At 40.5% G+C, this 57671-nt stretch carries 44 protein-coding genes and 2 pseudogenes (1 of these 46 running past the window's edge); 28 read left to right on the top strand and 18 right to left on the bottom strand.

Annotation, left to right across the window (positions count from 1 at the left end; all coding sequences use genetic code 11):
• The 3 genes from DW182_RS11970 to DW182_RS11960 all read left to right on the top strand — a co-directional run.
• Positions 1-190: the 3' end of a helix-hairpin-helix domain-containing protein gene (locus DW182_RS11970; protein ID WP_044534098.1), read on the top strand. Its footprint begins 1817 nt before the window's first position; the window shows 190 of its 2007 coding nt (coding positions 1818-2007); the start codon falls outside the window, past its left edge; its stop codon occupies positions 188-190.
• A gap of 92 nt (positions 191-282) precedes the next feature.
• The gene (locus tag DW182_RS11965; RefSeq protein ID WP_021967506.1) at positions 283-1056 is read left to right on the top strand and encodes a radical SAM protein; all 774 of its coding nucleotides are present in this window, start codon (positions 283-285) and stop codon (positions 1054-1056) included.
• 155 nt (positions 1057-1211) lie between these two features.
• A complete protein-coding gene (locus DW182_RS11960; protein ID WP_118295677.1) occupies positions 1212-1721 on the top strand; it encodes a flavin reductase family protein in 510 nt (169 codons plus the stop codon).
• A gap of 65 nt (positions 1722-1786) precedes the next feature.
• Here the strand turns inward: DW182_RS11960 and DW182_RS11955 are convergent, their stop codons facing one another.
• Complete coding sequence (locus tag DW182_RS11955; RefSeq protein WP_007661143.1) at positions 1787-3469, bottom strand: SulP family inorganic anion transporter; 1683 nt, start codon at positions 3467-3469, stop codon at positions 1787-1789.
• Positions 3470-3578: 109 nt separating this feature from the next.
• Between DW182_RS11955 and DW182_RS11950 the strand changes: the two genes are divergently transcribed.
• The 5 genes and pseudogenes from DW182_RS11950 to DW182_RS22780 form a co-directional block, all read left to right on the top strand.
• Positions 3579-7445, top strand: a complete 3867-nt coding sequence (locus DW182_RS11950; protein WP_118295741.1) for a response regulator — start codon at positions 3579-3581, stop codon at positions 7443-7445.
• 243 nt (positions 7446-7688) lie between these two features.
• The gene (locus tag DW182_RS11945; protein ID WP_199678584.1) at positions 7689-8252 is read left to right on the top strand and encodes an RNA polymerase sigma factor; all 564 of its coding nucleotides are present in this window, start codon (positions 7689-7691) and stop codon (positions 8250-8252) included.
• Positions 8249-8656, top strand: a complete 408-nt coding sequence (locus DW182_RS11940) for a hypothetical protein (protein ID WP_118295676.1) — start codon at positions 8249-8251, stop codon at positions 8654-8656. The genes DW182_RS11945 and DW182_RS11940 overlap by 4 nt, the downstream gene beginning before the upstream one ends.
• Positions 8657-8667: 11 nt before the next feature.
• The gene (locus DW182_RS11935; RefSeq protein ID WP_118295675.1) at positions 8668-9750 is read left to right on the top strand and encodes a hypothetical protein; all 1083 of its coding nucleotides are present in this window, start codon (positions 8668-8670) and stop codon (positions 9748-9750) included.
• A gap of 615 nt (positions 9751-10365) precedes the next feature.
• Positions 10366-10482 (top strand): annotated as a pseudogene (locus tag DW182_RS22780) (glycoside hydrolase family 2 TIM barrel-domain containing protein); the annotation flags it as partial.
• 165 nt (positions 10483-10647) lie between these two features.
• Here DW182_RS22780 and DW182_RS11925 read toward each other — a convergent pair.
• From DW182_RS11925 to DW182_RS11885, 9 genes are all read right to left on the bottom strand, one after another.
• Positions 10648-12921 carry an alpha-L-arabinofuranosidase C-terminal domain-containing protein gene (locus tag DW182_RS11925; RefSeq protein ID WP_118295673.1) on the bottom strand — a complete coding sequence of 758 codons (2274 nt, stop codon included), beginning with the start codon at positions 12919-12921 and terminating at the stop codon, positions 10648-10650.
• A 34-nt stretch (positions 12922-12955) separates the two neighbouring features.
• The gene (locus DW182_RS11920) at positions 12956-14389 is read right to left on the bottom strand and encodes a glycoside hydrolase family 43 protein (protein ID WP_233564149.1); all 1434 of its coding nucleotides are present in this window, start codon (positions 14387-14389) and stop codon (positions 12956-12958) included.
• Positions 14390-14439: 50 nt separating this feature from the next.
• Positions 14440-15348, bottom strand: a complete 909-nt coding sequence (locus tag DW182_RS11915) for an alpha/beta hydrolase-fold protein (protein ID WP_118295739.1) — start codon at positions 15346-15348, stop codon at positions 14440-14442.
• Positions 15349-15366: 18 nt separating this feature from the next.
• Positions 15367-16986 (bottom strand): RagB/SusD family nutrient uptake outer membrane protein, encoded by a 1620-nt coding sequence (locus tag DW182_RS11910; protein WP_233564148.1) that lies wholly within the window; start codon positions 16984-16986, stop codon positions 15367-15369.
• A 20-nt stretch (positions 16987-17006) separates the two neighbouring features.
• Positions 17007-20315, bottom strand: coding sequence for a TonB-dependent receptor (locus DW182_RS11905; RefSeq protein WP_233564147.1), 3309 nt, complete (start codon positions 20313-20315; stop codon positions 17007-17009).
• A 179-nt stretch (positions 20316-20494) separates the two neighbouring features.
• On the bottom strand, positions 20495-21472 hold the full coding sequence (locus DW182_RS11900) for a FecR family protein (protein ID WP_118295671.1): 978 nt from the start codon (positions 21470-21472) through the stop codon (positions 20495-20497).
• Between the two features lie 53 nt (positions 21473-21525).
• A complete protein-coding gene (locus tag DW182_RS11895) occupies positions 21526-22119 on the bottom strand; it encodes an RNA polymerase sigma factor (protein ID WP_118295670.1) in 594 nt (197 codons plus the stop codon).
• A gap of 171 nt (positions 22120-22290) precedes the next feature.
• Entirely contained in the window at positions 22291-24381 is a 2091-nt protein-coding gene (locus DW182_RS11890; protein WP_118295669.1) for a hypothetical protein, read from the bottom strand.
• 194 nt (positions 24382-24575) lie between these two features.
• Positions 24576-26495 carry an alpha/beta hydrolase-fold protein gene (locus DW182_RS11885; protein WP_233564146.1) on the bottom strand — a complete coding sequence of 640 codons (1920 nt, stop codon included), beginning with the start codon at positions 26493-26495 and terminating at the stop codon, positions 24576-24578.
• A gap of 63 nt (positions 26496-26558) precedes the next feature.
• On the opposite strand from DW182_RS11885, the gene DW182_RS22510 reads away from it, so the two are divergent.
• The 8 genes from DW182_RS22510 to DW182_RS11845 all read left to right on the top strand — a co-directional run bounded on the left by DW182_RS22510 (position 26559) and on the right by DW182_RS11845 (position 37635).
• Positions 26559-26945, top strand: coding sequence for a hypothetical protein (locus DW182_RS22510; RefSeq protein ID WP_233564145.1), 387 nt, complete (start codon positions 26559-26561; stop codon positions 26943-26945).
• Between the two features lie 228 nt (positions 26946-27173).
• Positions 27174-29618, top strand: coding sequence for a TIM-barrel domain-containing protein (locus tag DW182_RS11875; RefSeq protein WP_118295667.1), 2445 nt, complete (start codon positions 27174-27176; stop codon positions 29616-29618).
• A 37-nt stretch (positions 29619-29655) separates the two neighbouring features.
• On the top strand, positions 29656-31041 hold the full coding sequence (locus tag DW182_RS11870) for a glycoside hydrolase family 43 protein (protein WP_118295666.1): 1386 nt from the start codon (positions 29656-29658) through the stop codon (positions 31039-31041).
• Between the two features lie 54 nt (positions 31042-31095).
• Entirely contained in the window at positions 31096-32721 is a 1626-nt protein-coding gene (locus tag DW182_RS11865; protein WP_118295665.1) for a glycoside hydrolase 43 family protein, read from the top strand.
• A 54-nt stretch (positions 32722-32775) separates the two neighbouring features.
• Positions 32776-34137: a glycoside hydrolase family 43 protein gene (locus tag DW182_RS11860; RefSeq protein ID WP_118295664.1), complete on the top strand. Its 1362-nt coding sequence runs from the start codon at positions 32776-32778 to the stop codon at positions 34135-34137.
• A 15-nt stretch (positions 34138-34152) separates the two neighbouring features.
• The gene (locus DW182_RS11855) at positions 34153-34437 is read left to right on the top strand and encodes a hypothetical protein (protein WP_233564144.1); all 285 of its coding nucleotides are present in this window, start codon (positions 34153-34155) and stop codon (positions 34435-34437) included.
• A gap of 38 nt (positions 34438-34475) precedes the next feature.
• Complete coding sequence (locus DW182_RS11850; RefSeq protein WP_233564143.1) at positions 34476-36422, top strand: NPCBM/NEW2 domain-containing protein; 1947 nt, start codon at positions 34476-34478, stop codon at positions 36420-36422.
• Positions 36423-36549: 127 nt separating this feature from the next.
• The gene (locus DW182_RS11845) at positions 36550-37635 is read left to right on the top strand and encodes a glycoside hydrolase family 43 protein (RefSeq protein ID WP_118295663.1); all 1086 of its coding nucleotides are present in this window, start codon (positions 36550-36552) and stop codon (positions 37633-37635) included.
• 25 nt (positions 37636-37660) lie between these two features.
• On the opposite strand, the gene DW182_RS11840 is transcribed toward DW182_RS11845, so the two are convergent.
• Positions 37661-37954, bottom strand: a complete 294-nt coding sequence (locus DW182_RS11840; RefSeq protein ID WP_007661068.1) for a DUF4884 domain-containing protein — start codon at positions 37952-37954, stop codon at positions 37661-37663.
• A gap of 209 nt (positions 37955-38163) precedes the next feature.
• On the opposite strand from DW182_RS11840, the gene rbr reads away from it, so the two are divergent.
• Complete coding sequence (rbr, locus tag DW182_RS11835; protein ID WP_118295662.1) at positions 38164-38742, top strand: rubrerythrin; 579 nt, start codon at positions 38164-38166, stop codon at positions 38740-38742.
• 104 nt (positions 38743-38846) lie between these two features.
• Here the strand turns inward: rbr and nadB are convergent, their stop codons facing one another.
• Positions 38847-40418: an L-aspartate oxidase gene (nadB, locus tag DW182_RS11830; protein WP_118295661.1), complete on the bottom strand. Its 1572-nt coding sequence runs from the start codon at positions 40416-40418 to the stop codon at positions 38847-38849.
• Between the two features lie 77 nt (positions 40419-40495).
• A complete protein-coding gene (locus tag DW182_RS11825) occupies positions 40496-42415 on the bottom strand; it encodes a tetratricopeptide repeat protein (protein WP_118295660.1) in 1920 nt (639 codons plus the stop codon).
• Positions 42416-42617: 202 nt separating this feature from the next.
• Between DW182_RS11825 and DW182_RS11820 the strand changes: the two genes are divergently transcribed.
• The 3 genes from DW182_RS11820 to DW182_RS11810 all read left to right on the top strand — a co-directional run bounded on the left by DW182_RS11820 (position 42618) and on the right by DW182_RS11810 (position 44293).
• A complete protein-coding gene (locus tag DW182_RS11820) occupies positions 42618-42995 on the top strand; it encodes a hypothetical protein (protein ID WP_044533845.1) in 378 nt (125 codons plus the stop codon).
• A gap of 50 nt (positions 42996-43045) precedes the next feature.
• Positions 43046-43456, top strand: coding sequence for a PH domain-containing protein (locus tag DW182_RS11815; protein WP_118295659.1), 411 nt, complete (start codon positions 43046-43048; stop codon positions 43454-43456).
• 63 nt (positions 43457-43519) lie between these two features.
• Positions 43520-44293, top strand: a complete 774-nt coding sequence (locus DW182_RS11810; protein WP_082074187.1) for a LytTR family DNA-binding domain-containing protein — start codon at positions 43520-43522, stop codon at positions 44291-44293.
• A 304-nt stretch (positions 44294-44597) separates the two neighbouring features.
• On the opposite strand, the gene DW182_RS11805 is transcribed toward DW182_RS11810, so the two are convergent.
• Both DW182_RS11805 and DW182_RS11800 read right to left on the bottom strand, forming a co-directional pair.
• Entirely contained in the window at positions 44598-45809 is a 1212-nt protein-coding gene (locus DW182_RS11805) for a hypothetical protein (RefSeq protein ID WP_118295658.1), read from the bottom strand.
• The gene (locus DW182_RS11800; protein WP_118295657.1) at positions 45806-47122 is read right to left on the bottom strand and encodes a DUF4270 family protein; all 1317 of its coding nucleotides are present in this window, start codon (positions 47120-47122) and stop codon (positions 45806-45808) included. The genes DW182_RS11805 and DW182_RS11800 overlap by 4 nt, the downstream gene beginning before the upstream one ends.
• Positions 47123-47318: 196 nt before the next feature.
• Here DW182_RS11800 and DW182_RS11795 point away from each other — a divergent pair, with 196 nt between their 5' ends.
• Positions 47319-48374: a kelch repeat-containing protein gene (locus tag DW182_RS11795; protein WP_118295656.1), complete on the top strand. Its 1056-nt coding sequence runs from the start codon at positions 47319-47321 to the stop codon at positions 48372-48374.
• Positions 48375-48388: 14 nt separating this feature from the next.
• On the top strand, positions 48389-48721 hold the full coding sequence (locus DW182_RS11790; RefSeq protein WP_118295655.1) for a DUF4907 domain-containing protein: 333 nt from the start codon (positions 48389-48391) through the stop codon (positions 48719-48721).
• A gap of 1 nt (position 48722) precedes the next feature.
• On the opposite strand, the gene DW182_RS11785 is transcribed toward DW182_RS11790, so the two are convergent.
• Positions 48723-49637, bottom strand: a complete 915-nt coding sequence (locus DW182_RS11785) for a hypothetical protein (RefSeq protein ID WP_007661056.1) — start codon at positions 49635-49637, stop codon at positions 48723-48725.
• Between the two features lie 139 nt (positions 49638-49776).
• Here DW182_RS11785 and DW182_RS11780 point away from each other — a divergent pair.
• From DW182_RS11780 to DW182_RS22150, 5 genes and pseudogenes are all read left to right on the top strand, one after another.
• Positions 49777-50217, top strand: a pseudogene (locus DW182_RS11780) (ORF6N domain-containing protein); the annotation flags it as partial.
• A 33-nt stretch (positions 50218-50250) separates the two neighbouring features.
• Positions 50251-50430: a hypothetical protein gene (locus DW182_RS11775; protein WP_115503677.1), complete on the top strand. Its 180-nt coding sequence runs from the start codon at positions 50251-50253 to the stop codon at positions 50428-50430.
• Positions 50431-50439: 9 nt separating this feature from the next.
• On the top strand, positions 50440-51798 hold the full coding sequence (gene lpdA / locus DW182_RS11770; protein WP_007661053.1) for a dihydrolipoyl dehydrogenase: 1359 nt from the start codon (positions 50440-50442) through the stop codon (positions 51796-51798).
• A gap of 10 nt (positions 51799-51808) precedes the next feature.
• Positions 51809-53236 carry a D-alanyl-D-alanine carboxypeptidase/D-alanyl-D-alanine-endopeptidase gene (dacB, locus tag DW182_RS11765; RefSeq protein WP_118295653.1) on the top strand — a complete coding sequence of 476 codons (1428 nt, stop codon included), beginning with the start codon at positions 51809-51811 and terminating at the stop codon, positions 53234-53236.
• Between the two features lie 32 nt (positions 53237-53268).
• A complete protein-coding gene (locus DW182_RS22150; RefSeq protein WP_007661048.1) occupies positions 53269-53421 on the top strand; it encodes a hypothetical protein in 153 nt (50 codons plus the stop codon).
• A 67-nt stretch (positions 53422-53488) separates the two neighbouring features.
• Here the strand turns inward: DW182_RS22150 and DW182_RS11760 are convergent, their stop codons facing one another.
• Both DW182_RS11760 and DW182_RS11755 read right to left on the bottom strand, forming a co-directional pair.
• Positions 53489-54985 (bottom strand): acetyl-CoA hydrolase/transferase family protein, encoded by a 1497-nt coding sequence (locus tag DW182_RS11760; protein ID WP_007661046.1) that lies wholly within the window; start codon positions 54983-54985, stop codon positions 53489-53491.
• 93 nt (positions 54986-55078) lie between these two features.
• Positions 55079-55522, bottom strand: a complete 444-nt coding sequence (locus DW182_RS11755; RefSeq protein WP_044154784.1) for a hypothetical protein — start codon at positions 55520-55522, stop codon at positions 55079-55081.
• A 326-nt stretch (positions 55523-55848) separates the two neighbouring features.
• Between DW182_RS11755 and miaB the strand changes: the two genes are divergently transcribed.
• Entirely contained in the window at positions 55849-57216 is a 1368-nt protein-coding gene (miaB, locus tag DW182_RS11750; protein ID WP_117707261.1) for a tRNA (N6-isopentenyl adenosine(37)-C2)-methylthiotransferase MiaB, read from the top strand.
• Positions 57217-57671: the final 455 nt, after the last annotated feature.

Here is a 57671-nt window from a genome sequence, read left to right as displayed (position 1 = left end):
ACCTTCGTTTTATGGGCAAGGATTTCGTTTTTCTGCTTGTGTCCGGTATGATGTGAACAAAGTTTTTATGTTCCTTGTTAAATTCGGGCAGACTATCTACGAAGATCGTGAAAATATTGGTTCGGGTAACGACCTGATACAAGGAAACAAAAAAGCCGACTTACAAATGCAACTTCGTATAAAGATTTAGTTAACTTTGCCGTTATAAACGCTGAAAATACTGTATTTGTTTTTTATAGTAATTCAGTAATTTGAATCGTCAATTGTCAAATAGTAAATAAAATGACTGTAATTTATCCGTCTCCCATTTTCGGTCCTGTTCATTCCCGCCGTTTGGGAGTATCCTTAGGGATTAACTTGTTGCCGGAAGATGGTAAGGTGTGTTCATTCGACTGCATTTATTGTGAATGCGGTTTCAATGCAGACCATCGTCCCAAGAAAGCATTGCCTACCCGCGAAGAGGTTCGCGATGCTCTTGAAGCCAGATTGCAAGATATGCAACAGAACGGACCTCAACCGGATGTATTGACCTTTGCCGGAAATGGTGAGCCTACAGCTCATCCGCATTTTCCTGAAATCATAGAAGATACGTTGATGCTTCGTGATAAGTATTTCCCGAATGCCAAAGTCAGTGTATTGAGTAATTCCACCTTTATTCACCGCCCTGCAGTGTTTGATGCGCTGAATAAGATAGATAACAACATATTGAAACTTGATACGGTAGACGAGGATTATATTCATACTGTGGATCGTCCTACAGGGCATTATTCCATAGACGAAATCATAGAACATATGAAAGCTTTTCAAGGAAACTGCATTATTCAGACCATGTTCATGAAAGGCAGTTATCAAGGGAAAGACGTGGATAATACTTCGGATAAGTACGTTCTTCCGTGGCTGGAGGTTGTGAAAGAGATAAAACCCCGCCAGGTGATGATTTATACCATTGATCGTGAAACGCCTGACCATGATCTTTGTAAGGCTACTCATGAAGAACTGGACCGCATTGCTTCTTTAATTAAAGAAGAAGGTCTTCCGGTTAGTGTTTCTTATTAAGCGGTTTACAGGAGCTATATATCCAACGTATTGGGTCTATATATCCAATGTGTCCCATCTATATATCCAATACGTTGGGTATAGATATCCTGCAAATGTGAAATAATAGAGTGAAAAGAGTTTGAATTAAGATTATAGTAAAACAAATAAGTAGTATGAAACCTATTGCAATTAAAGACCTTTCAGAGAACTTCTTTGAAGTTATCGGTAAAGAATGGATGCTGGTGACGGCAGGTAATAAAGATCATTTCAATACGATGACTGCCAGTTGGGGTGGTATAGGCTTCCTATGGAACAAACCGGTGGTCTATGTCTTTATCCGTCCGGAACGTTACACGTTTGAGTTTATTGAGAAGAGTGAATACTTCACGCTTTCTTTCCTGGGAGAAGAGAATAGAGCTATCCATAAGATATGTGGAAGCAAGTCGGGTAGGGAAGTAGACAAGGTAAAAGAGACGGGACTGAAATCGGTTATTACTGAAAAAGGAAATATTCTTTTTGAACAAGGACGTCTCAGTCTGGAATGCCGTAAGCTCTATACGGATATAATGAAAGAAGAAAGTTTTATTGATCCAAGTGTTTGTAAGCAATGGTATGGTGGTGCCCATGGCGGTTTACATCATATTTATGTAGCAGAGATTACTGGAGCATGGATGAGAGAATAAATATCTTTAATAATATAAAGGAGGGAATGATTTTTTCATTCCCTCCTTTATATTATTACCTTGTTTTACTCATTCAATAATTCTTTCGATCTTTCCAATGCCACATTGATATTCGGGCAGATATTCTTTTCACCCAGAAGCTCATAGAAACCGGATTTTTCCAACGCTTTGTGCACTTTTTCATTCACACCGGAAAGTACGATTGTTGTCTTCTCCCGTTGCGCCATCTGGCAAAGATTGGTTAGATTGTGAATACCTGTTGAATCGATGAAAGGTACTTTCCTCATACGTATAATGCGCACTTTAGGACGGTCTCCCAGTCTGGACATGATTTCCTCAAATTTAGTGGCAATACCAAAGAAGTAAGGGCCGTTTATTTCATATACTTCCACACCCTTAGGGATGGACAAGTTTTCTTCTTCTTCTTTGCTGGCAGATTCTTCATTCAGATTTATCTCATCTTTAATAACAGAAATTTCAGTGGTTTCCATAACGCGATGCATGAAAAGTACACAAGCTATGACAAGACCCACTTCAATAGCGATGGTTAAGTCGAAAATTACTGTCAGGAAGAAGGTAATCAGCAATACAGTGACATCTGATTTCGGATTCTTCAGCAATGCCTTGAACGTACGCCATCCACTCATATTATAAGAGACTATTACGAGTACACCTGCCAGACATGCCATTGGAATATATTGTGCCAAAGGCATAAGGAACAGAAGGATAAGCAAAAGCACCATTGCATGTATCATACCTGCAACAGGGGTTTTACCACCATTGTTTATATTGGCCATTGTACGTGCAATAGCACCGGTGGCAGGAATACCACCAAATAAAGGTGTTATTAGATTGGCAGCTCCTTGTGCTATCAATTCTGTATTGGAATCATGCTTGTCACCGATAACACCATCCGCTACCGTGGCAGAAAGCAGTGATTCGATGGCTCCTAATACTGCAATGGTAATGGCTACAGGGAATAAGTCCTGAATAGCTTCCCAGTTCAGTGAAGGCATTACTGCGTCCGGCAGTTCCGCTTTGATGCTGAAACGGTCACCAATGGTATCTATACAGTTGATTCCGGCATAAGTCTTCATCAAATATACCGCTACTGTTACTACAATGATAGCAATCAGCGATCCCGGTATCTTCTTTGAGAATTTCGGGGTTATGGCAATAATTACAATACTTACAATGCTGACAATCGTATTCCACCAGTTAATGGTGTCGAAATGCTGGAAATAAATCATCCATTTCCCGACAAAATCTCCGGGAACCTTTTCACCACCGAAACTAAGTCCGAAAATATCAGCTATCTGGGTGGTGAAAATAGTGACAGCAATACCACTGGTAAATCCTACGATGATAGGATAAGGGATAAACTTAATTACGGCACCCAACTTGAATATCCCTAACAGAATAAGAATGATTCCCGCCATTAGCGTGGCAACAATCAATCCCGCTTCTCCGTATTGCTGGATAATGCCGTAAATAATAACGATAAAAGCTCCTGTAGGACCACCGATCTGTACTTTGCTACCTCCCAACATGGAGATAATAAATCCGGCAATGATTGCCGTGATAATACCTTTCTCGGGTGATACACCGGATGCAATACCAAATGCAATGGCAAGCGGGAGAGCAACGATACCTACTATGATACCGGCCATCAGGTCTGCCATGAATAATTCTTTCGAGTAGTTCTTCAAAGCCGTGAATAGCTTTGGTTTGAATTCGAACGCTTTCATAAATAATCTGTACTTTTTGTGAAACGAGGTGCAAAATTAGACAAAATAATGCATATATTGGTTGATTGCTTTCAAATATATTATATTTGCAACAGCTAACTGTAATATTATGAAATCACGACTGCTTATATTCTTTCTTTTCCTTTCTATTTTTAATATATATGCTTCGGATGTGAAGTTTTATAATATTAATACGATGTATGGAATTTCCATGCGGGAGATGGCTTCTGTCTGCAAAGATGAGAATGGTTTTATTTGGGCTTCTTCTAAAACGGGTATATTGAGAATTACGGAAAGTGATTATCGCATCTATCAGCTTCCTTATAAAACAGCCAATATCATAAATGTCAAGCTGGCCTATAATAACTCGTTTTTAATAGCATATACGAATAATGGGCAATTCTTTCATTATAATAAACTGCATGATCGGTTTGATTTATTTCTGGATCTTAGGGTTTCATTAAAAAATTCTTATTTAAGTGTAGGCAAAGTCGTTATTGATGATGAACAGGCTCTCTGGATTCCCACTTCCGGAGGATTGTGCAAATATAAAAATGGAATGTTTTCCAAAATAGGTGAAAAACAAATTATGACACAGAGTATAGCACCTTATGATCAGACACATTTGCTTGTAACGCATCAGGATAGTATTAGTTTGCTGAATATGAATACATTGGAACAAAAAAGTGTATATGAAATAAATAATACTTTTCAGATAAGCAGTCTTTTTTATGATAATAAAGGAGAGGTTTTATGGATAGGAACTTCTACTGACGGTCTTTTTTATCTGGATATGCAAAAAAAATCGTTATTACCATTTCTTGATTTTCCAAAGCAGCCTATCGGAGTGATAACGGAAAGTTCTGATTCAACATTATTGGTTGGGATTGACGGGCAGGGAGTATGGGAATTGGATAAGGATAAAAAAAAGGTTCTGAATATTCTGAAAGAAGATATTGATAACCCTTTCTCTCTTCGTGGGGATGGAGTTTATGATATTTATTGCGATGGTCAGCAGAGGGTGTGGGTCACTACCTATACTGGTGGACTTTCTTTCTTTGACTGGAAATCTCCCTTGATTAATCAAATTACCCATCAGGTTAATAATCCGAATTCTTTAGGAAATGATAATGTAAACAAGATACTGGAAGATAGTAAAGGAGATATCTGGTTTGCTACGAATAATGGGATAAGCAGGTGGAGAGTAGCCACGAATGAATGGGATACTTATTATCAGAATAAGCAGGAACAGGCACAGGTATTTCTGGCTTTATGTGAAGATGATGAAGGAAACATCTGGGCGGGTTCGTTCTCATCCGGATTTTATGTTTTAGATCGGAATACCGGAAAAGAATTGGTTCATTATCCGCGCAATACATCGGATTTGAAGTCTGATGGTAAATTCATAATGAATATATATAAGGATAGCGAAGGTGATATATGGATTGGAGGTATTCGAGATGTAATATGTTATTTAACGAAAGAAAAGCGTTTTCATACGTATGGTGCACAACCTATGCGTACGTTTATGGAGTTTTCTCCGGGAAAAATGTTGTTGGCATGTACTTATTCTGTGCTTTTGTTAGACAAAGAAACAGAAGAAATATCTTTTTTACCGGAATGCCTTGCACAAGATATTTTAGTAATAGGGGATGATATTTGGGTGGCTACTTCCGGGGACGGATTGTTGCACCATAATTACACGACTCGTGAAACTCATAAGATAACAGTGGAATCCGGCTTGCCATCTAACTATGTTAACAGTGTCATGTATGATAATGGGTATCTATGGTTAGGAACGGAAAATGGATTGTGTCGCTATAATCCTGCCGACAGTACGGTGCATACTTATTATTCCACTTTGGCTCTTTCCAGTGCTTCGTTCAATGTGAATGCCAGTTGCAAATTGCGCAATGGCGAATTGATCTGGGGCACCAATAATGGAGCGGTAATGTTTAACCCTGATAAATTATATCATACCCAGCTCAACGGGCAAATTTATTTCCAGAATATCAATATTTCCGGCAGTTCTATCAGAGAAAATCAGGATTTGTTGCGTGGGATTCCGGTAAATAAGCAAACAGATATTTCATTCAAATATGATCAGAATACTCTGACGCTTGAGGTATTGCCTATTGGTGTTTCTTTCAAAGAAATAAAATTTTCATGGAAAATGGAAGGGCTTGATGCGGAGTGGTCACATCCTTCCAGTCAGCAGATAATTACTTATACCAATATCCCCAACGGGAATTTCCGGCTTAGAGTAAGAATGTACAATAATTCACTTTCTCGGATAGTCGATGAACGTACATTGGATATACACGTTATTCCGCTTTACTGGCAGACGTGGTGGTTCCGTCTGGTGATATTCATTATTATAATGAGTATCACATTCTTTGTACTTAAATTCTATATAAACCGTTTAAAACAGCGTCATGCCGAAGATAAAATTCGTTTTTTTACAAATACCGCTCATGATCTTCGTACATCGATAACGTTGATAAATGCACCTATTCAGGAATTGAATAAAGAGAAGGAATTATCAGATAAAGGGCATTATTATTTGAATCTGGCTATGGAACAGTCTGAACGTTTATCTAATGTTGCAACCCAACTCCTGGATTTTCAGAAAGTGGATATGGGGAAAGGACAACTGTTTCTGGTGATGGTTGATATTGTAAACTTGGTGTATAGGCGGAAAACAATGTTCAAGTCTACAGCGGGAAAAAAGAATGTTATATTGGAATTTGTCTCTAACAGAGAATCTTATATGTCGGCTGTCGATGAATTGAAAATAGAGAAAGTCGTTGATAATTTGATATCTAATGCAATCAAATATTCTCATACGAATGGTAAAGTGGAGCTTACATTGAATTGTAATGAGTACTATTGGAGCTTAGCGGTAAGAGATTATGGATTGGGTATCTCTGATAATGCTCAGAAGAAGTTGTTCAAAGAGTTTTATAGAGGAGATAATAAGGTTAATTCACGTATGGTAGGTTCTGGAATAGGCCTGTTGTTGGTGAAGAATTACGTTTTGATGCATGAGGGAAAAGTCTCGCTTGAAAGTAAGGAGAATGAAGGTTCTTTATTCAAAATAAACATCCCTTATAAAGAAGTGGTTGAGGTTGCACCTGTTGAACATGAAGAACCGGAAAATATCACATCTGCCGATGGTTCGTCTGATCAGTCGGAATATAAACAGGAAGATGATAAATCCGGAAAGAAGAAATCTATATTAATCGTAGACGATAATAAGGATTTGCGGAACTTCCTGAAGTGCTCTTTTGAAAATCAATATTACATTTTAGAGGCTGGCAATGGTAATAAAGCATGGGAATTGCTTCAGAAGGAATTTCCTGAATTGATTATTTCGGATGTGATGATGCCTGATATGGATGGCTTTGAGTTATGTAAATTGGTCAAATCTACTTTTGAAACTTCGCATATTCCGGTAATTCTGTTGACTTCACTTTGTGATAAAAGTGACCAGTTGGAAGGTTTAGGTCTGGGGGCAGAGGACTATATCACAAAACCTTTTGATATATCACTTCTGGAGCAACGGATAAAGTCCCTTGTGCGAAACAGGGAAATTATCAGAGAGAAAGCTTTGAAGTTAATAAAGCCGAATAATGATGATCAACAGGCTATTCTGACGAATGAGCTTAATGACCACTTTGTGAAAAAAGCAGTGGAAGTGATTCATAATAATATGCAAAATTTGGATTTTGACAAAGAAAGCTTTGCTATGGAAATGCATGTGAGCGCTTCACTATTGTATAAAAAGATAAAAGCACTGACAGGTCAATCACCTATTGACTTTATTAAATCCATTCGTTTAAGCCGGGCTTTAGAATTACTCCAATCTCATAAATACACTATCACAGAAGTTAGCGAACTTTGTGGCTATTCCAGTATCAGTTACTTTAGTACGGTATTTAAAAAGTACTTTGGTAAGTCTCCTACAGAAATCTGATACTTTTCATTAAGGTGTTATCAACCGCCTTGAATATAGATTTTGCAAGGGCTGTGGGTGATATGACGACTGTTGAAATGGGAAAGATTGCCTATAAATATCCTGAAAAATCTGTTCTTACTTATTTGAAGAAGCATTTCGGGAATAAAGATTGATGTTTTCCATTATTAAGTATTATTTTAGCTCTTGTTTATTGACCGGAAGGTTTTCCTTACGTATCATATAATAAACGAAGATATTATTATGATGAACCAGAAAAAAATACAAGAGCTTATAAGTAGGAGCCAGCAGGGGGATGCAGTAGCATTCTCTCTGCTGGTTTCTATGTTTCAGCCACTTGTATTCCGGCTTGCTTTCCGATTGCTGTGCGACGAAGGTGAGGCTAAAGATATGGTACAGGAAACCTTTGTAAAGGTGTGGCTGGCGCTGGGTAAATATAATGGTGAGTGCCGTTTCTCTACCTGGCTTTATAAAATCACTTGCAATACCTGTTATGACCGTCTGCGCTCCCTGCACCATTCACCACTTGATAATGAGGTAGATTATTCCGTTTCTGTGAATATTTCGTCAGATGATAATGTAGAATTGGCGGTGGTAAATAAGCAACTGCGTGAACTAATTTTAAGATATACTGATGAACTATCTCCCCGACAAAGGTTGATTTTTATATTACGGGATATTGAGGAACTGGATGTACCGGAGGTACAAACTATCACCGGACTTTCTGCCGGAATTATTAAAGCCACTCTTTACCTGGCCCGGAAGAATATACGAAACAAAATGAATCAAATAGATGCTGACTTATGAAACAAGATGATAAACTTTACAATGAATGGCTTGATGAGGTGAGAAATGTACAACCTATATTGAGCAATCCGGATGAACTGACTACCGCCATTTTGCAGCAAGTGAGCAGGATCGTTCCCCGAAAGAAGAAAAGGAAAAACCTGCTGATTGGCGGTTGGGTATCCGGGATGGCCGCGGGACTTTTGTTGTGCTTGTTGGTGAGTGAGGCTCTTCTTAGCCCAGTTCCCGATGGTGTCAGAGTAGAAGAGGAGTATCGTTTCCAAGAAAACAGTGCTTATTCCTTACCGGAAGGCTGGGAGAAGATGAGGCTTTCTGAAAAGAGCAATTACCTGTCTGGACAGTATGTGCAGTATAAGAAGCTCAGACAAAAGAGAATAATGGAACTTACAAAGAAAACTTATTAAATTATATCATTATGAGAACGTATAAATGGATGGCAGTCATTGTTTTGCTGCTCAGTATGACTTCCTGCGGTACCTATTACCGGATGGTTTCTCAGGTAAATAGTGATGGTAGTATGCACAGAGAGGTGTATGCTTATGGCGACTCTGCTTTCCTTGCGGGAGACAGGACTCACAATCCGTTTCTGTTCCGGATAGATTCGGGGTGGGAAGTGAGCAATCTGGACTCTGTTGTTAAATTCAACTGCTGGGGAGATGAAGATAAACTGAATGTGAAAGTCTGCCGGACTTATCCAACGGTAGGTTTCGATAACTTCAGTACTTTGGATGGAAAGGAATACAGTCTTCCTCTGGTAGTTCCGGTTGAAAAACTCAGGAAGAGCTTCCGCTGGTTCTATACGTATTATCAGTATACGGCTACTTATGGTGAATTACCCGATAAAGGTCCGGTACCTCTCAAAAATTATATGAGTAAAGAAGAGCGGCGGATATGGTTTCGGGGAGATCAGGAGGCTTTGATCGGATTAAATGGCATTGAACAGAATAATAGGTTGGATGACGTTGAAGCTAAATTTTGGAAATGGTATAACCGTAGTCAGTATGAATTGAGTTGTGAAGTAATTCTTCATTTCATTACAATAAAAGGAGATACGACCTTTGTACATCAGTTGGCAGACCTGAAGGAACCGGTTTATGGGAAGTACTTTTCCGGAAAAGATACTGGTGATAACGGTTCGCCCGAAGAGGTATGCAATTATTTGGATGAATTGAGTCAAACGAAATACTTCTCAAGCTTATATGTGGACAATAAAAAGCCAATAGATGATCTGTTTGAGGAAAAAGGGCGGATTGCAGAATTGTTTGGTTATGCTGTGCAGTTTGAGTTATCCATGCCAGGCAGGGTGGTTTCTACCAATGCAGCCATGCAAAAAGATGAGTCACTCATTTGGAAAGTAGATGCTTTTCGTCTATTGGACAGTGATTATATGCTTGTTGCTAAATCCCGTGTAGTTAATTATTGGGCTTTTGGCATTGCATTGTTACTGATATTACTTATTGGTGGATACTGTTGGAGACTATATAGAAAGCTTTCATAACTCTGTAGGATTCATATATATCATATTACGTTATGGAAGGGATAAAATCAACCCATCAAGAGCATCATTACAGTTCCCATTAAAGGAAACGAGCGTTCCCATTAGGGGAAACTGTAGTTCCCTGCACTCGGAAACTTGTGTTTCCTATCAAGGCATTGGAATTTCAGTAGATGCTACTGAGAGCCTAATCAAGACTGAAGTTATACAATATCAACCAGACCCGATTTACCGATAAAGAAAGAACTATTTGGACATAAATTCGGGAAAAACACACATTATAGGACTAAGTATTATAAATCAGAAAGTTATATCGCAAAATAGGTAAAAACAGAGTGAAAAACAGTGCTGACAAAACGTTTGTCAGCACTTACAAACACCTTGTCAGTACTGCCATCAAACTGCGGCTAACAAGGGGGTTGAACGTTATCGGTGCTGGAGTGCTGACAACTTATCGAAAAACTTTATTGAAACTGTTTGTTTGGAATCGGACTTTTGAGATTAGGTAGTTTTTAGCTAAAAAAAGTCGGATTTATCTATTTTCAATAATAAAATGTCTGAAATTAAAAGTCATGGAGGGTAGAACGCTCTTATATTTGTGAGGACTATGCCAAGAGTAATGCTACTAAACCGCTTATACAGTGCGAATATGCCCATGCTATGGGTAATTCTATGGGTGGATTTAAAGAATATTGGGACCTGATTCGTAAATATCTGAAATTCCAAGGAGCATTTGGGGCTTTTTGTTCAATCAAAGGATAAGGTGGATAATTCTTTTGCCGACTTTGATTGGTTTGAATATATCACATATTAAATTTAGCTTCAAAATAAGGTAAGAAGTCTTATTGCAAAAGTGATTATTTTCATTTGTCACGAAAATAATCACTTTTTATCTGAATATTAATATTTCTTTAGTGTGATAACTGTATAGGAATATTTGGGGAATGTATATTGGGTATTTTTACTTTTTATACGGACTGTTTCAATTTTTGGTGCAACCGTTTCTTTGGCTTCTACTGTATTGTAATCAGTTAATTCGCATCCACCGATAGTCCATATTTTTGCTCTGGACTGGAATTTATATCCGTCTATATTAATTGTTGCCTTTTGGGGCTGGTTTGTTATATTGACTACATAGATTGATAATTCCGATTTATCATCATTGGTTTTAGCCGTTACATCTAATTTCTTATCTTGGCTACTTGTAGCGTCCAGGACGTTAAATAACCAATTGTTGCTCATCATTTCGTCTTCATAGGCAGATGGTTGAAACCAAATCTCATTACTTGTATAATGTACCCGTCCCTGATCCCACATATAGTGCTGTCGGTGTGGCTGTAAAGTGTTTGCTGTACCTAACCACGTAAAACAATCTGCATAGCGTTGTAGAGTGTTCCAATTATGTGCATGAGCCAGTCCACGGTCCCAATCACAACGGCTACCATTTTCTTCCATTGGATATAAAGTGAGTTTGTGGCCTAAATCTTCCAACAATGCACGTTGCAGCGTTATTCCCATCTCATTTTCAAAACCTTTCGTATTGTCTGCAAAGTTAACTGCTCCGCTATAGTGGGGATCCCATCCTAAATTGTTTGCTTTTCCTTTTGAAATAAACCATGCAAACATTTCTTTAGCGAGTTCATATTGAGAACCACCACGGACGTAGCTCTCTAAGCGTGAACCTATATTGAGAGAAGTAATGATGTTCATTTCAGGATCTACTTCCCATGCTGCTTCGGCAAATTTTTTCATACCTTCTACATAGCCTCTTGAGATGGATTGTTCGTTGTGCACTTGAATGTGCTTCAACTTGTAAGGAGTCGGATGTCCATGTGCTGCACGCAGAGCACCCCATTTTGTACTTGTGTCTCCATTCACATATTCCACGAAATCACGAATATCTTCGTATGTCTCGTTGATGTTCATTCCGATCATTACTTGGGCGTCTAATGCTTCTGCAACTTGGAGCATTTCAGTAATGCCGAATGTATGTGTGGCATATGGATTGAAACCGTTGCGGAAACAAATGCGACGCTCATCAATCGGGCCAATCATTTTTTTCCATCGATAGAGGTATGTGTCAACGCCTACATCCACCATTGATCCATTGTAGCGTATAACCGATATGCCTTGTTTTTTAAGTGCATCGATCATCATTTTACGAACAGGAAGACCTTTTACTCGTCCCCACTCTCCTGGTTGCAGAAAAACAAAACCCAGTTCGACTTCTCCTTTATTTTTTAGTGAAATACCAAAACTTCCTTTGGGATCTGTGTTTGATGGGGTCAATTCAAATGTAACTTTTTCATAGGAACCGTCATTCTTTAAAGTATAAGGTTTTTCAGCCAGTATATTTCCTTTTGAGTCGCGCAACGATAGATAAACTACATCGGCACCATTGGATTTAAGACGCAAAATACCGTCATAGGGTTTATTTGCTTCCAGATGTATACCTTGTTTGTTCAGCCCTGAATTATAAATACCGATTTCTCCATTGCCATCTGCAAAAGTGATGACTTGATTCTGCCTGCCCATGTAAGCATCTCCTCTTTTTAAAGTAAATTTTCCCTTGGCAGTATTTTTTTGGATTTTATTCCAATAGCGACTGATTTGTTCATCACCGTTAATACGGTCTAAAAGTATCTGTTGGTATTGGGCTGGAATACTATCAAAGATAACGAAACGTCCGTAAAAGTTCAAATCTCCAATCTTCATTGGTTTTACTGGCTTGGGGGGAGTTGCCTGTTGCTCCAATCTTCTTTTACTGTTGGGATTTATTGCTTGATAGTAGCTATCAATTAATTCTCGTGAATTAAAATCATATTTGTCAGACAAGTTATTCCAGGTGGTCCGATTATAGGCATTTGCGGTAGAAAGAAAATGGGGTGTTCTTGTTTCATCCAAAACTACATATACTTGTACATATTGATTAGTAGGAAGATTTAAAAAATCAACATCTACATTCTCTTCGAAAGCTTCTCCGTGAATTAGTTGACTAAATACTCCACCATTAGTCTGATTGTTCAAGTCTTCAATGTTTGCTCCGTTAAAGGTTGCCTTGGCTGTGCCAATCTGCTTGTTGGCATTTACGTTGATTTGGATTGTTTCTTTCACTTGTGCTGATAGTGAAAGGCATATCATCATGCTGAATACTGAAATTAATGCATTCTTCATAATTACATTTTGTTTATAAATACTTTCTAATTAATCATTGTTTTAAAAATTGCCAATTATCCATATATATATTGCCTTTGCCCTTATATACTATGTATAGGTCATTTACACCTTGATTGGGATGAGTACGTGTTTTTATATTTTTCCATGTATTTCCATTGGAAACGGATGATACCGGTAATTTCCCAATTAATAATCCATTTATACCTTCAAGATGTAATTCGATAGTCCCTTCAGATAATAGCATACATTTTATAGAAGCATAAAACTGAGAAGCCCCCTTCTGGAAGTCAACTCCTCGTATTTTTATATACCCTTCATTACTGAAACATACAACGCGGTTTTGTGAATTATCCTCTTTATTCAATGTTTTTATGCCTATGCCTTTAGCCATTGTTTCTGCCTCGTTCGATTGGAATGGGTTAACGTACTTTAATTGAGGAAGTCCATCTTTTGTTATTTTTACCAGTTGTATGCTTCCATCTTCGTTGTGTATGAGTCGATCCAAGCAGATACTTCGCATATATTCACGTGCACGTTTGTCACTTTGTCCTTTTTCATAAGCTACTTGTCTGTTATGGTAAGCTATATACCAGTTTTTTTTAAACTGAAAAATTGAATGGTGGTTATTATAACCATCATTTGAGGGCGGGTTAGGTAAAATAATGCCAGGTTCTTTGAATATCCCTACTGGAGATTCTCCAACTACATATTCGATACTGGCAGGTTTACCGAAATAATGGCCGGCGTATGAATAGTAATATTTATCTTTAAATTTATGCATAAAGGATGCCTCAAAGAAACCGGGAGTATTGGGATGTATAGCAGCTCCATCAACTTCTACCATGTTGCTTTTCAACTTGATAATGCGCGAGTTGTTTGGATGTGCTCCTCCGAAATACATATAAGGTTGACCATCATCTTCAATCCATACGCAAGGATCGAAACACCATATTCCCCAGTTCTCACTTCCTTGTAATGCACCACGAACATTACGTTCATTTTTTATCAGATTACCATGGGAGTCTTTTGCAAGAACTCCCGGTGTGCTGAAATCAACTATTGGTCCATCATTTGGATCATAATAGGGACCTATTGGTGATTCACTGGTTGCGACTCCTATTCCTTGGTCACCATTGCCATAATACAAGAAAAACTTGCCTTCATGAAAAACAACGCAAGGAGCCCAAGTAAATCGGGGAGCCCATTTGGCATTTTCAATACTGAATACTTCACCATGATCTGTCCAATTTTTGAGGTCATCAGTAGAAATGCATGTAATATCTCTCATGAAATATCCATATCCTTTATCAGGATGATAAGTATCATGAGAACAGAATAGATATAAACGACCATTGTATTCAATGCCCGATGGGTCTGCTGCATATTGTTGCCAGAATAGTGGATAATCGGCTTTTAGACTAACAATAAAGAAGAAGCTAATAAAATAAATCAAAGCTCTTTTCATAAAATACATGTATTATATTGTTAAGAATTAAATAACTATTTGATTATCATCTATCTCTGTCGAATACGTTCCATAAATAAGAATACATGGGGAAGAACGATAGGGACCATTTCGCTATGTCCCTCATTTACTTCCATATACTCCACAGGAAAATCACGTTCTGCCATTAATTGATGTATTAAACGGCTACTTCTACCGGCGGCTTTACTCCCTTCTGAAATAAATACAGGTATATTTCGGATATCATCCCAAGGATAGCCATGTTCAAGTACAAAGGGACCTGACATAGGTGCCAGTCCTTTCCAGTAACCGGCGTATTTGGCCCCTAAATACCAAGTTCCACCTGCGCCCATGGAATGGCCGATTAAGAACAAGGCATCCCGGTTTACCGGGTATTCTGCCAAGACTAACTCCAAAACATTGATGACATCTTTTTCACTCAATATTTGAGCTTCTTTAGAATGAATTTTATTTCTTCCATCAGCAATAATCTTGGCAGTTTCCTTTTGTTCACCAAATACGGCAGGGAGCAGTAAGTTATTACCGTAAGCTGCGTGGCAACCTAAAGGAGAAACTAGTAGATATCCATACTTATCTGCTAATTTGACTAATTGTTTGTCATTTGCATCTAAATAGGAACTTTCATCATTCCATCCTCCATGGAGAAACATAACTAACGGAAGCTTTTTTTTACCATCCCAATTTTGAGGAACACATACTCTGTAAGGCATCATTTCATTAGCTTCTTTAAAAAAATAGCTGCGATGTTGATCTCCCTTTTGTCTCCAACTTTTAGCAGTCGAATCAACCAATGATTTGGCCATTTCTTGGGATGCTTTTATTTGAGCTTCTGCATCTAACATAGTACCAAATGCTATTTTGGGAATGGGATTGTATTGAGCAAAACTATGATTAAATAATCCGATAGTTATAAGAATTGATAAAATTAGCTTTTTCATGACTTTATTTGCTTCCAATTAGTTCATTTTATTTCCTTGTAAATTTTTATTGTTATTCAATTCTTGTTGGGGAAAAGGATAATACATTGCTTTTTCTGACCATCCTAAATTTTTTATAGATTGTAGCCATTTTTCATCGGCCATTCCCCATCGGAGTAAATCGAAATAGCGCAAATATTCTCCACAAAATTCTACATATCTTTCATGAACAATTAGATTTTTAATATTATTCATTGGAATTCCATTTATTACTATTCCAGAAGCTAAAAATGTTTCAACGTCAGGTATTGTTCCTGGTGAATGTTGATACCATAGATGAGGTTGTTCTGAAGGAACTATATTATTAGCACGAGACCGAATCATTTGTATCCAATATTTAGGTCCATTAGGATCATTTATTGGCAACTTATCCTTTCCCGCTTCATGTAAACATTCAGCATACATTAATAGTACATCTGCATATCGCATTAATCTTTCATTATTTTCGTTTGCAATGTTTCCCATTTGATAGTCTGGGCAATATTTACGTGTTCCATAAAGAGGTATATTTATAGGGAGCATTTTATACATATAATCCCAATCAGCAATATGTCCATTAAGCTCTGTATAGTGTGCTCCTTCAGGGCACCATAAGGTCATAAACTTTCTAGGATCACCTGCCTCAAACTCATTAAAGGTTCGTTGGTTAGGAGCTAAATTCCACCATGCATTACCTGTGCCGCTAGGCAATCCAATCATTTGCCACCTTAACGAATAAGATTGTTCAAAAAAGTCAGCACCCAATGAATATTGAATTTCAAAAAGTGATTCAGGATTATTTTCATATTCACCTCCCATAGAATTTGCCCGGAAATTGTCTACTAAAGAATATTCATTACTATCAATGATTTCTTTTAAAATTCTTTCTGCTTTAACGAATTCTGCAATATTTCCTTTTTCCAATATGGGACGATATAAATAAGCTCTAGCCAAGTAGGCTTGTGCAGCACCCTTTGTTGCTCTACCTATATGATCTGCATTTTGATACATTATGCTTCTTAAAGGTAAAAGTTCTGAAGCTTTTAAAAAGTCATTAGTAATGAGTTGATAGATCTCACCTGGTTGAGAATTGCCTTTATAATAATCTTTTGCATCATTTACCGGATGATCATATAGTGGAATTGTTTCGCCAAACAACATACATAGATGCATATAGTGAAGTCCTCTCAAAAAATAAGCTTCACCTAGCATTCTGTTTTTTATGTCTTCCTGTAGTTCTCCTGCAAAATTATTTAGTTTTTCTATTGCCAAATTAGCTGCATATACACCTGAGAAATGATCTTTCCAAGCATTTAGAATAGTTCCATCGTATGCAGGAGTGTTATATGTATCTTGATAAACTCCCGTATTTAGAGGGGTAACGTCATAATCGTCGCCTGGAGCTAAAAGATTATTAAATGCGCCTACTGCATACCCACCTTGACATACACCAAATAATGACTGATAAGCAGGGATTATGGCAGATTCTAATTGTTCCTGATTCAAATAATATGTATCTATTGAAATTTCTTCAGGATTATTTAAGTCCATATTGGGCACACAAGCTATTAAATTAGTAATAGCTATAATTAATAATAAATTATATTCAATTTTATTCATGTCAAATAAGTGATTAATTATTAAAATATAAGTTCAAGTCCCAAATAATATTCTCTAATATTAGGAAAAGTAGATCCCCATGTCGAAGATGCATCAATACCTCGTGTAAGATTGTTTCCTGTATTTTGATCTCCCACTTCTGGATCAAAGCCAGAATATCTTGTAAATGTCAAGAGGTTCTTTCCACCTACGAAGAACTTTAGTTTTTCAATATTCAGCTTTTTTACAAGATTAGTTGGCAAAGTATAAGATAATGTTAATGATTTCAAACGAAGATATGAACCATCTTCTACATATCTATCTGACTTTCTTGTATTCTGATTAGGATCCCCTAATATAGCTCTTGGCATATTGGTATTCGTATTTTGAGGATATATAGTGGTAATACCAGAAACTGGATTCACAAACGATAATTCTTCTGCACGGTAACGATTCTTAGTGCTTGCAAAACAATTAGTATAACCAAACATACCTTCGCCATAATATCTAGTATTATTATAAATATCATTTCCATAAGAACCTTGCCAAATCATGGAAAAATCTAATGTACCTGCATTTGTTTGGTAACTTAAATTAGTATTCAATCCAAAACTAAATTTGGGAATAGGATTACCAATAAAATTTTGGTCATCAGCATTCAATTTTTTGTCATTATTTAAATCTTTAAATCGAACATCTCCCAATTCTGCTAATGGAGCAAACTCTTTATCAACATCTAATTGTGCTTGTGAGGTATAAAGTCCATCAGTAACATATCCCCAAAACATTCCTATAGGTTTGCCAACAACAGTTTTTGAGATCTCATTAGATGCAAATATTTCGTTGTTTGTTCCAAGTTCCAGCACTTTATTTTTTACTGTAGACAAATTTGCAGAAATTGAGTAATCTAATTTTTTATAGCTATTTCTGTAAGTTAAAGCAATTTCTATTCCTTTATTTTCAATACTACCTGCGTTTAACACTGGAAAATTATTCATATATCCTGCTGCAAATGATATAGGAACTTGCACGAGCATATCTTTCGTTTTTTTATAGTAATAATCAAAAGTAAATATAAAGTGATTATCGAACATTGTTAAATCTATTCCTAGATCTGTGGAATATTGACTTTCCCATTTTACATTGGGGTTGGAAGGTGTTACGGGTAGTCCTCCTGTTACCCTTTTATTATTTAAATAATAACATATTTTATCAAATGATACACTACTTTGATATTGATATGCATTGATATTGGAATTACCAAGTACTCCCCAACTTCCTCTAATTTTTAAATCAGTGATAAAGTTCAAATTCTTCATAAATCTTTCTTGGCTAATTCTCCATGCAGCAGAAAATGATGGGAAATTACCATAACGATTTTTTTTACTAAAATTAGAAGAACCATCTCTACGGAAATTAGCTGTTAACATATATTTACTATCAAAACTATAGTTTATTCGACCTAATATAGAATACATTGCTGATTCAAATTCGGAAGAACCTACTACTCTTGATTCATTATCGCGTGTGCCCCCTAAGGATAAGACAGATTCACTAGCCATTGCTCTGGCACCTGCATTTACACCAAGTCTTTTGGTCTGCTCTGAAGTTATACCTGCTAAAACACTAATATTATGTTTACCAAAACTGCGTTCAAATGATAATGTGTTTTCATATAATACTCTATTGGATTTCAAACTTGAAATATCATATTGGTCTGGAGAGTGTGTTAAATAGACAATTACATAATCTCCATCGTAATTTTGTGTCATTGTATTGTAATAATCAACTCCTAAATTGAGTTTATAATTTAGTCCAGGAAGAATTTCATAAATAGCCCACGCATTTCCATTTATCAAAGTTGTTTCCGTTTTATTCCAGTTAAGATGGGCTTCAGCTAAAGGATTACTACAAGTAGTTCCATTTCCCGCTCCCATAAATCCTGTCGGGTGATTAGGATCATAGAAAGGCATAGTAGGAGACCATTGTAATGAAACTAAAACATTTTTATTACTCCAATCTCGATTGGTCCTTTTGATCATAAATGTTTCTCCAAATTTGAATTTTCCTATGACAAAGTCTGAGATAAACTGTAAACCAAAGTTTTGATTATCCTCTTTAATAAATGTAGGTTGATCTGAAGAGTAGTTTCCGTTAATTCTAAAATGAGCATTTTTAGATCCACCATTTAGAGATAAATTATGCTTTTGATAAAAACCAGTACGTTTGAGGGCATTGAGCATATTATAACCTTTTCCAATAGATACAGGATCTGACAGACTTTTCATGTAATCTGTTCTACTTGGGTCTGCATTATACATTTCTTCATTGACAAGTTCAGCCAATTCTTTTCCATTTAGCAAGTCAATGCTGTGCTGTAACTCCTTAATACCTGCATAACCATTATATTCTACTTTTACTTTTCCGGCAATGCCTCTTTTAGTATTAATTAATATAACTCCATTAGCTCCTCTGGCACCATAAATAGCGCAAGAAGCAGCATCCTTTAATACTTGTATACTCTCAATGTTATTTTCATCGGGAATAGCACCGCTAATCATACCATCAATGACATATAATGGATCTGTATCATTAATACTGCCTACACCTCGGATACGGATTCTTCCATTGGTAATTTGTACTCCAGAAACAGAACTTTGAAGTCCGGTTTGAAGTCCATTAGGTAACTTTCCAATGTCATCAGTTGATAGAGTTGCAATAGATGAAGATAAATCCATTTTTTTTTGAGTACCATAACCAATTACTACCACTTCATCTAATGCCTGCATATCTTCTTGTAATACAACAGAAAAACTGTTTTTCCCTTTGAGTGGTAATTCTTGTTCAATATAACCTATATAAGAAACAACTAATGTGCCTTCAACTGGAGTTTCAAGGCTAAAATTACCATCAATATCTGTAATGACACCGATACTTGTACCTTTTATCATTACATTTGCACCGACAATGGGGTCTCCTAAGGCATCTTTTATAGTACCTGTAATTGGAGCTTTTTTAGGATTACGTTGTTCTTTTCTATCAAAAATAACAATGGATTTAGTGGAAACAATACTGTAGTTTAAATTACGTTTTTCTAATACTTTATCTAAGATTTCTGTTATTGATACTTGATGCTTTTTTATCGTGATATCTTCACGATTATCAATCACTTCATTCCGATACGAAAAGCGATAACTTGTTTGCTGTTCTATTACTTTGAAAACTTTTTTTAGTGTGGCATTTTTTAAATCCACAGTAACTAATTGTTCTTGAGCATAAATACCTTCACAATAAAAGATAAAGAACAGTGTAAGCATAACAATTTGCTTCATTTTAACATGCTTGTTCATACTACTATGATTTTAGATTATTACTATTTCACAACCGATGTTTAGGTTGCTTGCTAATAAAGACAAAAGATTTTCAGGAAGGTACCGAAATCTTTTTATGTTATGCAACATGTTTGTATAGGTAACAAAGCCACTTTTTATAAAGAGTGGCTTTGTCTGAGAAATTCAAATGAGGATGATTAGCGTTCTTTATACAGTAGAATCTCTTTTCCCTTAATACTTGTTTTAAAATGGTATGATTTCTCTAAAACTTCCAAAGCCTCATTAATGTCTGAAATTGATAGGGTTCCAGTAAATATATCCTCCAAACAATTTTCGCAATCTATCTTGATTTGGCAATTATAATTATTCTCTAGGGCTTTTAGTACTATTTTCAGTTTTTCATTGCGGAAAATTAAGTCACCTTTTCTCCATGGAGCTACTTTACTATTCTCAGAGTTATTTGTTATAGTAATATTTCCAGTAGCATAGTTCAAAGTCGCTTTTTGATTAGGAGCTAATAGTACGTTTTTTCCGGTCATTATTGATACTAATCGTACAGAACCTTCTTCCAATGTTAATTCTGCCATTGTATCATTATTTCTCGCAGATAAATTAAAAGTAGTACCTAGTACATTTACTTGTAATCCCTTTGCGTGTATTATAAACGGGTGCTTCCTATCTTTGCTTATTTTGAAAAAACCTTCTCCATCAAATCTTATTTTTCGTTCTTGTTTATTATATAACTTGGGCGTATATACGATTTGAGATTCATAGTTCAAAGCCACTTCTGTCCCATCAGGCAATACGATGTTCGCTCGTTCGCCTTTTCCTGTTGCTACTATCATTTCGCTAGACAACATTTGGTTATTTTCCTTATATAAATAGAAAGTACTTATAATGAAAATTGGTAGTAGAATAACAGCAGCAATTTGTACTACTTTTAACATAACTAAGCGTACTGGCCTCCTACTGTTTATTCTACTGTTAATGTTGTTTTTCATATGAGTTATTTGCAAAGTATCTATATTATCTGTTTGCAAATCTGCATTCTCCCAATCATTGTAGATAACTGTTTCCAATTCATTGTTTGACATTTTATTAACTTTCTCCTTCAGCTTTTGTAGCTCATCGGGAGTTAAAGTATCTAATCTATATTTCTGAGTTAACTTATCCATTTTTCAATTTATTTTTTTTAGTAATGACAAAAAGTAATTTATAACGTACCTGATTAGAGTAGTTTGTTAACAGAAAATAACAGCCAAAACAATACAGATATGTTTTTCAACTCTTCTCGTAATTTTTTTAGTCCCAAAGATAGTTGATTTTTAACAGTTTGTTCACTAAGTTCTAGCTCCAATGCAATTTCTCTATTAGTCAAGTGTTTTAACTTGGACATTTCAATAACTTGCTGTTGTGTATCGGATAGATTATGCAGTGCGGTCTTCAGTTGTTTTACAAATTCGTTATACTCTAATGGGCATCCTTGGCTCTCAGCCGGGATGTTATCTTGATATTTCACATAATCTTCATACATCAGTGAATTGATATGTGTCCGGTAAGCATTGATCAAATGATGTTTAGACATAATGAATAATAAAGAACGCAGTGTTTCTTCTTGCCGGATATTTTTGCGATTGATCCATAGACGTACAAAAACATCCTGCACAATTTCCTCTGCATCTTCTTTTGACTTTGTATATTGAAAACAATATGTATAGAGTTGTTTTACATACATATTATAAATAGTATCAAAAGCCTTCATAGAACCTTTTTTCAGTTTATGAATAAGTTTGTTTTCTGTCGAATCGTCAGTATTATTCATGAGTAGATTATTTTTATTGTATAATAGAAAGTCTCCTAACAATTTGAGGATGTGTATATATGAAGAAAAATTCAAAAGTTAGACAGAAACCTTTGGGACTAACTTCATATATAGACACATCCTCTTTATTTGTTCTAGAGTATGTAAAGAAGCGTTTATCTAACAGAAGCTCTATTTGTTCTCTGTCGTTTTAAACACAACCTTATATGTTTTAACCACCCCTTTATAATCGAATTTCACAATAGCAGTTCCGGAAACCGATGTTGCTTGGATAATCTCTACTTTCACACTCTTGTCAGTTGCTGATGCCGACACAGTAGGTATTCCGGTACTTCCGGCGGGAAGTTTGTAGACAGCCTCATAGATGTCATAGCCGGTGATGCCATTGCTTTCGGTAGAGCGTACAGGAGTTTCCGGTACTTCGATTGCTTTCCCATTAACCTCTATATTTACTTTGGGGACAATAGGGCGAGTGATCTTCTTCTTGTTTGAACTGAATCCCAATCCGGCTAAATCAAAGAGATCACCGGTCTCCTGGCTTTCAGCAACGAGGTAAATTGCATGTTTCTTGTCCAAATGGTCAACAAACTTCGATACATCAATTGTAAACTGTGTTGTTTCCTGTGCCGAATTGGCGGGAACAACTATCTCACCTATCTTCGTTCCTTTCCAGGTTTCGTTATCCCACGGACCGTCTAACCAAACGTTCACTTTAAACGTCTTTGATGTTTTCGGTGCAAGGAAGAGGTTGAAGGCGGTTTTGTTTCCCTTTTTGGTTCCTTCGAAAGCTTTCAAACCCAATTTGTCTTTATTCAATCCGCCGAAACCGAAGTACTTATATCCTATTATATGGCCGTTCTTCACGTTTGTGATAGGAGCGTGGTTATCCCAGATGTCCCATGAATCCTGCTGGATACGTCCGTCGGAGAGATAACATGCGTATCCTGCGGAATAATACTGATAAGGATCAAGACCAAATATATGGAAGCCTTCCGAAGTTACTTCCGCTCCTTTGTATTCATTCGCCTGGCTGTCTTTGGCTGTCCAGATTTTATCTTTTGCATACGGATCGTAAGCTCTGATGGATACTTTGCCGCCTTCCGATACCGGCTTCTTATCCCATTCCACATGGATTGGAGCTACCATCGACTGGCGGGCGTTTCCGAATCCACGGGGCGGGCGGTGATAGAATACATACCATTGTCCGTTGATGAGTTCTATACTTCCATGCGTATTGTGCCCTGCATTAGTTGTTTGCAGACGTGAACCATCCTGGTTTAGCACCGGTGCACGCGAATCGACCAGAACGCCGCCGCTCTTCCACGGACCCAGCGGAGAGTCACCATAAGCGTAGCGCAAAGTGGAGTTGGAACTGCCCAATCCATAATCGGGACCTGAATGTCCGCTATAGATGGTCACATATTTATTTCCAATCTTACGTATGGATGAGGCTTCAAAGAAGTTGAATGCTTCAAGGTCTTCTCCGGGAAAGATGTGCGGATATGAAATATTCTTCGGACCACGGTTGTTACCTCTGCGGACGCCTGCCGGCATGAAATAGGGGATAACCTCTGTTCCGGGGCGTACAGAGTATAGGGTGTTCTGATCCAGTTGGGCGGCTAATGAGCGTTGAAATCCCCAATATCCATAGGCTCTGAATCCGATTTCATAATCCGGGTCGTTCGGGTCTGTGATGTATTCGATATATATAGACGGGTCGAATCCAAGAATACTTCCGGGCAGGGTTTTCGTGCCGTCGGCGGTCAGGTTGATGGGTGTAAAAGGTCCGTCGGGACGACTTCCTTTAGCCACCATCGCTTCCCTGTCTCTGCCGCGGCTGTGCGGGAACAGATAATATTCTTTTGTGCCGTCCTTTCTTTTCACTTCAACAAGGTCGGGGGCGTACATCACATCCCATTGTCCTCCTACCTGATAGGTGAAGATGGGGCCTTCGTCACGCCAACTTGATAAATCTTCCACGGGTGCCGACCACATCCTGATGTCCGGCCCGCAATAACTGCCGAAGCGGACATCGTGCGAACCGATGATGTAAGCGCGGAACTTTCCCGGATTGTCAGGGTCTTCAAAAACACGGGGTTCTCCGTCCGGTAAATGTTCCCATAATGGTAGATACGGATTACCGGCTCCGTGATAAACAAACTTGGAAGTTTTCGGTTGATTATTATTACCGGCTATTGCTTTTGTTATTGCAAACATAGGGACAATAGCAAACAATAATAAAACGACTTGAATTCTTTTCATAACCAATCTAATCTTTTTTATACGTAAATATTTATGTTATTATTTGTTCAATAAGGCACCATGCGACAAAAGTAGGCCATTGAAGAATGAGTGGCTTTTGATATTAGATATTTGAATTTCAAAATCAGATAAATTTGTGATAATCCTTATAAGTATTGAATAAGAAGATAGATTGTTTTCTCATGTGCCTTTTGTTATTTATTGAATAATAACTGTGCAAAATTATACAGATTGTTTCTCCATACCGGCCAGGTGTGTCCACCCGGATATTCGGAATACGTATACTTCAGTTTTAGTGTATCAAACTCTTTAAGCATATTCTGGCAGTTCTGGTAGGCTATATCTTCTTTGCCTCCCATGGCGATCCAGAGTAATCTGAGTTGAGAGTCTATTGCCGCTTTATTCTTGTTGATAAACTCGTATTGGCCATCTGCGATTTTCTGGTAAAAAGGTAGCCATCCGGAACTGAATACACCGAGATGAGCGAACAAATCTGTATGGTATAGGCCGGCATAAAGTGTTTGTATGCCTCCCATAGAGAGGCCTGCAAGTGCCCGACTGTCTGCTTCTTTTCTGACACGGTAGTTATCTTCTACAAATGGAATGACAGCCTGCATCAGCTCGGCTTCGAATGCTTTCAAGGCACCGGCATTGAACCCGGCAGAAGGCATATTGCCGTCTAACATTACTATCAACATCGGTTTAGCCTTTCCCTCAGCGATCAAGTTGTCCATTATCAGGTCGGTTTTGCCTTGCGTAGCCCAACCGCGTTCATCTTCTCCGCCACCATGCAACAGGTATAAAACAGGATATTTTTCAGCCGTGTGGGTGTCATATCCGGCTGGTGTATATACAAAGAAGCGTCTCCACGAACGGCTTACTTCCGAGTAGTAGCGTTTCATGCGGATATCACCGTGCGGCACATCCTTCAGTGCATAATATTCTCCACCTTTGAAAGGAACTTCAATGCCGCTTGCCATGCGTCCCATGCCATAGAAAGTCTCGCTTCCGGGATCAGCTACCGCCACTCCGTCAATCAGTAGTGAATAGTAATGAAAACCTTCACCCAAAGAATCGGTTACTGTTTCCCAGATACCCCCTTTCTGTCTGACCATATCGTATTTCCGTCCCAGGTCTATCTGTACTTTTTGTGCATCCGGGGCTTTTATGCGAAAAATAGCGCGGTGGTCTGCCGTCAGTTGCGGATATTTGGAATTCCGTACGTTGGATTCTGCACGTGCTCCGTGAAGGCCGTATTTATCGAAGCTTGATGTCTCTACAGGCTTGAATAGCAATTGAGAGAATAGGTAGAGGTCGTTTTTCCATACATTGAAGTCGTGGCCTCCGGGCTCCACATAGAAGATGTGGGGAATCCGATGCTGTTGCAGGTAGAGGTGAGTGCGCTCGCTGAAGGACATTAGGTTGTCATTGTCCCCGCAGGATATCCACAGTAGTTTCAGTTGCTGTTTGGCAGCTTCCGGATTAGGGACAAGTACTTCGGGTGCTTTGGTGTTAGGAGCGGATGAGAATCCTCCTACCCAGGCGAATTTATCCAGATTTCCCAGACCAAAATTTAGGGATTGCCCGCCACCCATTGACAGTCCCGCGATGGCTCTGCTCTCCCGGTTCTTGATTACAGGATATGTCTTTTCAATAAAGGGAATCAGATCGTTCAGCAAATCTTTTTCAAAAATGGCGAAACCTTCTACTTTATCTGGAGCCATGATATTGCCGGTAGCGCGGTCATCTTTTATAGCTCTTCCGTTGGGGAGTACTACGATCATCGGCGTTAGTTTGCCTTCGGCATACAGGTTATCGAGAATGACTTGCGGTTTGCCGTTATTGAACCACTCTAGTTCGTCACCCCCAATGCCATGCAGCAGATAAAGTACAGGGTATTTTTTGCTCTTATTGAAGCCGGGAGTGGTATAAACCAATGCTTTCCGTTTCGTGCCGACGGTTTTGGAGTTATAAGTCACTGTTTCTATTTTCCCTTGGGCTATTCCTGCCTTTTCTACGTCGAAACCAGCCTGGGAGTGGGGGATGGTACTTTGTGCCTGTACCCCGAAGCAGTATGCCAATGCGCATACTAAGATAATTGCAATGTTTTTCATGGTTTTGAATTTTATGTCGCAAACATACAGCATTCTGCTTTCTCAGCCCAATAATGATGTTACATGTTTCTTTCCTGGTGTTACATCTTTCGGAAAATATGGCTATCCGCTGCTTTCCCATTTGTATCCCTTCATTGTGCTTTCACCGTACCTGGGCTGTACTTGCTCCGTACCAAACCCGTAGTTTCTCCGCCTGGAGGTACCTCTGACCGAAGAATGTACGGAGCAAGTACGGTTCGGATACGGCTCAAGTACGATAGAGCTACGGTAAATCTACGAAAGAAGTTTTATCTGAAATCTGAAATCAAATCTCTGAAAGTGACAGGTTTGCAATCGCTCTGTTTGGGTGTGTGCCCGTATGATGAGGAAAATTTAGAGAAGGACAGGCATGCCTATGAACTCCCCGGACGCGACTATGTGAATATTGGTTTGAATATATTCATGGCGTAGGAGGAGCTAACTCTTGGGGAACAAGAACGCTGGATGAATACACGATTGATGGCAATCAGGCTTATTATTATGGCTACTTGATGGAATGTTCTGATAGATAGCCATCAATTTATCTAATATTGAAAGTCAAATATCTAATATTGAAAAAGGTGTAAAAGATATGCAGCTATTTTTGTATCGTACAAAGTTATGGAATGCGAGTTCTAATCATTAAATGTAATAAATGCCATGAAATCAATTAAAAGTGTATTAATATTAATGGTGCTGTGTTGTTGTATTCCGCTTGCTGGGCAGGATTATCAGCAAATTCCTGAGGGAATTAAAGTGACCATTAATTCTGTAGATGTAGAATTGCAATTCTATACTCCGTCAATTGTAAGAATACTAAAATCTCCCAATGGGTGGAAGTATACGAAGGAGAGTCTTTCTGTAGTAGAAATTCCTCAGAAAGTGAAGACTTCCGTTACTCAGGAAGGCAATATTATAAGCTTGAAAAGTAGTGAAATGGGGGTTGCTCTTAATTTGGAATCCGGCATTGTGTCTTTCTTTAATGCTAAAGGAGAGCCGTTGCTCAGTGAGAAAGGAAAACCGGAATTCACTGATTTTAATGATGCAGGCACAAAAACGTTCGCTGTTAAGCAGACGTTTCTTTTGGACAAAGATGAACCTCTTTATGGATTGGGTATTCTTCAGAATGGGAAAATGTCGCAACGCAATCAGACCAAGCATCTTGTGCAGGGCAATGTGGAAGATGTGGTTCCATTCGTACAGTCAGTAAAGGGATACGGCCTTTTCTGGGATAATTATTCGCCAACCAATTTTGCTGATAAAGCGGAAGAGACGTCTTTCCAGTCCGAAGTGGGAGATTGCATCGACTATTACTTTATGTATGGTGGAAATGCCGACGGCGTAGTTGCGCAGATGCGTGCATTGACCGGACAGGTTCCCATGTTCCCCCTTTGGACTTACGGCTATTTCCAAAGCAAGGAACGGTATAAGAGCCAGGAAGAAACGGTGGGAGTGGTACGGAAATACCGTGAACTGGGTGTTCCTCTCGACGGAATCATTCAGGATTGGCAATACTGGGGACACAACTATTTGTGGAATGCGATGGACTTTAAGAACCCTTCGTTCAGCGATCCTAAAAAGATGATCGATGATGTGCATGGAATGAATGCGCATATACTGATTTCTATCTGGTCTTCGTTTGGACCGATGACTAAGCCTTACAGGGAACTGGACAAGAATGGTATGCTGTTTAACTTTTCCACATGGCCCCAATCGGGGCTTGAAACTTGGCCGCCCGATATGGAATATCCTTCCGGAGTACGTGTATACGATGCCTATAACCCGAAAGCCCGTGATATTTATTGGAAATACCTGAATGAAGGTATCTTCAAATTAGGCATGGACGGCTGGTGGATGGATTCTACGGAACCCGACCACTTCGATTGGAAGCCGGAGGACTTTGATACGAAGACTTATCTGGGTTCGTTCCGCAAGGTGCGCAATGCTTATCCGCTGTTGACAGTGGGTGGAGTGTATGATAACCAGCGTGCCGTAACTTCCGATAAACGCGTCTTTATTCTTACACGTTCCGTTTTTGCCGGACAGCAACGTTACGGAGCCAATGTATGGTCGGGAGATATCGGCTCTTCTTGGGAGTCACTGCGCAATCAGATTCCGGCAGGCTTGAATTTTACTCTGACCGGAAATCCTAATTTCAACTCGGATATTGGTGGCTTCTTTGCCGGAAACTATAATAGGGGCTGGAATGACGGAAGTGCACCCAAGAATCCGATGTATCAGGAACTGTATGTGCGTTGGTTGCAATTCGGTACGTTTACACCGATGATGCGTTCACATGGAGCTGATACACCGAGGGAGATTTATCAATTCGGGAAAAAAGGTGAACCAATATATGATGCTATTGAAAAAATGATTCATCTGCGCTATGCATTGTTGCCCTATATCTATTCCACTTCATGGGAAGTGACCGAACGGCAGTCGAGCTTTATGCGTGCGTTGGTGATGGACTTTGCTGCTGACAAGAAAGTATGGGATATAAAAGACCAATACATGTTCGGCAAATCCATTCTGGTAGCGCCGGTAGTTAATGCGCAATACACTCAGGAGAAGCTGGTAAAACTAAAAGAAAATGATGGCTGGGATAAGAATAATGTTCAGAAATTTGAGAATAAAGCTCCGGTAGACTTTATGCAGGCTAAGTCCGCAAAGGTATATTTGCCGGAAGGTGCTATCTGGTATGATTTCTGGACGAATGAAAAGTATGACGGCGGACAGGAAATAGAAAAGGAAACGACTATTGATGTCATTCCTTTGTATATCAAAGCGGGTAGTATCATTCCAATGGGACCTAAAGTGCAGTATGCAACAGAGAAACCATGGGATAATCTTGAATTGAGAGTATATGCCGGTGCCGATGGTTCTTTTGTTCTATATGAGGATGAATTTGATAATTATAATTATGAGTTGGGAGCATATACTGAAATCCCTATGATATGGAACAATGCTTCCCGCCAGTTGACCATTGGAGCACGGAAGGGGACATACGAAGGAATGTTGAAAAACAGAAAGTTTACTGTTGTACTTCAAGATGGAAGCCGGAAAGCTGTTGACTACAATGGGAAAAGAGTGAGTGTGAAATTTTAGTGCTATTTGGAAATATAGATTTTAAATACCAGAAACAATGAAGAAACTTATTTTGCCCGGGCTGACGGCAGTTATGTTGTGTATGGCTTCTCCTCAGGAGAGCCTGAATGCCCAGACTCCGATTATACAGACCAAATTTACTGCCGACCCTGCGCCAATGGTGCACAAGGGTACAGTATACCTTTATACTACCCATGATGAAGACTATGCTCCCGAAGGGATGGCAGGCTTCCGCATGAAAGAATGGTTGCTTTACACCAGCACCGATATGGTGAACTGGACAGATCATGGAACCATAGCCAACTTATATAACTTTAAATGGGCTGACCCTGCCGTATCAGGTTGGGGAGGATTTGAGAATGGTGCCTGGGCTCCTCAGTGCATCGAGCGTAATGGGAAGTTCTATTTGTATTGTCCCGTGCAGGGACGAGGCATCGGTGTGCTGGTTGCTGATAATCCCTTTGGCCCTTTTACCGACCCCCTTGGAAAACCCTTGATCGGTGCCGAGTATGACAGTATTGACCCGAGTGTATTGATAGACGATGATGGACAGGCATATCTATATTGGGGAAATCCTAATCTTTGGTATGTGAAACTGAATGAAGATATGATATCCTGTGCGGGGGAAATCACGAAAGATAAATTAATCCGGAAGATAGAAAATCAGAAAGACCCTTATCATTTTCAGGAGGGTCCTTGGGCATACAAGAAGAACGAGCACTATTATATGGCTTATGCAAGTACATGCTGTCCGGAAGGTATCGGTTATGCAATGGGTCCCAGCCCGGTAGGCCCCTGGGAATTCAAGGGGTATATAATGAAACCTAACAGAAAGTCTTCCGGAAACCATCCGGGCATCATTGATTATAAAGGTAAATCTTATGTGTTCGGATTTAATTATAGATTGAATTTCATGATAACCGACAAACATCATGAACGCCGGTCTATATGTGTGGCTGAACTAGAATATAATCCTGACGGTACAATCAAAGAACTGCCCTGGTGGGATGACGGTGTCGGGGTTGAATCTGTTGGTACACTGAATCCTTATAAGCGGACTGAGGCGGAAACAATGGCCTGGAGCCAGGGACTCAAAACCGCCAAGGACGATGAAAGCGGGATGTATGTTACTTCCATTCATAACAGGGATTTCCTTCAAGTGAAAGCGGTTGACTTCGGCAAAGGGGCAAAGACATTTGAAGTCCGTGCAGCCACAATAACCAAAGGAAAGATTGAAATCCGTTTGGATGGTCTTGATGGTACATTGCTGGGCGTATGTAATATAAATAATACCGGTGGCTGGAATACGTGGAAAACCTTTACTGCTGATGTAGAGAAGACGGGTGGAGTTCATGATCTGTACCTTGTTTTTAGAGGAGGTGATGGAGAAATGTTTAACATGGACTATTGGAGATTCAAGTAAGATGACCGGGAAATTGTGTCAGAAATAAATAGTAAATAAATATATATTTGTATCATGAAAAAGATTATGTTGGCATGGCTGACTGTTGCTTCATTACTGATGGGGTGTTCCGGTTCGGAAATGTCGGTGAAGGGAACGTATCGGAATCCCGTAATTTATGCTGATGTACCGGATATGTCTGTGACGCGTGCAGGAGAGTACTATTATATGATAAGTACCACCATGCACTTGATGCCCGGTGGACCTGTTATGAGATCAAAAGATCTGGTGAATTGGGAAACTGTGAGTTATGTCTTCGATAAGTTGACTGATAACTCAAAGTATGATTTAATCGGTGGAACAGTTTATGGACGCGGGCAATGGGCATCTTCCATACGCTATCATAATGGGAAATTCTATGTCTTGTTCTCACCTAACGATGTACCCTATCGGTCGTATATATTCACGGCGGACAATCCCGCCGGAAAGTGGGAACTATTGTCGAGAACGCAGCATTTCCATGATGCCTCTTTGTTTTTTGATGATGACGGACGGGTATATGTATTCTATGGAACCGGTGAGTTGAAAGAGTTGAAGAGTGACTTATCGGATGTGAAGTCCGATGGAGTCAGTATGAAGATATTCGAGCGGGATGCTGACGAACAGGGACTATTGGAAGGAAGCCAGGTTGTGAAACATAATGGGAAGTATTATTTGCTGATGATTTCTATGGACTGGAGTGTCCCTGGCCGAGTGCGCAGGGAAGTATGTTACCGTGCTGACAAGATAACAGGACCTTATGAGAAAAAAGTTATCCTGGAACATGATTTTGACGGTTACGGAGGAGTAGGCCAAGGTTGTATTATTGACTCGGAAGAAGGAGACTGGTATGGGGTTATTTTTCAAGACCGTGGAGGAATAGGCCGGGTGCCTACTCTGATGCCCTGCCGCTGGGTAGACGGATGGCCGATGCTGGGAGATGAAAACGGTCATGTACCCTTGACGATGGAAAAAGAGATATATCCGACTGAAAACACCAAAGGAATACTTGGAAGTGATGATTTCAGCGATGAGAAGCTTTCACTCTACTGGCAATGGAATCATAATCCGGTAGATGATAAGTGGTCGCTCACAGAGCGGCCGGGATATTTACGTTTAGAGACCAGTCGGGTGGTTGATAATCTGTATCTTGCTCCGAATACAATTACACAGCGTATGGAAGGACCGAAATGTAAGGCTACTGTCTCGCTTGATATTTCGAATATGAAGGATGGTGATGTGGCAGGTTTCAGTGCATTCAATGGACATTCCGGACTTTTGTCTGTGGTGAAGGAGGGAGATGCGAAACGACTTGTGATGTCTACCAATGTAGTCAACTTTGATAATACTCCTAATAAAGCCATTGCAAGTGTGGATGTAGAGGAACAGGAACAGGTAGAACTTAATCAGGATATCATTTATTTGCGTATAGAGGGTGATTTTACTCCGAAGCGGGATATTGCTACTTTCTATTATAGCTTGGATAATAAGGAATGGAAGAAGATTGGAACGGATTTCAAAATGCGTTTTGATTATACAAAACTGTTTATGGGAAGTAAGTTTGCCATCTTTAACTATGCAACGAAGTCGTTGGGAGGTTATGTCGACGTTGACTGCTTTGACTACGAGAGGGCCGATGATAGGGTGACTATTAATAAATAATATCTTGATATTCATGAAATATTAATTATAGAATAATCAAACTAAAAAAGCAATATGAATAAAATGAAATCTTTATTCCTTTCATCGTTATTGGTGGTGATGGGTACTTCGGGATTGGCACAAAATCCAATCATTCAGACAAATTATACGGCTGATCCGGCTCCAATGGTATATAATGATAAAGTATATCTTTATACTACCCATGATGAGGATAATTCTACCTGGTTTACGATGAACGACTGGCGATTGTATACGACCAATGATATGGTGAACTGGACGGATCATGGCGCTGTGTTATCATATACTGATTTTAAATGGGCAAAAGGGGATGCATGGGCTCCACAATGTATTGAGAGAGATGGTAAATTTTATATGTACGTACCCATGATTTCGAATATAAACAATAGAGGTGCAATTGGTGTGGCGGTAGCTGATAGTCCTTACGGTCCCTTCTATGATCCGCTTGGAAAGCCATTGGTTCAGAGTGAATGGGGAGACATTGATCCGACTGTTTTTATTGATGATGACGGACAGGCTTATTTGTATTGGGGAAATCCGAATCTGTATTATGTGAAGTTGAATGAGGATATGATTTCTTATAGTGGGGATATTGTGCGTGTACCTTTGGTAGCAGAATCGTTTGGTAAACGCGAAGGCGATGCCCAGAGAGCCACTCTGTATGAAGAAGGCCCCTGGCTTTATAAGCGGGATAAGAAGTATTATTTATTCTGGCCGGGAGGTCCGCTACCCGAGCATATCGGATACTCAACCAGCGATACTCCTACAGGTCCATGGAAATACGGAGGAGTAGTGATGCCTGCCGGTGGTGGAGTGTTTACCATCCACCCGGGAGTTATTGATTTCAAGGGCAAAACTTACTTTTTCTATCATAACGGACAGTTGCCTGGAGGAGGTGGTTTCAATCGTTCGGTATGTGTTGAAGAACTTAAATTCAACAAAGACGGATCTATTCCTCAACTGAAGATGACAGAAGGTATTACAAAAGGGATTGCGACACTGAATCCGTATGTAAAAACGGAAGCGGAGACTATTGCTTTTTCCGAGGGATTCAAGTCTTTCAAAAATGATCAGGTGGGTGTTTTTGTTACGGCAATGAAGAATGGCAGTTATACTTGTGTCCGCGGTGTGGATTTCAAGGCAACCGGTGCAACAAAGTTTAGTGCCAGAGTAGGAACTACACATAATGATCCCGTAAATCTGGAAATCCGTCTGGATGGTGTTGGTGGGCAACTGATAGGGACAATGAAGGTACCGCGTACAGGAGGAAGTGATCGTTGGGACTTACGGACTATTGATATTACAAAAGTGACCGGAGTACATGATTTGTATTTTGTAGTAAAGGGGCGGCCTGCTACCAATCTTATGTATTTTGATTATTGGATGTTCTCTAAATAGCTTGTACTAAATACTATGAGGAATAAAAGAAAGTATATCAGAACAACAGGAATCATCCTGTTGTTCTGTGCTGTTTTGTTGAATATGGCATGTACTTCAAAGCAAAAAGAAAAAGTAGTTATTGAACTGAAACAGGGATTACTTTCGCTGATACCATTAAATCAGAATGCTGTCCGGATGCAATTTTCCCAACCGGGTTCAGCGTCTTTATTTATACAGAAAAACTTCCTGTTCCTGAATCTGAAGTTACAGAGGATAAGCAATATCTATGAGGGAAAATCAATCGTGATATCACTGTAATGCTTTCTTGAAACAATGATTTGGAAATATCTTAAAATATGAAGAATAATATGAAACTGTTATTGACCCTTGTAGGGTTTGTAATAGCCTCCATAACTACAGGATGTGGTCAATCCCATACTGTGTGGCTTGATGATTTGGATCTGACAGCTATGACTCAAGGTAATGGAGTAGCTATGAAAAATAAATCGGTTGACGGTAAAACCCTGACAATCGGAGGACAAACGTTTGAACGCGGAGTGGGCACCCATTCAGTCAGTGAGATAGCAATTCAGTTGGATGGCAAAGCCGTATCATTTACGGCTCAGGTAGGGCTGGATGATGAGATCATCGAACATAAGACATCTGCCGAATTTGTTGTAATAGGAGATGGAGCCAGACTTTGGTCCAGTGGAATTGTAAAGGCGGGAGATGCGCCTAAATTATGTTCGGTTTCACTGGATGGAGTCAAAAGGCTTGAACTGATTGTTGCTGATGGTGGTGACGGGCCTTATTATGACCATGCTGACTGGGCGGATGCAAAGATAATATCAAAAGGAAAGAAGAGTTTTCCTACACTTAAATTCATTGCTACGGAACCTTATATACTGACTCCACCTGCTCTCGCGACGCCGAGAATTAATGGGGCTTCTGTGTTTGGAGTGCGTCCCGGTTCACCATTCCAATATCAGGTAGCGGCTACAGGCGATCGTCCGATGACATTTGCAGTAGAAGGATTGCCGGCAGGGTTGGAGATCCACCCGGAAACGGGGCTAATTACGGGTAAGCTAACCAAAGCCGGTACATTTGAAGTGGTTTTACAGGCAAAAAATGTGAAAGGGACGGCAGAAAGAAAGCTTCGTATTGAGTGTGGTGACAGGATTGCTCTTACCCCACCGATGGGATGGAACAGTTGGAACTGCTTCGGACACGAAGTCTCGGCTGAAAAAGTGAAGCAAGCAGCAAGAGCTATGATTGAAAGTGGTTTAGTGAATTATGGCTGGACTTATATCAACATAGATGATTCATGGCAACATCACAGAGATCCCAACGACCAGACCAGAGGTGGACGGTTGCGTGACGATCAAGGTAATATCATACCTAATGCTCAATTTCCTGATATGAAAGGGTTAACGGACTATATACATTCACTTGGACTGAAAGTGGGTATTTATTCTTCACCTGGTCCGTGGACTTGTGGAGGTTGCGTAGGCAGTTATGGTTATGAAAAGCAAGATGCTGATATGTATGGTAAATGGGGATTTGATTATTTGAAATATGATTGGTGCAGTTACGGGGGAGTTCTTGACCGTGATTTAGATAAGGATCCTTACAGTGTGTCTTCCTTGGCATTTCAAGGGGGTGGGGATTCAATTGCCGGTAGAAAGCCATTTAAGATTATGGGTGATTATTTACGTAAACAGCCCAGGGACATTGTTTATAACTTGTGCCAGTATGGTATGGGAGATGTTTGGAAATGGGGAGATGCCGTCGGAGGCCAGTGCTGGCGTACGACTAACGATATCACGGATACTTGGGAAAGTGTAAAAGGTATTGCTCTTTCTCAAGACCGTGCAGCTGCATGGGCGAAACCTGGTAACTGGAATGATCCGGACATGCTGGTTCTTGGTATTGTAGGTTGGGGAAATCCTCACCAAACCAAGCTTAAACCTGACGAACAGTATCTCCATTTCAGTCTTTGGAGTTTATTCTCTGCACCACTTCTGATAGGTTGCGATTTGGAGAAAATGGATGATTTCACCCTAAGTCTGCTGACTAACAATGAGGTGATAGCTGTTAATCAGGATCCTTTGGGTAAACAAGCCATATGTGCGTATTCAATAGGAGAATTACGTATTTATGTGAAAGAACTTGAGGATGGCGGTAAGGCGGTTGGTTTCTGTAATTTCGACCGAGAAAAGGCTAATATCTCTTTCCGTGATTTTGAAAAACTGAACATTACTGGTAAACAAACTGTGCTGACCTTTGGAGACAAAAGGATATAAAAATCTTGGATACAGGACGGAAACCATTGCCTCTCAATGTTCCGGCTCATGGGGTACTTCTTTATAAATTTACACCGGTTCAGTGAGAATATAAAAAATAGAATTACTTACTTAATTGTTTTTGATCATGAGAAACACTCTTTTTATTGTTAGTTTGTATCTGATCTTATCTGCCTGTGGTGAGAAAAGAAATGAAGTGAAGTTTATTTCGGAAGGTAATCCGATAGTGACGGATAAGTTTACCGCTGATCCGGCACCTATGGTGCATAATGGTAGACTGTATCTCTATGTGGGTCACGATGAGGCTGAAGAAGGACAGGACTTTAACATAACCGAATGGCTGTGTTATTCAACAAAAGATATGAAAACATGGACCGATCATGGCTGTGTGCTGAAACCTACGGATTTCTCGTGGGGAGTTGGAGAAGCATGGGCTTCCCAGGTTGTAGAGAAAGATGGGAAATTCTATTATTATACAACGGTGCAGGCTGATGCGCCATATAATAGTAAAGTAGTAGGCGTTGCCGTGTCAGATAGTCCGACGGGACCTTTCATTGATGCTCGGGGTACACCGCTTATTACAGATGATATGACTCCTAACGGTCCTCGTGGATGGTGGAACGATATCGATCCGACTGTTTTTGTGGATGATGACGGCACACCATGGATGAGCTGGGGTAATGGTACCTGCTTCTTAGTGAAACTTAAACCCAATATGACAGAACTGGACGGAAACATAGAGATTCTTAAAATGCCGAAATTTGTGGAAGGTCCATGGATTCATAAACGTGGAAATCTTTACTATCTGACGTATGCATCGATGGGTAAGGGGCGTGAAACCATTAGCTATGCCACGTCACCAAGCATGGATGGTCCATGGACTTATCGTGGAGTCTTGACAGGAATGGCAGAAAATAGCTTTACCATACACCCGGGAATCATTGAATTCAAGGGACAAAACTATCTGTTCTACCATAATGCAATACTTACCATAGATGGTAAATCCGGTGCCACAGGGCGTCGAAGCGTGTGCATTGACTACCTGTATTATCTACCCGACGGACGTATGGCGTATGTTGAGCAGACCAAAGAAGGCATTACTGTGAAGCCGAAGACTGCTGCCGAAGTAGCTGAGATTGTAAATCCATACACTGATGAAGAAGAGGTTGTGGTAGAAATAGTGCAGAATGATACAGAATCTCGAAAAAACTGAAGGTGCTGACTTACACAGATGACTATTAAGGTTTTAGTTCGTTATTGCTTGAATAGATCGTATCTCTATAGATTGTAACCCTGCGCTCCTGAGTCGAATCGTTCTTGATGGAGGTAACATCCCCACGTGTCGTAAAATAGACATAGTTGCCTCTGTCATAAAAGCGATATACTTTGCACCCATCGTGCTCAAAGAGATAACTGACCTGATAGGTCGTATTATTCTCCGATTCACCTACCTTTAGCGGAATAGAAGTGTAACAAGCTGTAATTCCCATCATTATGAATGAGAGAATTAATAATTTAGTTATTGTCTTCATAGACGGAAGTATTTATGTTTACCAAATACAAAGATAAAGTTTTTCCCGAATTATATTTCCGGAAATAGATTTTATCTATGCTTTCATAGATAAATATAATGAATAAAAAGTGTGTAAATATCAAACAAAAAACTTATTTTTGTGTTGTTAATAAGAATGACTAACGACAATTGATACGTAATTTACTAACTAAATAAGAAAAAAAGATTATGGCTAAAAGTGTTAAGGGAACTCAGACAGAAAAGAATCTGTTGACCTCATTTGCAGGAGAATCACAGGCAAGAATGCGTTACACTTATTTTGCAAGTGTAGCTAAGAAGGAAGGTTACGAACAAATTGCTGCTATTTTTACTGAAACGGCTGACCAGGAAAAGGAACACGCTAAGCGTATGTTCAAGTATCTGGAAGGTGGTATGGTAGAAATTACTGCAAGCTATCCTGCCGGTGTTATCAGCACTACATTGGATAACCTGAAAGAAGCTGCTGCTGGTGAACATGAAGAATGGTCTCTGGATTATCCTCACTTTGCTGACATAGCAGAAAAAGAAGGTTTCTATGAAATTGCTGCTATGTACCGAAACATTTCAATTGCTGAAAAAGGTCATGAAGAAAGGTACTTGGCTTTTGTAAATAATATCGAGAATGCTACAGTATTCGCTAAGGAAGGTGAAGTAGTATGGCAATGCCGTAACTGTGGTTTCATCTTCACAGGTAAAGAAGCTCCAGAAGTTTGTCCGGCTTGCTTGCATCCGCAGGCTTACTTCGAAGTGAAGAAAGAAAACTATTAATAAATTCTTATTTCTATGATAAAGAACGCCCGGGTGTTTCGCTTGAAGAAACATCCGGGCGTTTTGCATTACAAGCGTATGCCCTCATAGGGGAGGTCCTTATACTATTTCTTTGCGTGTGGATAATCAATCGTATAATGTAATCCGCGACTTTCCTTGCGTTCTATTGCCTGACGGGTAATCAGGTAACCGACATTGACCATATTACGCAGCTCGCAAATAGCTTTGGATGCCTTGCTGCGCTTGAAAAGATCTTCCGTCTCTTCATATATCATATCCAAACGTACCCAAGCACGTTTCAGGCGTAGGTCACTACGTACAATACCTACATACGCACCCATAATCTGGTTGACTTCTTTCATGCTTTGAGTAATAAGCACCATTTCTTCGTTAGTCACAGTACCTTCTGCATTCCATTCAGGTATTTCATGATTGAATTCATAACGGTCGAGCATGCTTAGTGCATGTTTGGCAGCAGCATCGGCATAGACAACTGCTTCAATCAAAGAGTTGGAAGCTAAGCGGTTGCCTCCATGTAGACCAGTACAGGAACATTCTCCTACAGCGTACAGGCGGTTGATAGAAGACTCTCCGTTCAGGTTAACTTTGATACCACCACACAGATAATGTGCGGCAGGAGCCACAGGTATATAGTCCTTTGTGATATCAATACCTAAACTGAGGCACTTTTCGTAGATGTTCGGGAAATGCTTCCTGGTCTCTTCCGGATCTTTATGGGTAACATCCAGGTAAACATGATCATCACCACGTTGTTTCATTTCACTGTCGATGGCACGTGCTACAATGTCACGAGGAGCAAGAGAAAGACGTGGGTCATATTTCTGCATGAATTCTTCGCCTCCCATGTTGCGCAATACGGCACCATACCCGCGCATTGCCTCTGTTATCAGGAAACAGGGGCGGTCTCCCGGATGATAAAGGGCAGTTGGATGGAATTGAATAAATTCCATATCCTGTACGAAGCCCTTGGCGCGGTATACCATAGCAATTCCGTCTCCGGTAGCAACCAATGGGTTAGTAGTATTCCGGTAAACGGCACCTACGCCACCTGTAGCCATGAGTGTTACTTTAGAAAGGAAAGTATCAACCTCGCCTGTATCTTCATTCAGCACATAGGCTCCGTAGCACTTGATACCCGGGGTATGGCGGGTTACAATAATCCCCATGTGATGCTGTGTGATGATTTCTACGGCAAAATGGCGGTTGAATATCTCAATGTTAGGATGCGTCTTTACAGCTCTGATGAGGCTTTCCTGTATTTCGGCGCCTGTATTGTCTTTATGATGCAGGATACGGAATTCAGAGTGTCCGCCTTCTTTATGTAAGTCGAAGTCTCCTTTGTCATTCTTGTCAAATTCTACTCCCCACTCTATCAGTTCCTTGATTTGTCCGGGTGCTTCACGTACCACTTTTTCTACGGCGGCACGATCACTGATCCAGTCACCTGCAATCATGGTGTCCTCAATGTGCTTATCGAAATTATCTACCAGTGTATTGGTTACTGAGGCGATTCCCCCTTGTGCGAAGAATGTATTAGCTTCTTCCAATTCCGTTTTGCAGATGAGCGCTACTTTACCTTTATGAGCTACTTTCAGAGCGAAACTCATGCCGGCGATACCGGAACCAATTACTAAAAAGTCGAACTCTCTAATCATATTTTGTATGTTTAAGTACTGCAAAGCTACGAAATAAGTAGTTTCATTGTACTTTTCCCGTATATTAATTCATAAAATTATGATAAGAACTGTTTAACAACTTCATCCAGAGACTCTTCTTTTGCAAGTCCTATGTTCTTTCGCATACGCGAACGTATCATATTGACGCTGTTACGGTTAATACCCATAATCAAAGCTATTTCATCCGTACTTTGGTTCATGCAGATGAGCATGGCAAGCAATTCTTCATTGCGGGTAAGTTGCGGATAATATTCCCGTAATTTGGGTAAATAAAGTGGGTGTATCACAGCGAACGATTGTCTGAAATCATTTTCATCTTCTTTGCTGAGAAGGTTTTGCCCGGTCAGTTGGCGGATAGAAGTCAGGTTGTTGGTAGCCATTGCCTGTTCTATTTGTTCGGTCAACTGCTCGTTACGACGGTTCAGTTCTTGCTGGCGGGTGATTAATTTCTTTATTTCTTGTTTATGCTTTTCCAAGAGCAAACGATTGGCCTTTCGTTTATTTATGAAATAGGCAACGGAAATGATAAGTGTCAACAGCAGGGTAATTGAAATACATATATTATAGAATAACTGTTGCTTTTGCAGCTTCACTTGTGCCGAGAGCAAAGTATTTTCTTTTTCTTTCCGTTCGGTATCAAACCGGATATTGGCAGCAGCGACGGCACGCATCTTTTCAGCTAAATTCAGTGAATCTGTAAAAGTTTGGCTACGCCTATAGCAACGAATGAATGCGTCTTTCATATTCATGTCCAGATAGTAGTCCATAAGTATATCGTTGGCCTTTTGTTCTCTGGATTTCATATCCATCTTTATAAAGCCTTGTGTGGCTTTCTCTATCAAAGGTATTCCTTGCACAGCTTTTCCTGTTTGTAATAGAGCTCGCCCTAAGTGAAGTTCCAGTTCATATTTGGCCCACTTCGGCATGCGGGAACTGTCCGGACAGATACTTAATGCAAGCGTTAGTGCTTTTTGTACAGAATCGGGATACTCCAGATAGGCTTCTGCTGTAGTAACTTTGTTCACAAATACTCCTTTGAAGCTGCCTTGCAGGGCTGATATCTTCTCGGCCTGGTTTAAATAGTAGAATATGGAATCTTTATTCCCTGTTTGACCGAATATGGATGCCCGGTAACGATAGAGATCGCCCAGTCCGAAACTGTCTTTCATAAGCGAATAGCGTTGAGCTTCCGTATTCAGTTGCAGTGCCCGGTCGTACATGCCCAATTCTGCATAAAGGTTTGATTGTTCGCCATAAGCTATTACTATATTAGGGGGAGCTATGCTGTCGGTATAGCTGCTGATGGCTTCCTGATTGATAGCGACCGCCTTTTCATATTCTCCGATGAGGCGATAATAAATACCGAGTCGGGACATGATGCGAAGCATATTCTGGTATTTTCCTCCCTGCCGGTAGGCTTTCACGGCCTTTTCCAATATTCGGATGGCTTGGGGTATGTCATTTCCGGAATAGATATAAACTCCGCTGACTATTTCAGCTTGTGGGATAAAGCGGTCTGCATCCTCATAGTCGGGTAATTGCAGGTATTCATTGGCTAACTTGATGGCTTGCTCATTGTTTCCATGCATCTGGTGCAGGCTTGCCCGGGCGGATAACAGTTCATGTTTGCAGTTCTCTTGTATGAACGAAATTTGGCTGAGACTATCCATATACTCTATGCCGGAACGAAATTGCTTACTTTTTAAGTAGTTGTAGTAAGAGATAGAAAGTATCTGCCGGGCATATTTGATCAGCGTGTCATTCTCTTCCGTATCATTTGCATTTTCCAGTAATTCCGCTATCTTGGTTTTAGTCAGATTTTCAGTTTCCCGGAATTTTTCCTCTTTTAGTAATGTGGTGAGTTTTTCTGCTGTTTGTTGCCACTGTCCGACATCTTCTGCGCTTGGAGAATGTGAATCAGTAGCACAAGCTCCTACAAATAGTAAGAGCAAGAATAATGGCTTCCTTATATTCATAATTCTAAAAACTTACTTTGTTTGGGCAAAGATACAATTCCATTTGGAAAAGAAAGAAAATGATATCTATATTTTATGACTTTTATTCATAGTTGATAATGAGGAAGATACATTTTTGTATATTGAATTGTATATTGGCTGTTTATGATTTTATCTTATAGTTTCTGCAAATTTGCAACTAATAATAGAAAACTAACCGACAATGAATAAAGTAGAGAAAATATCCCGATTGTGTATGAAAGAGATCAGTAGGGCTTTGATAGAAATGATTTCCGAAGACTCGCCTTATGCTTCGAAAGATATGCTTTGCGGAGCGCGTGGTGCTGTTTTCCGCGAGATATTTATTTTCCATTATCCGGACTTTATAGGGAAAGTACAGGAACTGGTTCCCGGTGTTACGAAAGATGAGGAACTGCTTTGTATGTTGGTCGCCCTTGGACAGTCTGTAGAAGAAATTGAGAAACTGTTTTGCCTGCCTGCCGAGCAGGTATATATGTTCCATAAATCGGTATGTTGGAAAATGAGGTTGGAGGGAGAAAAGCGGTTAGGTGATAAACTGAGGGAGATATTAGAAGAATAACTCACGTCGTTCCATAAAAATACCTATCTTAGCAGCAAAAACAGAATAAAATGAATCGTATCTTCCATGCCCGCATTGCTGTGGGACAATATTTGTTTTTGGTGCTGACAACGATCATCGTCATTTATGCCATGTGGATGCAGCATGCTGTTATGGCTATTCTTTTTATGCTCCTGCTCATCATCGCTATCGAGCGCCTCATCCATACTACGTATACGCTGACCACAGACGGCAGGCTTCTCCTTTTTTACGGTCGCTTTTCCCGTTCGGAGGAAATCCTCCTGAAAGACATTATTTCTGTAGAGCGAGCCTCTTCTATGAAAATAGGACGTTTCGCTGTGATGCGCTATGTGCTGGTGAAGTACGGGACGAAGGGAAAATGTGCTGTGTTGCTTCCGGTGAAGGAAGATCTGTTCATAAAAACTCTTACTAATCGTTTAAGTGAAGTGAAGAAATATTAATTCTCGATTTTCTTTTTGCAGCCTTCCGGAAAGTCGTCCGTCTAATTTCTAAAAATAAGAGAAATGATGATGAATTTGACTTGTGCTATTTTGCATGCCGACCAACAGGTGAGTGAACAACTGGAAGTGTTCATAGCCAAAACACCCTTTCTTTCTTTGTGTGGGAAGTACAGTAATCCTATTGAGGCATTGAAAGGTTATTATGACAACAAAGTACACCTTTACTTCGTAGGAATCGGGCAGGAAGAAATGGAGGGAATCAACGGAATGGAATTCAGTAAATTGCTTTCTCCGTTCACCCGTGTCATTTTTATTGCAGATACTCCCCGGTATGCCGCTGAGTGCTTCCGTCTGGATGCATTGGATTACCTGATATCTGAAATCAATTTTCCTATCTTTTTTGAAGCGGTGAATAAGGCTTCGCGCTGGTTCAGTCTGAAAGGTGAAACAGGGATGCAGCTTACTGTCGTTTCCGAAAAGTCTCAGGCAGATGCATCTCAGCCCGAAATGTCTAAAGTGATTTATGTAAAGTCTGACAATCGGATTTTCCGTTTGGATATATCCAGAATATCTTATATCGAAGGGTTGGGCGATTACGTGAAGATTTATAGTAAGGATGAACCAAAGCCTATACTGAGTCTGTGTACAATGAAATATATGGAGGAGAGGTTACCTTCTGATGAATTTATACGTGTGCACCGCTCGTTTATTATTCGCAAAGATTGCATACGTACCATAGAGAGCAGTAAAATTGCTCTGGATAAAAGAAGTATCCCTATCGGAGAGGTTTACCGAAAGAAGTTGAAGAATTATATTTCTGATTATTCTGTCCTTTAGTATGCTTCAATGCTTGTTGCCGGAATTGACTCATATCCTACAGATATGAATTAAAGATTGCTGATGGTTTTTTATTAATTTACTAATAATCAACAAATAGCATTTACCAACTGTTTACTACAAAATGTAAAAGCATTTACCATCGCATGTAACGGCATTTACCCCTTATTGTAACGACCTTTACCGCGGCATGTAACGGTCTTTACCTCGGCATGTAAATGGAGTTACCGTGTGGAGTTATTCCATTATCACCCTACCACATTATCACATTTAGTTCATAATCCGTCAGAAGAATACTATTCCCTTACCTCAATTTTGACCGTGATATTCTTTCTCCAAACGTAATATTCAGATTCATGCTGAATCGGCTTTCCTGCATCAGGCTACTGCGTGAATTGATTTGTTTCCGCCAGGTGGCGCCTAATGAAAGATAGGAGTACCGGATAGGAAAGCTTGCTCCTGCACTCACTTCCAGGTATTGCATTTTTCCACCTCGCAGATTTATATACGAATTACTTAAACCTATTCCCCCCATCAATTCAGTGGACCGGGGAAGGCGTGGATTGGTAATATAGGCTCCCCCGATGTTCAATTTGTGCTGGTTTTCGTATTTCATGGAAGTGTAAGATGAGGTATTGCGACTCCAATCCAGATAATTATAATCGGTGGTCACTACCCAACGTTCGGTAGTCATTGATATTCCGGTGCCGATGTGCATAGGTAAATATTGCGTCCGGCTATGATAACTCTTATCGACACCTTCACTGGTGGAAGAATTGCTATAGGTCAGATTGTTTTCGTGGTTAACCTGAAAGGAGGGGGCAAATACAAGTCCCGCTGCCCACTTTTGGTTTCCGGTGGTATTGAATTCATAATGTATTCCGAAGTCGGCATAAAAAGCACGCTTAGAAGATTCGTACTCCACAATGGCACTTTCTTGCGTTTCGCTTTGGGTCACCGTTCCCAGTATGATACCCAGATTTATGCCAACGGACAGGCGTTTGGTCAATGCAAAGGCATTAGTAAGATAACAACGGTATAATCCTCCCGATCCTTCAAATAAGGAATAGGTATAACTTCCGGGCATACCTTCCACTTCTTCTTCGGTCTGGATAATGTAGCCCACACTGCTATAGGGTGCAGCGCCTATCATGGCATACCAGCGTGGCAGGATTCTGCATCCTATGCTGAAGCGGTTGGGATTACTCATAAAACTGGAACTGTGATCATTCTGAAAGGAATAACGGGCATATGAAGCCGATGCACCGACATCGAATATGAAGCAGGTGCTGTCCATTCGGGTAATGGCTGCCGGGTTCAAGGTATTTTGGAATCCGGTTCTGTTTAGGGCAATACCTATGTTGCCCATTCCGGCATAACGTCCGCCGTCACTGGTACTTAGTTCACCCACTCCATACATAGAAGTGGGTAGATTGGTGTTATTTTGGGCTATGATGGAAAGGCTTACCGCACAGAAGCTGCACAGCATAAGGGGAATCCGGTGGTAATGTTTCATTTTTCGTTGTATATTTTAAATCTGATATCTAATCTGCATTGTCTCTCCTGGTCGGGGTCGTTGGTGAAGATTATTTGATTGAAAGTCATTGTCATTTCATTCTCTGGTAGACTCAGGAGTAGTTTCTGCCGTTTTATGCCCCACGTACCGAAGTTGCTGCGGATGAATTCGGTTACGTCAAAGGAATAATAAGTATCCCGCCCGAACATATCGTCCACTGTCAGATTTCCGGTCTGTACCGTAACACCATCACTGCCGTATACATAATCTTCCAATACATTGTTTTCATCTGTGATGTAAAGGCGTATATCTTCCGGAAGTTGGTTTAGCTTGTTATAACTTCCGGCCACCGGATAGAGGTAGAGTGTGGCGCTTTCTATGGAAACAATTTCTCCTGCATCCTGCAAATTATTCAGATGGGGAAATTCTATCTGATTATAGAATCCTGTCAATCCTTGCATATATGCCCGCCTGCCCAGACTGCCGGAGTGGATAAGGTTCTCTATTCCGCTTTCCAAGGTAGCGAGAGGGGTACTGGTACGATCGTGACGGATACTGGTATAGGCATAATCAGTGTTCACACTGAAGGTCAGTTCTTTTTCTGTGCGTTGACTGGCTATCTCTTTATAGTGCAGAGTGATGGCCATGGATGAATCGTTTACCATGAATCCGGTGATGCATTCTCCGCTGTTTTCGGCCATGAGTGCCAGTCCGGGAAACTTTTCTTTGAACTTATCCTGGCTGTCGAAATAGTCTTCTTCTGTTACGAGATCATTCAGTAACTCTTTTCCCAGTTCATCGGGCAGACGTATTTCTAACTCCTTCTTTCGTCCGGGGCTTGGCGTGAAAGTGAAACTGAATAGAGGCATGCTTTCGGTAGGCAGGATAGTACTGTTGTATAAATCTTCGTCATCGTCCAGATAGATGGCTTGTTTTAGCCGGTAAACAGATATTCGTTGCTGTGTTAAGGTATCGCCCCAGAAGTTGCCGGAAGGCGTCATCCTCAGTACTAACGAGTCGAAGCTGTAACTATAATCCTCGTTGGGAGTAAAGCTGTTTTTAGAGTATTCGGCATAGTAAGCGGCGGAGACCTCACCCCATGAGGCATCCTTATAGTGTCCTAACTGACAAATACTGTCCCCCCTGGTCTCTATGGAGTCCATAAGAATGGTACTGATGTCCACCGTACAAGTATCTACATATACATTATAGAAAGAACTGTTCACCAGACTTTGTCCTAATTCTGAATTTTCATCCTGACAAGCACAGATGGCGGCGATCATTATAATCAGACTATACAATAACTTTTTCATTGCTGCGGTTTTTAGAGCCGCAAAGGAAAATGAAACTTCTATATCTTCCTATTAAAATCGGCTATCGGGCAGGTTTTATCGGTAAAGGTATTTACCGGAAATTTAGTGCCGTTTGTCGGTTATATTTGTTGATGAAGTACCTGTAGCCTACTTTTGCTACCAAAAATATAGTAAATCAAAATAAGTTCTGAAAAAAATGAATCGACTATTATTGGGAATAATACTGCTGGCGGTTGGATGCTTGGCTGGCAGTTGTACGGACGACGATGAATACACCCAAGGTGTATGGATGAGAAGATCGGACTTGGACGGTGTAGCGCGGGGGCAGGCTGGCAGTTTCACCATTGGAAATAAAGGTTATCTGTGTTGTGGCTATCGTGGGTCGAATAAGACCTATCTGAAAGACCTTTGGGAGTACAATATGGATGGAGATTATTGGACACAATGTGCCGATATGCCCGATGCGGCAGCGGGACGCCATAGTGCGGCTTCGTTTGCCTTGAATGATAGAGGTTACATTACTACCGGCATTCAAAAGACCGAACCCACATATCTGGCAGATACCTGGGAGTATAATCCCGCTACGGACTCCTGGACTCAAATGGATGACTTTGGTGGTGGTGCACGCTACGGTGCATTGGCTTTTTCGATTGGAGGATACGGCTATGTGGGTACAGGGTTCAATGATAATTATCTGAAAGATTTCTATCGCTTTAATCCTAATGCCGCTGCCGGAAAGCAATGGGAAATTGTAAATGGATTCGGGGGATACAAGCGTTGGTATGGTACGGCTTTCGTTATAGATGATGTAGCTTATGTCTGCTGTGGGCAGAACAATAACACGCTGGTTGATGATTTGTGGAAATTTGATGGTGACAACTGGACTCAGTTGCGTGACATTGCCAATACTAATAGCGATGACGATTATGATGACGATTATGCTATAGCGCGCTTAGGTACTGTATCTTTCGTGATAGATGGAAGAGGGTATATTGCTACCGGAACCCGTAGTGGCGTAACCAGTGATTATTGGGTGTATGATCCTGGTGAGGATTTGTGGTATGGTGACTCCGATGATGATTATACTCCACTTACGAGTGTACACAATGTAAGTTCAGGAGGTTCGTCGCGCGCTTATGCTGTATCTTTCTCTACGGGCAAGCGTGGCTTTGTATTGACGGGGGCTTCGGGAACCAGCTATTTTGATGATGTTTATGAACTCCTGCCCTATGAGCAGGAAGATGTTGATTAGTGTTTTTGTGATTTATGAAGCTAGTGTTTATTGTAAAGATTGGTGTACTGTCCCTGGTGACAGTATGCCTTTCTTGTTTCTCCGGCTGCACGAATACCGGTGAGACGGAATTTACCTGCCGTGCCATGCAGGCGGAGGGTGGCTATGGGTATATGGTACTCCATAAGGGAGATACACTGATTCGTCAGCCTTATATACCTGCTGTAGGGAGGAAAATAGCTTTTGCAACGAAGGAAGACGCCTTGAAGGTAGCGGAGCTGGTTTGTCGTAAGCTGGATGAAAAGCAATCACCCAGCATTAGTAAAGAAGAGATTACAATGCTGGGTATTATAGTGAATAGAGAATGAGTTATTCTTGCGAAGGTAGTTCGCTGACTTCCGTACGGGGTTTCGTGTGAAAGTAAGGAAACTTCCTCGACATTTCTCCTTTCACAATTTTCTCTTCTTGTGTACGTACATTTGTGAGTGTTAATGTATAGGTTATTTGGTGCAATTTATAGAGTATCAGTCCCGAAATTTTGGTTTGTTTCTGAGGGGGAGTCTCTACTTTCACTTCCGTATATTTTAGTTTGCTGTCATACTGTTGTGGAAATAGGCTATATTTCACTTTCTCACCTGTCAGCTGTATTTTTTCGTCTACTATTTCCGGGACATCCACTAAAGGTTCTTCGTACTTCAATAATTTGAAGGCAAGATCGTTGGGGCAGTGGAACTGATATTCTTCAGGTGCATGGTCATAAGGAAATATGGTAGTAGTGGTGGAATTGTCCGTATAGTTTCGGAAGGTAAGGCCATAGGGGCGTGAATCCATCCAGAATTCTCCGTCTCCTTCTTCCAGTGAGTAGGTGATGCTTTTTATTTCATATTTATCTCCGGGATTTTGCTGTACAATGATCTGTTCTGTATAGAGTCCGCTGCTGGTACTCAGGTTGATAATTAGTCCCCGTTCTTCATCTTCCAGGTTCTCGTTGGCCTGTATGGTCAGGGCGTCTTCTTTATCTCTTGTGATGCTTCCCCAGTCAAAATAGATTGTGCCGAATCCTTCCAGTCCGCTTGCCAACTGGTTCCATCCATCAAGGGAAGTAAGTGAAACTATCTTCCAGTTGGTCCGGCTCATGATAATTTCCACACTGTTATTATTTCCTTCCATGATGACTTTCTTCATAGGAGAAAGGCGTTCATCTTCACCGTTATCACAAGCTGTCCCACATAAAAGAATGAAAGTGGAGAACAATAGCAGTTGGAATAAGTTTGTTCGTTTCATGTACCTTTAGTTCCGTTAGTTTAAATAGCTTTTGTTTATAGACGTATTTTATTGAGGAATACTGCAAGCAAAGGTATGTTTTTTTAGTAAGAAAAAGATAAGGGGCGGTGCTTTTTGTAGAATATTAGTTGTACCTTGTCCTAAGAACTACATTATTGAATTGAATGAAAGTGAGATACGACATTTGCGGTCGAAACTTTCGACCGCAAATTTATCCCCTAAAGTACGTGCAATACCTAAAGCTTTCACCGAAAAAGGTCTTTACATGCTTGCTACCGTTTTGAAAAGTCCTCGTGCTACGGCTACAACTCTTGCTATTATAGAGTCTTTTGCCCATTTGAGAGAGCTCTCTCGTAATCTAAATATCTTGTCAACAGAAACAGATGAAGGCAAACAGAAAACATTGACCCAGCGCAGTAGCGAGTTACTTCACGAATTATTGTCTGTAGAAGAGATGGGAGATACAACAGAAACCGAATCTTCGATAGAACTGAATTTATATGCTTTAAAGATGAAGCGTACGGTGAAAAAGATAAAGAAAGGACAATTCTTTTGTGCAGATAAGAGAGGTTTTTATTAACTTGCAGGCAGTTTATAAATAACCCCTGTATACATGGAAAAAATATTCAAATCGAAAGGTATGACTACTACTGAAAAATGGGTAATAGTATTTGTTCTTACTTTTATGTGCGTTGCATACCTGTTGCTGAAAGAAGCGTCTGCCTTATGTGGATTCATTGTGGCTATTCTTTTCCTGATCAGTAATTACCAAAGGAAATATACCTATAAATAAATAGAAACTATGAAATACCAAGTTGCCATTATCGGTGGAGGTCCTGCGGGATATACTGCTGCCGAAGCTGCCGGGAAAGCCGGACTAAGCGTAGTGTTGTTTGAAAAGCAAAGTTTAGGTGGAGTCTGTCTGAATGAAGGCTGCATCCCTACCAAGACTTTATTGTATTCGGCAAAAACGTATGATGCTGCGCGTCATGCTTCCAAATATGCAGTCACTGTTTCCGAAGCCTCATTTGATTTATCGAAGATTATTGCCCGTAAACAGAAAGTGGTGCGTAAACTGGTGTTGGGTGTTAAAGGTAAGCTGACTGCCCACGGAGTGAATATCGTGCAGGGAGAAGCTACCATCATCAATAAGAATACCGTGCAGTGTAGTGGTGAGACTTATGAGTGCGAGAATCTGATTCTATGCACCGGTTCGGAAACATTCATCCCTCCTATTCCCGGAGTGGATACTGTACCTTTCTGGACGCACCGCGATGCTCTAGATAATAAGGAACTTCCCGCTTCACTTGCCATTATTGGTGGTGGAGTAATTGGTATAGAGTTTGCCTCTTTCTTTAATAGTCTGGGCGTGCAGGTCACTGTTATCGAAATGCTTGATGAAATCCTGGGAGGTATGGATAAAGAGCTTTCCGCTCTTCTGCGTGCGGAATATGCTAAACGTGGAATCAAGTTTATGCTTAGTACGAAGGTCGTATCTCTTGCTGAGGCTTCTTCCGAAGACGGGAAGCCACAAGTACAGGTTAATTTTGAGAATGCAGAAGGTACAGGCAGCGTGCTTGCTGAGAAACTATTGATGAGTGTAGGTCGTCGTCCGGTAACGAAAGGTTTCGGGTTGGAGAATCTGGAATTAAAAAGAACGGAAAGAGGGAATATCTGTACAAACGAACAGATGCAAGCCTCTGCTCCGGGAGTATATATATGTGGTGACCTGACTGGTTATTCTTTGCTGGCACATACAGCCGTTCGTGAGGCGGAAGTAGCTGTGCATACAATACTTGGCAAGAAAGATGTCATGAGCTATTGGGCTATTCCCGGTGTAGTATATACCAATCCGGAGATTGCAGGAGTAGGGCAGACGGAAGAAAGTCTGCAAATGAAAGGTATTAATTATCGTGTTGTAAAACTCCCGATGGCTTATTCCGGTCGTTTTGTTGCTGAGAACGAAGGAGTGAATGGAGTTTGTAAACTTCTGATAGCAGATGACGAGACCATAGTGGGAGCGCACATACTGGGTAATCCGGCTTCTGAAATTATCACTCTGGCAGGCATGGCTATCGAACTGAAACTGACTACTGAAGCCTGGAAGAAAATAGTATTCCCGCATCCCACGGTTTCAGAGATTTTTAAAGAAGCGTTGTAACCCGATAAACATGAAAAAATATCTGTTGTCTCTTGTTCTTTCCCTCTTGTTTATCCCTGTGACCGTGTGGGGGCAAAATACGGCTGCTAAGGGCCTCTCTTCCCGTCTGGATACCTTGATTAAATATCAACTTCCTGTCGGCTCCAACGTTGGCATATCCATATACGACTTGACTGACGGGAAGTCTTTATACACTTATCAGGCGGATAAGCTCTCTCGTCCGGCTTCTACTATGAAACTGCTGACTACTATTACCGCCCTTTCCCATCCGGATGCGGATGATCCTTTTAAAACAGAAGTATGGTATCAGGGCGTGATTGAACAAGATACGCTGAAAGGTGATTTGTATGTTGTGGGTGGATATGACCCTGAATTTGATGATGAAGCTCTGGATTCATTGGTAAATGCGGTAAGTCGTTTCCCATTCTCGGTGATATCGGGCCATGTATATGGAGATGTTTCTATGAAAGACTCCATTTATTGGGGAAGCGGTTGGGCTTGGGATGATACGCCTGCCTCCTATCAACCTTATCTCTCGCCATTGATGCTGAATAAAGGTCTGGTCACTGTTACGGCTTCTCCTAGTGAACGGGGTCATTTGGCAAGTCTCGATTGTGTTCCTGCCTCTTCTTATTATACCGTAACGAATGAAACCAAATCCCGTACTCCTGCTGCCGGGCGTTTCGGAGTTTCCCGGGATTGGCTACAGAATGGTAACAACATAGTTGTAAAAGGGAATGTAGAAGGTAAGCGTACCGGTATGGTGAATATTTATTCTTCACGGGATTTCTTTATGCATACTTTCCTTGAACGTCTGCAGGCGAAAGGTATTCAATGTCCTGTAAATTATGCTTTCAACGAATTGCAGAAGGATAGTCTTTCGGTTCAAATAGCTTTGTTTGAAACTGCCATTCAGGATGTAATCAACCAGATTATGAAAGAAAGCGATAACCTGAATGCTGAGGCTTTGCTTTGTCGCCTGGGCGCGCAGGTCACTGGTAAAAAGCATATTTCCGATGAAGACGGGCTTTCTGTTATCCGTAAACAGATAAAAGCTTTGGGAGAAGATCCGGATTACTATAAACTGGCTGATGGCTGTGGACTTTCCAATTATAACTATATCTCTCCCAATTTGTTGATTGCTTTTCTTAAATTTGCCTATTCCCGTACGGACATTTTTCAGAAACTATATAAAGCTTTACCTATCGGTGGTGTAGATGGAACATTGAAGTATCGGATGCAACGCGGAACTCCTTCTCATAAAAACGTACATGCCAAAACAGGCTCCTTTACGGCAATTAATTGTCTGGCAGGTTATCTGCGGACAACAAACGGACATGAGATTGCTTTTGCCATCATGAACCAAAATGTACTTTCAGGAGCTAAGGCGCGTGCTTTTCAGGATGCCGTGTGTGATGAAGTGATTAGAGGAAGATAAAGTAGATCATTCATGTAAGAAAAACAATTAAAATGAAAGGAATAATTGATGTATTGAAGAGTGTTTGGCAAAAGCTTATGGGAAATGAATTTACTCGTTGGTTGGTCTATATAGGTATTGTTGCTTTCTGTTTTTGTATTGTTTATAATGCAGGAAAAATATTGGGCAGTTGGATTGCCGTATAATGACTTTTGTAGAAAATATAAACGGGGCTTGCTATCTGTATGGTGGCAAGCCCCGTTTTTAAAGTATTTACTTGTACTGTGCCCAGTCTACGTTTTGCATATTTCCGCTTTTGGCAAGTTCTGCATGCATAGCCAGTGCAGCACGGGTAGCTTGCGGAGTCTGAGACTTACCATCGGTTAGTTTCAGGTAATCCCAGAGGATATTCTTGTAATCCGGGTGAACACAATTTTCAATGATTGCCTGTGCACGTTCTTTCGGACTCTTGCCACGCAAGTCAGCAACGCCTTGTTCGGTAATGATGATGTTGACGTCGTGTTCTGTGTGGTCGTGGTGAGATACCATCGGAACAATAGCACTGATTTTGCCTTCTTTGGCAACGGACGGACAAGTAAAGATGGAGATATAAGCATTACGCGTGAAGTCACCGCTTCCACCGATACCATTCATCATCTTCGTACCGCCGATATGCGTAGAGTTTACATTTCCGTAGAGGTCAGCTTCGATAGCTGTGTTGATGGAAATAACTCCTAAACGGCGAACGACTTCGGGACTGTTAGAGATTTCCGAAGGACGGAGTACCAGTTTATCACGGAAGAAATCCATATCGTCATAAATGCCTTGCAGGCAGTCGTTGGTTACAGTCAGTGAGCAAGCGCTACCGAATTTCACACGACCGTCGCGAATCAGTCCGATTACGGAGTTCTGAATCACTTCTGTGTACATTTCAAATGCCGGAATCGTTTTATCACGTCCCAGTGCACCAAGTACGGCGTTGGCAATGTTACCTACACCGGATTGCAGCGGTAAGAATGTTGACGGGATAATACCACGCTTCATGTCCGCAGCCAGGAAGTCGGCTACATTCTGGCCAATCTTGTCAGTCAATGGATCGGCATCGGCAAAGCTACGTGCTTCATCCGGCCAGTTGGTTTCTACTATACCTACAATCTTTTTCGGGTCTACTTGAATATACGGCTGACCGATGCGGTCGCTCGGTTTGTAGATAGGAATTTCACGACGGTAAGGCGGATCAAGCGGTTCGTATACATCGTGCAGACCCATAGCATTCTTGCTGTGAGCAGCATTCAGTTCCACGATGATCTGGTCGGCAAGGCGACAAACTGTAGGAGCGATACCACCGGCTGCAGTCAGGTAGATTTTACCATCGGGAGTCACTTCACAAGCTTCGATGATGGCAATGTTTACTTTGCCCATGAAACCGTAACGGACTTCCTGTGCCATCTGTGACAAGTGGATGTCGTTATAAGCGATTTCTCCGTTGTTCACAGCTTTACGGAAATCAGAATTGGTTGTGTAAGGAGCACGGTAGCGGATAGCTTTGGCGCGTGAAAGTATGCCGTCGCAGGAGTCACCCGTAGAAGCACCGGTAAAGATACCTATCTGAAAGGGATTACCTTTTGCATGTTCTGCTTCTGCTATTTTTGCTAATTCAGCCGTAACGGCTTTGGCTGTTCCTGCGGGAGTAAATCCGCTCAAGCCGATGTTGTAGCCATGTTTAATCAGGCTTGCAGCTTCCGCTGCCGAGATGTAATTGAGTGCCATAATGTATTTAGTTATTTTTTCTGTGTGAAAATTCGTAAGTTACCGGAAGAGTTACTCTCAACTCTTCATTTTCAACTCTCAACTTTCCGTTTGTTAATACTTTCGTTGCAGTATTTCCGACCAGATAATAGCTTTTCGTGCTTCTTCTGCCGAATGGATCGCATATTCGGAATCAGTTTCGGGCTTTTGCTGTACGGATGGAGGAGGAGAAATCTTCTGTTTCGGCGGAGCCGTAATAGGTTTGGGGGATGTATTTGCAGGATCTCCTCCAAAAATATGTTTTGAAGAAGAGAATTGGTATTCTTCTTTAGCTGTGGAAACGGGTTTTGGTTCCGGTCGGGGACCTTCGGGGATATATCCGCCATAAGTCTTTCCCCAGCTTTCAGGAATGGGCAGTGCGTCATCGTCAAAGTCTGTGTCCGGCATGGGCATAGCGGGGCTGTTGTCAGCGTTCTTTTTTGCTTCTTTCTTGAATTGTTTGACAATTCCGATAACGATTATGCCTGCGATTAACAGAAACTGTAATATGTCATCCATACTCATTTAAGTTTTTCATCGCCAAAGGTAACTAAATTATCTGAATTACAGCCAATTTTTAAACATGAAAAAAGGGCAGCTTCACAGCTCCCCTTATTTTTTTTAACCTAAACCTTAACTATGAAAAAATCTAATGTTTCTTTCATTGCACAAAATTGTGAAATTAATTGCTTTACGCCAAACATCTACCTCAAAAATGTTTAGTCTCTTAACATTAATTACCAGAAATTCTTCATTTTCTAACTATTGAGTGTTATTTTTCCTCATTTCATCTGTAATTTAGTGCCGAAGGCGTATCTTTGCAACCGAAATAAAAAAAAGAAATTATGGAAAAAGTAACGGGAGCAGACTTTAAATCTGCAACTGCTGATGACAACAAGAAGTTGTTCATTGAAACCTACGGCTGCCAGATGAATGTGGCGGACAGTGAAGTGATTGCCTCTGTGATGCAGATGGCGGGATACTCAACGGCAGATACACTGGAAGAAGCAGATGCTGTGTTTATGAACACCTGCTCCATTCGCGACAATGCCGAACAGAAAATCCTGAATCGTTTAGAATTCTTCCATTCACTTAAAAAGAAAAAACGAAATCTGATTGTGGGTGTATTAGGGTGTATGGCCGAGCGGGTAAAGGATGATTTGATAACGAATCATCACGTCGACCTGGTGGTTGGACCTGATGCTTATCTCACTCTTCCTGATCTGGTTGCAGCTGTGGAGGCAGGCGAGAAAGCTATCAATGTGGAGCTTTCTACCACTGAAACTTACCGGGATGTGATTCCTTCGCGCATTTGTGGAAACCACATTTCAGGTTTTGTGTCCATCATGCGCGGATGTAATAACTTCTGTACGTATTGTATTGTTCCCTATACCCGTGGGCGTGAGCGTAGTCGTGATGTGGAAAGCATCCTTAACGAAGTGTCCGACCTCGTGGCTAAAGGTTATAAGGAAGTCACCCTGTTGGGACAAAATGTAAATTCCTACCGTTTTGAGAAACCGGATGGGGAGGTTGTTACTTTCCCTATGCTGCTCCGTACTGTAGCCGAGGCTGCGCCGGGAGTACGTGTCCGTTTCACTACCTCGCACCCTAAAGATATGAGTGACGAAACACTGGAAGTCATCGCACAAGTTCCCAATGTATGCAAGCATATCCATCTGCCTGTACAGAGTGGGAGTTCTCGCATCCTGAAATTGATGAATCGTAAATATACCCGTGAGTGGTATCTGGAACGTGTGGATGCTATTCGTCGTATCATCCCCGATTGTGGTCTGTCTACAGATATATTTTCCGGTTTCCATTCCGAAACGGAGGAAGATCACCTGCTTTCCCTTTCCTTGATGGAAATATGTGGTTACGATTCGGCTTTCATGTTTAAATATTCCGAGCGTCCGGGTACGTATGCTTCCAAGCATCTGCCGGATGATGTGTCTGAAGAAGTGAAGATACGTCGGCTGAATGAGATTATCGCTTTGCAGAATCGTCTATCCGCCGAGTCTAACGCCCGTTGCATCGGCAAGACGTATGAAGTGTTGGTGGAAGGTGTTTCCAAACGTTCCCGTGAGCAGCTTGTAGGACGTACGGAGCAAAATCGGGTGGTAGTATTCGACCGGGGTACACATCGCGTGGGTGATTTTGTAATGGTGAAGATTACCGAAGCCAGTTCCGCAACGCTGAAGGGGGAAGAAGTCTGACCTCAAACATACATAAGATTTTAGTATACTTTTACTTGCACGCTTGCACTCATGCTCTGTACCTCCCTGTTCATCGGTGTTAGAGTGCGGTGTAGGTAGATAAAAACGGCGTGTAGGTAAAGTTACTTACACCTGCCTGTTTTTGTCCATTCCAAATAGGGATTGTAAATGTCAATCCCTTATGTTCATTAAGAAAACTAATCATCTGTATTTTGTTGATAACCATTATTTTAGTAGTGACCACGGATGTAGGTATCGTGCTTTACAACTGTGAAGCACGTGCTTCATAGTAGTGACGCTGCTGAATCACATCTGTAGGCATCACAAAATGGAGCATTTAGGGAGAAACAATCATAGGAGGAAAATATATTATCCTATGGTAATTATCATGTGAAGTGTGTATTGGAAAATCCAGTGTAAGCTGCCCCCTAAAACCAAGCGATTCTGCCCCCTTA

It is taken from the genome of Bacteroides sp. AM16-24 (assembly GCF_003471885.1).
Taxonomy (GTDB): Bacteria; Bacteroidota; Bacteroidia; order Bacteroidales; family Bacteroidaceae; genus Bacteroides.
This window is presented reverse-complemented; position numbering and strand designations above follow the sequence as displayed.

Coding starts and splice junctions, on each gene's coding strand:
- DW182_RS11965 (WP_021967506.1), top strand. CDS start 283: ATGACTGTAATTTATCCGTCTCCCATTTTCGGTCCTGTTCATTCCCGC.
- DW182_RS11960 (WP_118295677.1), top strand. CDS start 1,212: ATGAAACCTATTGCAATTAAAGACCTTTCAGAGAACTTCTTTGAAGTT.
- DW182_RS11955 (WP_007661143.1), bottom strand. CDS start 3,469: ATGAAAGCGTTCGAATTCAAACCAAAGCTATTCACGGCTTTGAAGAAC.
- DW182_RS11950 (WP_118295741.1), top strand. CDS start 3,579: ATGAAATCACGACTGCTTATATTCTTTCTTTTCCTTTCTATTTTTAAT.
- DW182_RS11945 (WP_199678584.1), top strand. CDS start 7,689: ATGATGAACCAGAAAAAAATACAAGAGCTTATAAGTAGGAGCCAGCAG.
- DW182_RS11940 (WP_118295676.1), top strand. CDS start 8,249: ATGAAACAAGATGATAAACTTTACAATGAATGGCTTGATGAGGTGAGA.
- DW182_RS11935 (WP_118295675.1), top strand. CDS start 8,668: ATGAGAACGTATAAATGGATGGCAGTCATTGTTTTGCTGCTCAGTATG.
- DW182_RS11925 (WP_118295673.1), bottom strand. CDS start 12,921: ATGAAGAATGCATTAATTTCAGTATTCAGCATGATGATATGCCTTTCA.
- DW182_RS11920 (WP_233564149.1), bottom strand. CDS start 14,389: ATGAAAAGAGCTTTGATTTATTTTATTAGCTTCTTCTTTATTGTTAGT.
- DW182_RS11915 (WP_118295739.1), bottom strand. CDS start 15,348: ATGAAAAAGCTAATTTTATCAATTCTTATAACTATCGGATTATTTAAT.
- DW182_RS11910 (WP_233564148.1), bottom strand. CDS start 16,986: ATGAATAAAATTGAATATAATTTATTATTAATTATAGCTATTACTAAT.
- DW182_RS11905 (WP_233564147.1), bottom strand. CDS start 20,315: ATGAACAAGCATGTTAAAATGAAGCAAATTGTTATGCTTACACTGTTC.
- DW182_RS11900 (WP_118295671.1), bottom strand. CDS start 21,472: ATGGATAAGTTAACTCAGAAATATAGATTAGATACTTTAACTCCCGAT.
- DW182_RS11895 (WP_118295670.1), bottom strand. CDS start 22,119: ATGAATAATACTGACGATTCGACAGAAAACAAACTTATTCATAAACTG.
- DW182_RS11890 (WP_118295669.1), bottom strand. CDS start 24,381: ATGAAAAGAATTCAAGTCGTTTTATTATTGTTTGCTATTGTCCCTATG.
- DW182_RS11885 (WP_233564146.1), bottom strand. CDS start 26,495: ATGAAAAACATTGCAATTATCTTAGTATGCGCATTGGCATACTGCTTC.
- DW182_RS22510 (WP_233564145.1), top strand. CDS start 26,559: ATGTTTCTTTCCTGGTGTTACATCTTTCGGAAAATATGGCTATCCGCT.
- DW182_RS11875 (WP_118295667.1), top strand. CDS start 27,174: ATGAAATCAATTAAAAGTGTATTAATATTAATGGTGCTGTGTTGTTGT.
- DW182_RS11870 (WP_118295666.1), top strand. CDS start 29,656: ATGAAGAAACTTATTTTGCCCGGGCTGACGGCAGTTATGTTGTGTATG.
- DW182_RS11865 (WP_118295665.1), top strand. CDS start 31,096: ATGAAAAAGATTATGTTGGCATGGCTGACTGTTGCTTCATTACTGATG.
- DW182_RS11860 (WP_118295664.1), top strand. CDS start 32,776: ATGAATAAAATGAAATCTTTATTCCTTTCATCGTTATTGGTGGTGATG.
- DW182_RS11855 (WP_233564144.1), top strand. CDS start 34,153: ATGAGGAATAAAAGAAAGTATATCAGAACAACAGGAATCATCCTGTTG.
- DW182_RS11850 (WP_233564143.1), top strand. CDS start 34,476: ATGAAGAATAATATGAAACTGTTATTGACCCTTGTAGGGTTTGTAATA.
- DW182_RS11845 (WP_118295663.1), top strand. CDS start 36,550: ATGAGAAACACTCTTTTTATTGTTAGTTTGTATCTGATCTTATCTGCC.
- DW182_RS11840 (WP_007661068.1), bottom strand. CDS start 37,954: ATGAAGACAATAACTAAATTATTAATTCTCTCATTCATAATGATGGGA.
- rbr (WP_118295662.1), top strand. CDS start 38,164: ATGGCTAAAAGTGTTAAGGGAACTCAGACAGAAAAGAATCTGTTGACC.
- nadB (WP_118295661.1), bottom strand. CDS start 40,418: ATGATTAGAGAGTTCGACTTTTTAGTAATTGGTTCCGGTATCGCCGGC.
- DW182_RS11825 (WP_118295660.1), bottom strand. CDS start 42,415: ATGAATATAAGGAAGCCATTATTCTTGCTCTTACTATTTGTAGGAGCT.
- DW182_RS11820 (WP_044533845.1), top strand. CDS start 42,618: ATGAATAAAGTAGAGAAAATATCCCGATTGTGTATGAAAGAGATCAGT.
- DW182_RS11815 (WP_118295659.1), top strand. CDS start 43,046: ATGAATCGTATCTTCCATGCCCGCATTGCTGTGGGACAATATTTGTTT.
- DW182_RS11810 (WP_082074187.1), top strand. CDS start 43,520: ATGATGATGAATTTGACTTGTGCTATTTTGCATGCCGACCAACAGGTG.
- DW182_RS11805 (WP_118295658.1), bottom strand. CDS start 45,809: ATGAAACATTACCACCGGATTCCCCTTATGCTGTGCAGCTTCTGTGCG.
- DW182_RS11800 (WP_118295657.1), bottom strand. CDS start 47,122: ATGAAAAAGTTATTGTATAGTCTGATTATAATGATCGCCGCCATCTGT.
- DW182_RS11795 (WP_118295656.1), top strand. CDS start 47,319: ATGAATCGACTATTATTGGGAATAATACTGCTGGCGGTTGGATGCTTG.
- DW182_RS11790 (WP_118295655.1), top strand. CDS start 48,389: ATGAAGCTAGTGTTTATTGTAAAGATTGGTGTACTGTCCCTGGTGACA.
- DW182_RS11785 (WP_007661056.1), bottom strand. CDS start 49,637: ATGAAACGAACAAACTTATTCCAACTGCTATTGTTCTCCACTTTCATT.
- DW182_RS11775 (WP_115503677.1), top strand. CDS start 50,251: ATGGAAAAAATATTCAAATCGAAAGGTATGACTACTACTGAAAAATGG.
- lpdA (WP_007661053.1), top strand. CDS start 50,440: ATGAAATACCAAGTTGCCATTATCGGTGGAGGTCCTGCGGGATATACT.
- dacB (WP_118295653.1), top strand. CDS start 51,809: ATGAAAAAATATCTGTTGTCTCTTGTTCTTTCCCTCTTGTTTATCCCT.
- DW182_RS22150 (WP_007661048.1), top strand. CDS start 53,269: ATGAAAGGAATAATTGATGTATTGAAGAGTGTTTGGCAAAAGCTTATG.
- DW182_RS11760 (WP_007661046.1), bottom strand. CDS start 54,985: ATGGCACTCAATTACATCTCGGCAGCGGAAGCTGCAAGCCTGATTAAA.
- DW182_RS11755 (WP_044154784.1), bottom strand. CDS start 55,522: ATGGATGACATATTACAGTTTCTGTTAATCGCAGGCATAATCGTTATC.
- miaB (WP_117707261.1), top strand. CDS start 55,849: ATGGAAAAAGTAACGGGAGCAGACTTTAAATCTGCAACTGCTGATGAC.